The sequence below is a fragment of the Verrucosispora sioxanthis genome, from assembly GCF_010560025.1.
Lineage (GTDB): Bacteria > Actinomycetota > Actinomycetes > Mycobacteriales > Micromonosporaceae > Micromonospora > Micromonospora palythoicola.
The window spans coordinates 173,015-230,685 of record NZ_SAIY01000002.1; the positions used below are offsets into that span (position 1 = coordinate 173,015).

Annotated in this window: 44 protein-coding genes and 7 pseudogenes (2 of these 51 running past the window's edge); 22 read left to right on the forward strand and 29 right to left on the reverse strand. The window is 71.4% G+C overall.

Annotated features, from left to right (window positions below):
- Both ENC19_RS05925 and ENC19_RS05930 read right to left on the reverse strand, forming a co-directional pair.
- A pseudogene (locus tag ENC19_RS05925) lies at positions 1-334 on the reverse strand (hypothetical protein) (it extends 589 nt beyond the left edge of the window).
- A 4-nt stretch (positions 335-338) separates the two neighbouring features.
- The gene (locus ENC19_RS05930; protein ID WP_164446146.1) at positions 339-971 is read right to left on the reverse strand and encodes an MBL fold metallo-hydrolase; all 633 of its coding nucleotides are present in this window, start codon (positions 969-971) and stop codon (positions 339-341) included.
- A gap of 114 nt (positions 972-1,085) precedes the next feature.
- On the opposite strand from ENC19_RS05930, the gene ENC19_RS05935 reads away from it, so the two are divergent.
- A complete protein-coding gene (locus ENC19_RS05935; protein ID WP_164446147.1) occupies positions 1,086-2,054 on the forward strand; it encodes a DUF4349 domain-containing protein in 969 nt (322 codons plus the stop codon).
- On the opposite strand, the gene ENC19_RS05940 is transcribed toward ENC19_RS05935, so the two are convergent.
- The gene (locus tag ENC19_RS05940) at positions 2,011-3,270 is read right to left on the reverse strand and encodes an amidohydrolase (RefSeq protein WP_164446148.1); all 1,260 of its coding nucleotides are present in this window, start codon (positions 3,268-3,270) and stop codon (positions 2,011-2,013) included. The genes ENC19_RS05935 and ENC19_RS05940 overlap by 44 nt on opposite strands.
- A 467-nt stretch (positions 3,271-3,737) precedes the next feature.
- Positions 3,738-5,321, reverse strand: coding sequence for an acyl-CoA mutase large subunit family protein (locus tag ENC19_RS05945; RefSeq protein ID WP_164446149.1), 1,584 nt, complete (start codon positions 5,319-5,321; stop codon positions 3,738-3,740).
- Positions 5,322-5,529: 208 nt separating this feature from the next.
- On the opposite strand from ENC19_RS05945, the gene ENC19_RS05950 reads away from it, so the two are divergent.
- The gene (locus ENC19_RS05950) at positions 5,530-7,662 is read left to right on the forward strand and encodes a serine/threonine-protein kinase (protein WP_164446150.1); all 2,133 of its coding nucleotides are present in this window, start codon (positions 5,530-5,532) and stop codon (positions 7,660-7,662) included.
- Positions 7,663-7,710: 48 nt separating this feature from the next.
- Positions 7,711-9,392: pseudogene (locus tag ENC19_RS05955) on the forward strand (phospho-sugar mutase).
- Between the two features lie 51 nt (positions 9,393-9,443).
- On the opposite strand, the gene ENC19_RS05960 reads toward ENC19_RS05955, so the two are convergent.
- Together ENC19_RS05960 and upp are read right to left on the reverse strand one after the other, a co-directional pair.
- Positions 9,444-10,133, reverse strand: coding sequence for a GOLPH3/VPS74 family protein (locus ENC19_RS05960; RefSeq protein ID WP_164446151.1), 690 nt, complete (start codon positions 10,131-10,133; stop codon positions 9,444-9,446).
- Positions 10,134-10,186: 53 nt separating this feature from the next.
- Positions 10,187-10,819, reverse strand: coding sequence for a uracil phosphoribosyltransferase (gene upp / locus ENC19_RS05965; protein ID WP_164446152.1), 633 nt, complete (start codon positions 10,817-10,819; stop codon positions 10,187-10,189).
- Positions 10,820-10,953: 134 nt separating this feature from the next.
- On the opposite strand from upp, the gene deoC reads away from it, so the two are divergent.
- The 11 genes and pseudogenes from deoC to ENC19_RS06020 all read left to right on the forward strand — a co-directional run bounded on the left by deoC (position 10,954) and on the right by ENC19_RS06020 (position 22,741).
- The gene (deoC, locus tag ENC19_RS05970) at positions 10,954-11,943 is read left to right on the forward strand and encodes a deoxyribose-phosphate aldolase (protein WP_164446153.1); all 990 of its coding nucleotides are present in this window, start codon (positions 10,954-10,956) and stop codon (positions 11,941-11,943) included.
- Positions 11,944-11,948: 5 nt separating this feature from the next.
- On the forward strand, positions 11,949-13,379 hold the full coding sequence (locus ENC19_RS05975; RefSeq protein ID WP_164446154.1) for an aldehyde dehydrogenase family protein: 1,431 nt from the start codon (positions 11,949-11,951) through the stop codon (positions 13,377-13,379).
- Entirely contained in the window at positions 13,372-14,196 is an 825-nt protein-coding gene (locus ENC19_RS05980) for an aldehyde dehydrogenase family protein (RefSeq protein ID WP_164446155.1), read from the forward strand. The genes ENC19_RS05975 and ENC19_RS05980 overlap by 8 nt, the downstream gene beginning before the upstream one ends.
- A gap of 297 nt (positions 14,197-14,493) precedes the next feature.
- Positions 14,494-15,012, forward strand: coding sequence for a BlaI/MecI/CopY family transcriptional regulator (locus tag ENC19_RS05985; protein ID WP_164446156.1), 519 nt, complete (start codon positions 14,494-14,496; stop codon positions 15,010-15,012).
- Positions 15,013-15,022: 10 nt separating this feature from the next.
- Positions 15,023-15,928, forward strand: coding sequence for a M56 family metallopeptidase (locus ENC19_RS05990; RefSeq protein WP_164446157.1), 906 nt, complete (start codon positions 15,023-15,025; stop codon positions 15,926-15,928).
- Between the two features lie 113 nt (positions 15,929-16,041).
- Positions 16,042-17,295 carry a cytochrome ubiquinol oxidase subunit I gene (locus tag ENC19_RS05995; protein ID WP_164446158.1) on the forward strand — a complete coding sequence of 418 codons (1,254 nt, stop codon included), beginning with the start codon at positions 16,042-16,044 and terminating at the stop codon, positions 17,293-17,295.
- Between the two features lie 10 nt (positions 17,296-17,305).
- Positions 17,306-17,902, forward strand: a pseudogene (locus ENC19_RS06000) (cytochrome d ubiquinol oxidase subunit II); the annotation flags it as partial.
- 104 nt (positions 17,903-18,006) lie between these two features.
- Entirely contained in the window at positions 18,007-18,312 is a 306-nt protein-coding gene (locus ENC19_RS30860) for a cytochrome d ubiquinol oxidase subunit II (RefSeq protein ID WP_328824189.1), read from the forward strand.
- Positions 18,309-19,981: pseudogene (gene cydD / locus ENC19_RS06005) on the forward strand (thiol reductant ABC exporter subunit CydD). The gene ENC19_RS30860 and the pseudogene cydD overlap by 4 nt, the downstream one beginning before the upstream one ends.
- A 121-nt stretch (positions 19,982-20,102) precedes the next feature.
- Positions 20,103-22,003 (forward strand): annotated as a pseudogene (locus ENC19_RS31700) (amino acid ABC transporter ATP-binding/permease protein); the annotation flags it as partial.
- A 66-nt stretch (positions 22,004-22,069) separates the two neighbouring features.
- Positions 22,070-22,741: a permease prefix domain 1-containing protein gene (locus tag ENC19_RS06020; protein ID WP_164446159.1), complete on the forward strand. Its 672-nt coding sequence runs from the start codon at positions 22,070-22,072 to the stop codon at positions 22,739-22,741.
- A 2-nt stretch (positions 22,742-22,743) separates the two neighbouring features.
- Here the strand turns inward: ENC19_RS06020 and ENC19_RS06025 are convergent, their stop codons facing one another.
- Positions 22,744-23,085 (reverse strand): PadR family transcriptional regulator, encoded by a 342-nt coding sequence (locus tag ENC19_RS06025; protein ID WP_164446160.1) that lies wholly within the window; start codon positions 23,083-23,085, stop codon positions 22,744-22,746.
- Between the two features lie 79 nt (positions 23,086-23,164).
- Here ENC19_RS06025 and ENC19_RS06030 point away from each other — a divergent pair, with 79 nt between their 5' ends.
- From ENC19_RS06030 to ENC19_RS06040, 3 genes and pseudogenes are all read left to right on the forward strand, one after another.
- On the forward strand, positions 23,165-24,178 hold the full coding sequence (locus ENC19_RS06030) for a DNA primase (protein ID WP_164446161.1): 1,014 nt from the start codon (positions 23,165-23,167) through the stop codon (positions 24,176-24,178).
- A 64-nt stretch (positions 24,179-24,242) separates the two neighbouring features.
- Positions 24,243-26,562: pseudogene (locus ENC19_RS06035) on the forward strand (transposase).
- 149 nt (positions 26,563-26,711) lie between these two features.
- Positions 26,712-27,929, forward strand: a complete 1,218-nt coding sequence (locus ENC19_RS06040) for an ABC transporter substrate-binding protein (RefSeq protein WP_164446162.1) — start codon at positions 26,712-26,714, stop codon at positions 27,927-27,929.
- Positions 27,930-28,025: 96 nt separating this feature from the next.
- Here ENC19_RS06040 and ENC19_RS06045 read toward each other — a convergent pair whose 3' ends face one another.
- The 4 genes and pseudogenes from ENC19_RS06045 to ENC19_RS06060 all read right to left on the reverse strand — a co-directional run bounded on the left by ENC19_RS06045 (position 28,026) and on the right by ENC19_RS06060 (position 32,963).
- Positions 28,026-28,619 (reverse strand): GTP-binding protein, encoded by a 594-nt coding sequence (locus ENC19_RS06045; protein ID WP_155215169.1) that lies wholly within the window; start codon positions 28,617-28,619, stop codon positions 28,026-28,028.
- Between the two features lies 1 nt (position 28,620).
- Positions 28,621-28,998: a DUF742 domain-containing protein gene (locus tag ENC19_RS06050; protein WP_091634396.1), complete on the reverse strand. Its 378-nt coding sequence runs from the start codon at positions 28,996-28,998 to the stop codon at positions 28,621-28,623.
- Positions 28,999-29,098: 100 nt separating this feature from the next.
- Positions 29,099-29,503, reverse strand: a complete 405-nt coding sequence (locus ENC19_RS06055; protein WP_013731521.1) for a roadblock/LC7 domain-containing protein — start codon at positions 29,501-29,503, stop codon at positions 29,099-29,101.
- Positions 29,500-32,963: pseudogene (locus ENC19_RS06060) on the reverse strand (nitrate- and nitrite sensing domain-containing protein). Before ENC19_RS06060 ends, ENC19_RS06055 begins: the two are co-directional and overlap by 4 nt.
- Positions 32,964-33,503: 540 nt before the next feature.
- Between ENC19_RS06060 and ENC19_RS29880 the strand changes: the two are divergent.
- Positions 33,504-33,767 (forward strand): hypothetical protein, encoded by a 264-nt coding sequence (locus tag ENC19_RS29880; protein ID WP_235944508.1) that lies wholly within the window; start codon positions 33,504-33,506, stop codon positions 33,765-33,767.
- 18 nt (positions 33,768-33,785) lie between these two features.
- Here the strand turns inward: ENC19_RS29880 and ENC19_RS06070 are convergent, their stop codons facing one another.
- The gene (locus ENC19_RS06070) at positions 33,786-34,865 is read right to left on the reverse strand and encodes an adenosine deaminase (protein WP_164446163.1); all 1,080 of its coding nucleotides are present in this window, start codon (positions 34,863-34,865) and stop codon (positions 33,786-33,788) included.
- 144 nt (positions 34,866-35,009) lie between these two features.
- Between ENC19_RS06070 and ENC19_RS06075 the strand changes: the two genes are divergently transcribed.
- A complete protein-coding gene (locus ENC19_RS06075; RefSeq protein ID WP_164446164.1) occupies positions 35,010-35,879 on the forward strand; it encodes a putative RNA methyltransferase in 870 nt (289 codons plus the stop codon).
- On the opposite strand, the gene ENC19_RS06080 is transcribed toward ENC19_RS06075, so the two are convergent.
- The 10 genes from ENC19_RS06080 to ENC19_RS06125 form a co-directional block, all read right to left on the reverse strand.
- Positions 35,876-36,556: a DUF4272 domain-containing protein gene (locus ENC19_RS06080; protein WP_164446165.1), complete on the reverse strand. Its 681-nt coding sequence runs from the start codon at positions 36,554-36,556 to the stop codon at positions 35,876-35,878. The genes ENC19_RS06075 and ENC19_RS06080 overlap by 4 nt on opposite strands.
- Positions 36,557-36,662: 106 nt before the next feature.
- Positions 36,663-37,943, reverse strand: a complete 1,281-nt coding sequence (locus tag ENC19_RS06085; protein WP_164446166.1) for a thymidine phosphorylase — start codon at positions 37,941-37,943, stop codon at positions 36,663-36,665.
- 211 nt (positions 37,944-38,154) lie between these two features.
- Positions 38,155-38,859, reverse strand: coding sequence for a cytidine deaminase (locus ENC19_RS06090; protein WP_164446167.1), 705 nt, complete (start codon positions 38,857-38,859; stop codon positions 38,155-38,157).
- A gap of 87 nt (positions 38,860-38,946) precedes the next feature.
- Complete coding sequence (locus ENC19_RS06095) at positions 38,947-39,915, reverse strand: AfsR/SARP family transcriptional regulator (protein ID WP_216592684.1); 969 nt, start codon at positions 39,913-39,915, stop codon at positions 38,947-38,949.
- A gap of 418 nt (positions 39,916-40,333) precedes the next feature.
- Complete coding sequence (locus ENC19_RS06100) at positions 40,334-41,614, reverse strand: ABC transporter permease (RefSeq protein WP_164446169.1); 1,281 nt, start codon at positions 41,612-41,614, stop codon at positions 40,334-40,336.
- A gap of 3 nt (positions 41,615-41,617) precedes the next feature.
- Positions 41,618-42,946: an ABC transporter permease gene (locus tag ENC19_RS06105; RefSeq protein ID WP_164446170.1), complete on the reverse strand. Its 1,329-nt coding sequence runs from the start codon at positions 42,944-42,946 to the stop codon at positions 41,618-41,620.
- Positions 42,947-43,006: 60 nt separating this feature from the next.
- Positions 43,007-44,752: an ABC transporter ATP-binding protein gene (locus ENC19_RS06110; protein WP_164446744.1), complete on the reverse strand. Its 1,746-nt coding sequence runs from the start codon at positions 44,750-44,752 to the stop codon at positions 43,007-43,009.
- Positions 44,753-44,913: 161 nt separating this feature from the next.
- A complete protein-coding gene (locus ENC19_RS06115; protein WP_164446745.1) occupies positions 44,914-45,978 on the reverse strand; it encodes a BMP family lipoprotein in 1,065 nt (354 codons plus the stop codon).
- Positions 45,979-46,255: 277 nt separating this feature from the next.
- Positions 46,256-46,597: a hypothetical protein gene (locus tag ENC19_RS06120; protein WP_164446171.1), complete on the reverse strand. Its 342-nt coding sequence runs from the start codon at positions 46,595-46,597 to the stop codon at positions 46,256-46,258.
- Positions 46,598-46,615: 18 nt separating this feature from the next.
- Positions 46,616-47,587 carry an ABC transporter permease gene (locus tag ENC19_RS06125; RefSeq protein ID WP_164446172.1) on the reverse strand — a complete coding sequence of 324 codons (972 nt, stop codon included), beginning with the start codon at positions 47,585-47,587 and terminating at the stop codon, positions 46,616-46,618.
- A gap of 103 nt (positions 47,588-47,690) precedes the next feature.
- On the opposite strand from ENC19_RS06125, the gene ENC19_RS31280 reads away from it, so the two are divergent.
- Positions 47,691-48,287 (forward strand): TetR/AcrR family transcriptional regulator, encoded by a 597-nt coding sequence (locus ENC19_RS31280; protein WP_216592687.1) that lies wholly within the window; start codon positions 47,691-47,693, stop codon positions 48,285-48,287.
- A 73-nt stretch (positions 48,288-48,360) separates the two neighbouring features.
- Here the strand turns inward: ENC19_RS31280 and ENC19_RS06135 are convergent, their stop codons facing one another.
- The 3 genes from ENC19_RS06135 to ENC19_RS06145 form a co-directional block, all read right to left on the reverse strand.
- The gene (locus tag ENC19_RS06135; protein ID WP_164446173.1) at positions 48,361-49,215 is read right to left on the reverse strand and encodes a sugar ABC transporter permease; all 855 of its coding nucleotides are present in this window, start codon (positions 49,213-49,215) and stop codon (positions 48,361-48,363) included.
- Complete coding sequence (locus ENC19_RS06140) at positions 49,215-50,231, reverse strand: carbohydrate ABC transporter permease (protein WP_164446174.1); 1,017 nt, start codon at positions 50,229-50,231, stop codon at positions 49,215-49,217. Before ENC19_RS06140 ends, ENC19_RS06135 begins: the two co-directional genes overlap by 1 nt.
- A gap of 105 nt (positions 50,232-50,336) precedes the next feature.
- Complete coding sequence (locus tag ENC19_RS06145; RefSeq protein WP_164446175.1) at positions 50,337-51,641, reverse strand: extracellular solute-binding protein; 1,305 nt, start codon at positions 51,639-51,641, stop codon at positions 50,337-50,339.
- A gap of 330 nt (positions 51,642-51,971) precedes the next feature.
- On the opposite strand from ENC19_RS06145, the gene ENC19_RS06150 reads away from it, so the two are divergent.
- A complete protein-coding gene (locus ENC19_RS06150; protein ID WP_166458154.1) occupies positions 51,972-53,054 on the forward strand; it encodes a LacI family DNA-binding transcriptional regulator in 1,083 nt (360 codons plus the stop codon).
- A 168-nt stretch (positions 53,055-53,222) separates the two neighbouring features.
- Complete coding sequence (locus ENC19_RS06155; protein WP_164446177.1) at positions 53,223-54,863, forward strand: glycoside hydrolase family 13 protein; 1,641 nt, start codon at positions 53,223-53,225, stop codon at positions 54,861-54,863.
- 149 nt (positions 54,864-55,012) lie between these two features.
- Here the strand turns inward: ENC19_RS06155 and ENC19_RS06160 are convergent, their stop codons facing one another.
- The 4 genes from ENC19_RS06160 to trpS form a co-directional block, all read right to left on the reverse strand.
- Positions 55,013-55,450, reverse strand: coding sequence for a hypothetical protein (locus tag ENC19_RS06160; protein WP_164446178.1), 438 nt, complete (start codon positions 55,448-55,450; stop codon positions 55,013-55,015).
- Between the two features lie 73 nt (positions 55,451-55,523).
- Positions 55,524-56,447 carry a YihY/virulence factor BrkB family protein gene (locus ENC19_RS06165; protein WP_164446179.1) on the reverse strand — a complete coding sequence of 308 codons (924 nt, stop codon included), beginning with the start codon at positions 56,445-56,447 and terminating at the stop codon, positions 55,524-55,526.
- A 63-nt stretch (positions 56,448-56,510) separates the two neighbouring features.
- Positions 56,511-57,080: a 2'-5' RNA ligase family protein gene (locus ENC19_RS06170; RefSeq protein ID WP_164446180.1), complete on the reverse strand. Its 570-nt coding sequence runs from the start codon at positions 57,078-57,080 to the stop codon at positions 56,511-56,513.
- Between the two features lie 36 nt (positions 57,081-57,116).
- A protein-coding gene (gene trpS / locus ENC19_RS06175) for a tryptophan--tRNA ligase (RefSeq protein ID WP_164446181.1) crosses the window boundary here: on the reverse strand, positions 57,117-57,671 show its 3' portion. Its footprint extends 471 nt past the window's final position; only the last 555 of its 1,026 coding nucleotides appear in the window; its start codon lies off the right edge, out of view — the gene reads right to left on this strand; the stop codon is at positions 57,117-57,119.

Genomic DNA, 57,671 nt, shown 5'->3' on the forward strand with positions numbered 1-57,671 from the left:
GCGGCGAGCCGGCGTACCTCGGCGACCAGCGCGCCGACCACCGCCCGCCGCTGCGCGGCAGCTCCCGCAGCCGCGGGCCGCGCAGCTCACGCTGCGCCTCCCGCAACGCCTCGGCCAGCTGCGCCAGCTCGGACACCAGCTCCGGCCGCTCCAGCGCGAGCAGGTTGACCAGCCAGGCGGCCACGGTGGGTCGGCGCAGCCGGGCGATCTCCCGGGCGGTGCCCGGGTCACCGGCGCGGCGGGCCTGCGCCACGGCGTCGTCCCGGACGGCGACGAACCGGTCCGGCGGCGTGCGGTAGAGCTGCTCGACGAGGTCGGGGGGCGGGCCGGGCATCGGCTCAGCCGTCGATCCGGCTGCCCGGCTCCAGCCGCTGGTACTCGCTGCCGGACAGCGCCGTGTACTGCCGGTCGAGCACCGCGTAGCCGTTACCGTTGAGCAGGGCGTCGTGCAGCGCGAAGACCCGACGCGGCGCTACCGCCCGGATGAAGTCGACGACCTCGGAGAACTTCGACCAGGGGGCGTGGATCGGGGCGAAGAGGGTGTCGACCTGGACGTCGTCCGGGACGTACAGGGCGTCGCCCGGGTGGTAGACGACGTCGTTGAGCAGGTAGCCGAGGTTGTCGATCACGGGGATGTCGGGGTGGATCACCGCGTGCCGGCCGCCGTGGGCGCGTACCGGGATCCCGGCGGCGGTGAACGCCTCGCCGGGAGACACCGGGCGCAGCACGTCGGCCGCGTCGCCGAGCGCACCGGCCAGCGACGCCGGCCCGTGGATGACGAAGGGACGCCGCGCCAACTGCCGGTTCACCGCCTCGACGTCGAGGTGGTCCGGGTGCTCGTGGGTGATCAGTACGGCGTCGGCCCCGTCCAACGCCACCGCCGGCTCACTGAACATTCCCGGGTCGATGACCAGCACTCCCCCGTCGTGCTCGACCCGCAGGCACGAGTGGGCGTACTTGGTGAGCCGCATCGTGATGCCTCCCATATCGATTCGTGACGTCCTGAGCGCAGTCTGCCGGAACCCGCGCGGTGGTGTGTGGCGTCCGAGCCATTGCCCGCTCGGGCAGCAGAGAGGGGAACGGGGATGGAGATGCGAAGAGCCCGCCGGCACGGGACCACGGCGGTGGCGACTATGGCCGCGCTGCTGATGCTCGCCGGCTGCGGCAGCGGCAGCGACTCGGGGACCACCGACAGCGCCGCCGCGCCGGCACCGGCCCAGGAAGGCGGGGGTGCCCCGGCGGAGGCCGGCGGTGACGCGCAGGGCGGGGCCGGGGCGGCGGTGGACACCCGGGTGGACCAACGGTCCATCATCTACACCGGATCGATCCGGGTTCAGGTGGACGATGTGGACCTCGCCGCCCGGGACGCCGCCGCCGCGGCCACCCGGGCCGGCGGCTTCGTCGGCGGCGACCAACGCCGCAGTACCGACGCGGACGCGGTGGCCGACCTCGAACTACGGGTGCCGGCGGAGCGGTTCTACGCGGTCGTGGAGGAACTGGCGGGTCTCGGCACCCAGGAGCGCCGGGAGATCGGCACGCAGGACGTCACCGAGGAGACCATCGACCTCGACGTCCGGATCGCCAGCCAGCGGGCCCGGGTGGAGAGTGCGCGACGGCTGCTCGCCCAGGCCGACTCGATAAGCGATCTGGTGAGCATCGAGAACGAACTGGCCCGGCGGGAGGCCGACCTCGCGTCACTGGAGGCGAAGAAGCGGCGGCTGAGCGACCTCACCGCGCTGTCCACCATCACGGTCACCCTGGTGGGTCCGGGCGTCACCAGCGCCGATGAGGAGGACCAGATCGGCTTCCTGGTCGGGCTCAAGGGTGGTTGGCAGGTCTTCCTGTCCTCGATGACCATCCTGCTCACCGTGCTGGGGGCGATCCTGCCGTGGCTGCTCGCGTTCGGCGTACCGGCGGGGGCGCTGTGGTGGCTGGCCCGGCGTCGCCGCCGGAACCGGCCGGCGGTGCCGGCCCTGGTCGCACCGGTCGGCGCGCCACCACCGCCGGGTGTCAGCGCGCCGCCGCCAGTGCCTGGAGCGCGGTCAGCACCATGAGGCGTACGCCCACCGGGATGGCCCGTTCGTCCACGTCGAACGACGCCCGGTGCAGGTCGACGTTCGGCCCGGAGCGGCCGACCCCGAGGCGGGCCAGGGCGCCGGGGACGTACTCCAGATACCAGGAGAAGTCCTCGCCGCCCATGCTCTGCGGGGTCTCCGCGACGCCCTCCGGGCCGAGCGCGGCGGCGGTGGCCGCGTTGAGCACCCCGATGGCCCGCGCGTCGTTGCAGACCGGTGGGCGACCGCGTAGGTACTCCAAGTCGACGGTGGCCCCGGTGGGCGCGATGACGTCCCGGACCACCTGCGAAACGATCTTCGGGGCCAGTTCCCAGGTGTCGCGATCCATCACCCGCAGGGTGCCGGAGGCGGACGCCTCGGACGGGATGACGTTGTACCGGGTGCCCGCGGAGGCGTGTCCGAAGACCAGCAGCAGTCCACTGTTCGCCGGCACCCGACGGTTGACCAGGGCGGGCACCTCGGTGATCAGCCGGCCGAGCGCGTCGACCAGGTCCACGGTCAGGTGCGGGCGGGCGGTGTGACCGCCGGGGCCGGTGAGCCGGACGGTGACGTTGTCGGCGGCGGCGGTGATCGGGCCGACCCGCAGGCCCACCTGACCGACGGGCAGGCTGGGGTCGCAGTGCAGCGCGAAGATCTGCACCACGTCGTCGAGGCCGCCGGCCTCGATCACCTCAAGTGAGCCGCAGGGCAGGATCTCCTCGGCGGGCTGGAAGATCAGCCGGACCCGGCCCGGCAGCTCGCCCAGGTCGGCCAGCTGCGCGAGCAGCATGCCGACGCCCAACATGATCGTGGTGTGCACGTCGTGACCGCAGGCGTGGCAGACCCCGTCGACCGTGGAGCGGTACGGCACATCCTTGACGTCGGCCAGCGGCAGCGCGTCGATGTCGGCGCGCAGCGCGATCACCGGACCGTCCGGGCGGCCGTTGATGTCGCAGATCACCCCGTTGCCCTTGGGCAGCAGGCGCGGCTGCAACCCGGCCAGGGAGAGTTCCCGGGCGACCAGGGCCGCGGTCTCGAACTCCGCGCCGGACAGCTCCGGGTGGGAGTGGATGTGACGGCGCGTGGCGATCAGGCCCGGTACCCGGAGGGCGAGCAGGTGGTCCAACTCGAAGGGCAGGGGCTGGGAACCGGTCGGCCCATCCGGCCAGGACGGCGCCAGCTGGTGACCGGTCGGCATCGTCAACGCACTCGTCACGTCGAATTCTCTTCGATCACTAGAAATGGATGGATCATCGGGAACAGCAGACAGCGTAGACCCCCGACGGTAACTCTGCGCAACCTCGTTCCAGTGATGATCGGACCGCGCAGCGTCACGTATGCCCTGCTGAGAGCGTCCGTAGGTGGGCGGCGCAGCAGGTAGATCGCGGTCGTACGCCGTCATCCACCCCTCACCTCCTACAACGCGTAATCGTGCCGAGAGCGCCGAGAATCTTCTCGAAACCCTCGTCGCCGTTCCGAATTGTCGCATTAGTCGTGCCGATGAACTGACGGTACGACAATTTCCCGACCACTCACGGCAACGATCACCCGTGGACGTTCACACGCAGCGCGGCCCCACGACCGCACACCGTGTGCGTCTGGGTGATCACCGGCAGCGGAGTACCCGGGTACGGCCCGTTCGACACGCTCGGCGACGGACAGTGCTCGGCACGAAACCGTCGGTCAGAACCGATCGGTGGGCTGATAACGGCCCCAGACCTCGCGGAGCGCCCCGCACACCTCGCCGACGGTGGCGCGCTCGCGCAGCGCCGCCTTCATCGGGTGCAGCACGTTCGCGGTGCCGGAGGCGGCCTCCCGCAGCTCGACCAGGGCCCGCTGCACGGCTGCCGAGTCCCGCTGGGCCCGCAGCTTCGCCAGCCGCTCGGCCTGCGCCGCCTCGATCGCCGGATCGACCCGCAGCGGCTCGTACGGCTCCTCGGCGTCGATCGTGAACCGGTTGAGCCCGACCACCACCCGCTCACCCGAGTCGATCTCCTGCGCGATCCGGTACGCGGACTGCTCGATCTCCCGCTTCTGGAAGCCGACCTCGATCGCGTCCACGGCCGACCCGTGCTCGAAGACCCGGGCCATCAGTGCGTCCGCCGCCGTCTCGATCTCGGCGGTCATCGCCTCCACCACGTACGAGCCGGCGAACGGGTCGACCGTGGCGGTCAGATCGGTCTCGTACGCCAACACCTGCTGGGTACGCAGCGCCAGCCGGGCCGCCTTCTCGGTGGGCAGCGCGATCGCCTCGTCGAAGCTGTTGGTGTGCAACGACTGGGTGCCGCCGAGCACCGCGCCGAGCCCCTGCACCGCCACCCGGACCAGGTTCACCTCGGGCTGCTGGGCGGTCAACTGCACGCCCGCGGTCTGGGTGTGGAAGCGCAGCATCATCGACTTCGGGTTCTTCGCACCGAACTCGTCACGCATCACGCGGGCCCAGATCCGCCGGGCCGCCCGGAACTTCGCCACCTCCTCCAGCAGGGTGGTGCGGGCGACGAAGAAGAACGACAACCGAGGGGCGAAGTCGTCCACGGCCAGCCCGGCGGCGATCGCCGCCCGGATGTACTCCACGCCGTTGGCCAGCGTGAACGCGATCTCCTGCACGGGAGAGGCGCCGGCCTCGGCCATGTGGTAGCCGGAGATGGAGATGGTGTTCCACTTCGGCACCTCGCTGCGGCAGTAGCCGAAGGTGTCGGCGACCAGCCGCAGCGAGGGCTTCGGCGGGAAGATGTACGTCCCCCGGGCGATGTACTCCTTGAGGATGTCGTTCTGGATGGTGCCGTTGAGCGCCGAACCCGGTACCCCGTTCTCCTCGGCGACGAGTTGGTAGAGCAGCAGCAGCACTGAGCCGGGCGCGTTGATCGTCATCGAGGTGGAGACCTTGTCCAGCGGAATGCCGTCGAACAGCAGCCGCATGTCCTCGATGGAGTCGATGGCCACGCCGACCTTGCCCACCTCGCCGTGCGCGATCGGGTCGTCGGAGTCGTACCCCATCTGGGTGGGCAGGTCGAAGGCGACCGAGAGGCCCATGGTGCCGGCCCGCAACAACTGGTGGTAACGCGCGTTGGACTCGGTGGCGGTACCGAAGCCTGCGTACTGGCGCATCGTCCACGGACGGGAGGTGTACATGGTGGGGTAGACCCCACGGGTGTACGGGAACTCACCCGGTGCGCCGAGCCGGGAGTCCAGGTCACCGGGAAGATCGTCGGCCGTGTAGACGCCCTTGATCGGGAAACCGGACTCGCTTGACCGCGGTTCGCTCATCAACGGATGGTAGGACGCGCGGAGGGCCGCCGACGGGTTAGGGGTACCCCACAGTACGCCCGCGCTGCGGCGACAAGAGGTGAGTGGCCGCACACGTACCGTCGAGTAGTTGAAACGTCCGCCGCGCCGGCTTTCGCATCGGGCGCCTGAACCAGCAAGATAGGGGGGTTGTGTCCCAGCCCTCTCGACTTCCCCCGGTGGCTTTTCTGTGACTCAGATCCCGACGTGGAGCGGCGGACCAGTCAGCACTCCCACCAACAGACGCGCGACACCCGGCACCGTCATCGGCGACCGGTACTCGCTGCGCTCGGCGGTGGGCAACGGTGGTATGGGTACGGTCTGGCGGGCCACAGACACCCTGTTGCGCCGTGACGTGGCGGTCAAGGAGGTCGTCCTCCCACCCGGCCTGGCGCCGAGCGACCGCGACGCGATGTACGAACGCACCCTGCGCGAGGCCCGTGCCGCCGCCGCCATCGCCCACCCGGCGGTGGTCCAGGTGTACGACGTGGTCACCGAGGCCGGCCGGCCCTGGATCGTGATGGAGCTGCTGGACGCCCGCAGCCTCGCCGACATGGTGATCGAGGACGGTCCGATCGCCCAGCGGGTGGTTGCCAAGATCGGCATCGCGCTGCTCGGCGCGCTCGAGGTGGCGCACGCGATCGGCGTGCTGCACCGCGACGTCAAGCCCGCCAACGTGCTGATCTGCTCGGACGGCCGGTGCGTGCTCACCGACTTCGGCGTCGCCCGGATGCCCACCGACGTGCAGCTCACCACCCCGGGCATGGTGCTGGGCTCGCCGCACTTCATCTCTCCCGAACGGGCCATGGGGCAGGAGTTCGGCCCGCCCAGCGACCTGTTCTCCCTCGGCGTGACCCTCTACACCGCCGTGGAGGGCCGGCCGCCCTTCGACCGGGGCGATCCGATCGAGACCATGCACGCCGTGGTCGAGGATCCGCCCGCGCCGCCGCAGCGCAGCGGCCCGTTGACCCGGGTGCTGATGGGTCTGCTGGAGAAGGACCCGGCCCGCCGACTCGACGTGCACACCGCCCGCGCCATGTTGCGCGAGCTGCTGGCCGGTCCGCTGAGCAGCAGCGCCGCCGGGGTCAACTCGATGACCGACCAGTACTCCGTGATGCCGGTGCCGCAGCCCGCGCCGATCAGCGCGCCGGCCGCCCCGGCCAAGCCGGCCCCGTCCGGGCAGATCGGCGGCCGGGCGATGCTGGGGCCCGGCGAGTCGCTCACCGACCGGCTGGCCGCGCTGCGTCGGGGCGAGCGCCCCGGCCAGGCCGCCGCGGCCAGCGCCGCGGCGATGGAGGACACCAGCGCCGACGCCCTGGCCCGTCCCGGGCAGCGGGGTACGGCCATGTCCCCGCCCGCCGGACGCACCTACGGCGGTGCCGACGCGACCCAGCGGATCGGCTCGGACAGCACCCAACGGGTCGGGCCGGAGGTCTTCGGCTACGGCGGCCAGCCCGACGCGACGCAGCGGATCGGCGGCTACGGCGCCGGGCCCGACGCCACCCAGCAGCTCGGTGGCTACGGCGCGCAGCCCGAGGCGACCCAGCGGGTCGGCGGCTACGGCCCGCAGCCCGACGCGACGCAGCAGGTCGGCGCCTACGGTGCCGCGCAGTGGCCGGCCGCGCCCCACCAGCCGTACGGCGCGCCGGCCCCTGCCGCCGGCGGCGGCAGCAGCCCGGTCGACCGGGCGAAGGCCGCCGGCACCCGGGTGGTCGACACCGTGAAGGGCTGGCCCCGCAAGATGCAGCTGGCCGCGGCCGGTGGTCTCGCGGTACTGCTGCTGATCGGCATCGTGGCCTTCGCCAGCGGCGGCGACGAGACGCCCACCACGCCGGTCGCCGAGCCGTCCACCTCGGCGGACGAAGGCCCCGGCATCGAGATGCAGGAGCACTCGGCACGCGGGGTGCAGATGCTGGTGCCCAAGGGCTGGAAACGGGCCGCGCCCGCCGGTGGGGTCTACATCGACTACACCGACCCCGAGGACAGCGGCCGTCGGGTACGCATCCTCAACGAGAAGTGGAGCGGCACCTCGGTCCGCTGGGCGCAGGTCGCCGAGAACGGCCTGAAGACCCGGTCGGCCTCGTGCGCCAAGCCGTACACCCAGGTGGCCATGGCGGAGAAGGAACTGGCCGGCAAGCCCTCGGCCGAGTTCGAGTACACCTGCGGCGAGGGTGCCGAGATGCGGCACGGCATCTGGCACGGGGTGGCCCACGACGGCCGGCTCTACTCGTTCTACCTCACCTCGACCGACGCGCGCTTCGAGGAGAGCAAGCCGATCTACGCGGAGATGCTCAAGTCGTTCCAGCTCACGGCGGCCGGCTGAGTCAGGGCAGCCGCCCGGGGAGATCCGTCGCCGTGCTATCAAGAGGCCATGGCGGCGGAGAACACTGACCTCGACACGATCCGCGAGCGGGCCGAACGCTGGCTCGCCGACGACCCGGACCCGGCCGGCCGGGCGGAGCTGCGGGCGGTGCTCGACCAGCTGCCGGGCAGCGCTCCGGAGCTGGCCGACCGGTTCGCCGGGCCGCTGACGTTCGGCACGGCCGGGCTGCGCGGGCCGCTGCGCGCCGGCCCGAACGGGATGAATCTCGCGGTGGTCACCCAGGCCGCTGCCGGCCTGGTCGCCTGGCTCGCCGCCCAGGGCGGCACCGGCCCGCTGGTGATCGGGTACGACGCCCGGCGCGGCTCCCGCGAGTTCGCCGAGCGCACCGCCCAGGTGGCCACCGGAGCGGGCCGCCCGGCCCTGTTGCTGCCCCGCCCGCTGCCCACCCCGGTGCTCGCCTACGCGGTGCGGCACCTGTCGGCGGTGGCCGGGGTGATGGTGACCGCCAGCCACAACCCGCCGCAGGACAACGGCTACAAGGTGTACCTCGGTGCCGAGCTGGGCGGAAAGCAGGGTGCCGGTGCGCAGATCGTGCCGCCGGCCGACGCCGGCATCGAGGCCGCCATCCGCGCGGTCGGTCCGCTGGCGCAGGTGCCGCTCGGCCCCGCCGGTCAGGTGCTCGGTGACGATCTGGTCGCCGCGTACGTGGCGCGGGCGGTCGGTGTCGTCTCCCGGGCGGGCCCCGGGAGCTGACCGTGGCGTACACCCCGCTGCACGGTGTCGGTGCGGCGGTGCTCACCGCCGCGTTCGCCGCCGCCGGCTTTCCGACGCCCGGCGTGGTGCCCGACCAGGCCGAGCCGGACCCGGACTTCCCCACCGTCAGCTTTCCCAACCCGGAGGAGCCGGGCGCGGTGGACCGGCTGGTCGCGCTCGCCGAACGCACCGACGCCGACCTCGCCATCGCCAACGATCCCGACGCCGACCGCTGCGCCGTCGCCGTCCGGGAGCCGTCGGGCGGGCCCGGCTGGCGGATGCTGCGCGGGGACGAGGTGGGCGTGCTGCTCGCCGACCACCTGATGCGACGCGGGGTCACCGGCCTGTACGCCACCACGATCGTCTCGTCGTCACTGCTGCGGGCGATGTGCGCGGCGCGCGGGCTGCCGTACGGGGAGACGCTCACCGGGTTCAAATGGATCGTCCGGGCCGGCGACGGCAGCGAGCCACTTGTCTTCGGCTACGAGGAGGCGCTCGGCTACTGCGTCGCCCCGGACCACGTACGCGACAAGGACGGCATCACCGCCGCACTGACCGTGGCCGAACTGGCCGCCGGCCTCAAGGCGGAGGGCCGCACCCTCACCGACCGGCTCGACGAGTTGGCCGCCGAGTTCGGCGTGCACCAGACCGACCAGCTCTCGGTACGCGTCGACGACCTGCGCCTGATCGCCGACGCGATGGCCCGGATCCGCGCCGCCACCCCGACCACCCTGCTCGGCCAGCCGGTCACCGAAGCACAGGACCTGCTCCCCGACGCCGACGTGGTGATCCTGCGTACCGCGGCGGCCCGGGTGGTGATCCGCCCCTCCGGCACCGAACCGAAGCTGAAGGCGTACCTCGAAGTGGTGGAACCGCCCTCCGACGGCGACCTCACCGCGGCCCGCACCCGCGCGAGCGCCGCCGTCACCACCCTCCGCACCGAAATCGCCAACGCCCTAGCCGTCCCACCTGGTTGATCATGAGGTTAGCGGCGAAGTTGATCTCTGGGAATGCCGCTAACCTCATGATCAACGCGGTTCGGACGGGCGGCGGGGGCCGAGGGCGTGTTCGACGGCGCGGCCCAGGGCGGCCACCACCAGGGCTACCGAGGGGCGGATCACGGAGTCTTCCAGGTTGACCTCGCCGGAGAAGCCGGCGCCGCTGGCGATCTCCTCAAGCCGGCGGCGGGCGGCGTCGGCGTCCTCGCCGGTGACCCCGAGGGCGGACTCCATCCGCAGCACGGCGACCAGGGTCGCGAGTGCGGCGGTGCGCTCGTCCGGCGCGGCACCGGTGAGCACCACGGCAAGCCGCTGCCGGGTCTCCTCCTCCACCGTCGGGTCCACCACCGGGTAACGGTGCACGTGGATGAAGCCCAGCTCGGTCTCGTCGACGTCCCGAACGACGCCCTGCTCGCAGAGGTCGCCGAGGATCCGGTCGCGCAGGCCGTGCCGCAGCCGCTGCACCCAGGAGGAGGGGCTGTGCGGCGTGTCGGCCACGATCTTGGCCAGCACCGCGTCGGTGACCGGTTCGCCGGTCGGGGTCGGGTCCACCGCGGTCAGGGCCCCGTCGGTGTACGCGATCCGCCCCGCCAGAGCCAGCTCGATGAGGACGGCGGCGGCCATCCCCAGGTCGAGGCTGATCCGCGGCAGCGTCGCCTTACCCGTTTCGTCGTCGTACGCGAGCAGGAGCAGTTCCTCGGCGAGCGGAACACCAGTCATGGCCCGAGACGGTAGCCGGTGCCGGCACCACCCGCACCACAAACCGCCGGGCCTCAGAAGCGAGGCATGCCGCCGAACTGCCGGTCCCCGGCGTCGCCGAGGCCGGGCACGATGAACATGCTGTCGTTGAGGCCGTCGTCGATGGCGGCGGTGACCAGGCGCAGCGGCAGCCCGGAACGCTCCAACCGCTGGATGCCGGCCGGCGCGGCGAGCACACAGAGCACGGTGATGTCGGTGCAGCCCCGCTCGGCCAGCAGCCGGCAGCAGTGCTCCAGGGAACCACCGGTGGCCAGCATCGGGTCGAGGACCAGCACCGGCAGGCCGGCGAGGTCCCGGGGCAGGGACTCCATGTAGGCGCGCGGCTCGAAGGTCTCCTCGTCACGGGCCAGCCCGACGAAGCCCATCGAGGACTCGGGCAGCAGCCCCAGCGCGGCGTCGGCCATGCCGAGACCCGCTCGCAGCACCGGCACCAGCAGCGGCGGGTTGGCCAGCCGGGTGCCCTCGGTGGCGGTCACCGGCGTCTGCACCGGGTACGTCTCCACCGGGAAGGAACGCGCGGCCTCGTACACCAGCATGGTGGTGAGTTCGTGCAGCGCCGCCCGGAACGTAGAGGAATCGGTGCGCTCGTCCCGCATGGCGGTCAGCCGGGACTGGGCGAGCGGGTGGTCAATGACGAGTACGTCCACGATCGCTCAACCTACCCGCCCCGGATACCGACGCGCGGGCCCCGGCCGCGACCAGCGACCTCGCTCACCCGTGCGCGCTCCGGCGAACCCAGTGACCAAGATCACGCGGCGTCAGCCTGCGTAGACTTCGGGGCATGACGGCGACAGCGACGTCGGCCCGCTCGGACCTCTCCGAGCTGGGACGATCCGAGACCGCTCTGCGGACCTTCCTGCACGGCCTACCGGGCGTGGACCAGGTCGGCGCGGAGCAGCGGGCAGCCCAACTCGGCACCCGATCCATCAAGACCACCGCCAAGGCCGAGGCGATCGACCTCGCCATCCGGATGGTCGACCTGACCACGCTGGAGGGCGCGGACACCCCCGGCAAGGTACGGGCGCTCGCCGCGAAGGCGCTGCGGCCCGATCCGGCCGACCCGTCCTGCCCGCACGTCGGCGCGGTCTGCGTCTACCCCTCGATGGTCCCGTACGTGGCGGAGGTGCTGCGCGGCAGCGACGTGCATCTGGCCAGCGTGGCCACGTCCTTCCCGTCCGGTCAGGCGCCGCTGGAGATCAAGCTCGCCGACACCCGCGCCGCCGTCGAGGCGGGTGCCGACGAGATCGACATGGTGATCAACCGGGGCGCCTTCCTGGCCGGGCGCTACACCGAGGTGTACGACGAGATCGTCGCCACCAAGGAGGCCTGCGGCGGTGCTGATGCCGGTCGCCAGGGGCGACCGCGAGCCCACCTCAAGGTGATCCTGGAAACCGGCGAGTTGGCCACCTACGACAACGTGCGCCGCGCCTCCTGGCTGGCGATGCTCGCGGGCGCCGACTTCATCAAGACCTCCACCGGCAAGGTGCCGGTCGCCGCCACGCTGCCGGTGACCCTGGTGATGCTGGAGGCGGTCCGCGACTTCCGGGCCGCCACCGGGCGGCAGGTCGGCGTGAAGCCGGCCGGCGGCATCAAGACCACCAAGGACGCGATCAAGTACCTGGTCATGGTCAACGAGACCGTCGGCCCGGACTGGCTGCACCCCGACTGGTTCCGCTTCGGCGCCTCCAGCCTCCTCAACGACCTGCTGATGCAGCGCACCAAGCTGACGACCGGCGTCTACGCCGGCCCCGACTACTTCACTCTGGACTGACCGCGATGTTCGAATACGCACCCGCACCCGAGTCGCGCTCGGTGGTGGATATCAAAGCCTCCTCTGGGCTGTTCATCAACGGCGAGTTCGTCGACCCGGCCGACGGCGGCAGCTTCAAGTCGATCAACCCGGCCTCCGAGGAGGTGCTGGCCGAGGTCGCCGAGGGCGGCGCGCAGGACGTGGACCGCGCGGTCCGGGCGGCCCGCAAGGCGTACGAGAAGGTCTGGGGTCCGATGCCGGGCCGGGACCGGGCCAAGTACCTGTTCCGGATCGCCCGCATCATCCAGGAACGCTCGCGTGAGCTGGCTGTGCTGGAATCGCTCGACAACGGCAAGCCGATCAGGGAGTCCCGCGACGTCGACCTGCCGCTGGTCGCCGCGCACTTCTTCTACTACGCCGGCTGGGCCGACAAGCTGCCGTACGCCGGCTTCGGCGCGAACCCGCGGCCGCTCGGCGTGGCGGCGCAGGTCATCCCGTGGAACTTCCCGCTGCTGATGCTGGCCTGGAAGATCGCTCCGGCACTGGCCGCCGGCAACACGGTGGTGCTGAAGCCGGCCGAGACCACCCCGCTCACCGCGTCGCTGTTCGCCGAAATCTGCCAGCAGGCCGACCTGCCGGCCGGTGTGGTCAACATCGTCACCGGCGCCGGCGAGACCGGCCGGGCGCTTGTCGAGCACGCCGACGTGGACAAGGTCGCCTTCACCGGCTCCACCGACGTCGGCCGGGCCATCGCCCGCGCGGTCGCCGGCAGCCGCAAGAAGCTCACCCTGGAACTCGGCGGCAAGGCCGCCAACATCGTCTTCGACGACGCCCCGGTCGACCAGGCGGTCGAGGGCATCGTCAACGGGATCTTCTTCAACCAGGGGCACGTCTGCTGCGCCGGCTCCCGGCTGCTGATCCAGGAATCCGTCGCCGAGCAGGTGCTGGAGTCACTCAAGCGACGAATGGCCCAACTACGCCTCGGCGACCCGCTGGACAAGAACACCGACATCGGTGCCATCAACTCGGCCGCCCAGCTCTCCCGCATCCGCGAGCTGACGACGGCCGGTGCCGCCGAGGGCGCGCAGCAGTGGTCACCGCCGTGTGAGCTGCCCGAGCGGGGCTTCTGGTTCGCACCGACCATCTTCACCGGGGTCACCCAGGCACACCGGATCGCCCGGGAGGAGATCTTCGGCCCGGTGCTGTCCGTACTGACCTTCCGCACCCCGGCCGAGGCCGTGGAGAAGGCCAACAACACGCCGTACGGGCTGTCGGCGGGGATTTGGACCGAGAAGGGCTCCCGGATCCTGTGGATGGCCGACCGGCTGCGCGCCGGGGTGGTGTGGGCAAACACGTTCAACAAGTTCGACCCGACCTCGCCGTTCGGCGGCTACAAGGAGTCGGGCTACGGTCGCGAGGGCGGCCGGCACGGGCTGGAGGCGTACCTCAATGTCTGAGCGGGTCGCGGTACGCAAGACGTACAAGCTCTTCGTCGGCGGGAAGTTCCCGCGTAGCGAGTCGGGACGGTCGTATCTCGTGCAGGACTCCAACGTGTCGCTGGCCTCCCGCAAGGACGCGCGGGACGCCGTGGTGGCCGCCCGCGCGGCGGTGAAGGGCTGGGCCGGGGCGACCGCGTACAACCGGGGTCAGATCCTCTACCGAGTCGCCGAGATGCTGGAGGGCCGGCGCGAGCAGTTCGTCGCGCTCGGAGTGCCGGGCGACGAGGTGGACGCGGCGACCGACCGCTGGGTCTGGTACGCCGGCTGGTCGGACAAGCTCCCGCAGGTCTACGGGGGCGCGAACCCGGTCGCCGGGCCGTACTTCAACCTGTCGGCGCCCGAGCCGACGGGTGTGGTGGCGGTGGTCGCCCCCGAGGCACCGGCCCTGCTCGGGCTGGTCAGCGTGATCGCCCCGGCGATCGTCACCGGCAACACGGTGGTGGTGGCCGCCTCGCCGACGGCGCCGCTGGCCGCGGTGACCCTGGCCGAGGTGCTGGCCACCTCCGACCTGCCCGGCGGGGTGGTCAACATCCTCACCGGCCGGTTGTCGGAGACCGTGCCCACGCTGGCCGCGCACATGGACGTCAACGCCATCGACCTGACCGGCGTGACCGACGCGGAGCTGGCGGCCGACATGGAGGTCAAGGCGGCGGAGAACCTCAAGCGGGTACTCCGGCCCGTGTCGGCCGGTCACGACTGGTCGGCGGACCCCGGTCTCGGCCGGATGACAGCCCTGCTGGAGACGAAGACGGTCTGGCATCCCAAGGGGGTGTGAACTCTCCTCGCTCTGGGGGTTTCCGGGGAGCCCCACCCGCTCCGGGCGGTCAGGCTTGATCCCTGCGCGGGTGGGGCTCCCCGGAAACCCTGACGTGCGCATGGACCGTCTGTGGGTCACGGCTGGCGGGGCGCTGCCCAGCGTCGGGTCCCCGGTCCGGACAACTTCCCGGGAACTGCTGGGTCGAGTTGGTGACGAGGCAGCACTATCCCCGAAGTTGCTGCGGTGGGGCGGACGGGCGTGGGTGGGGGTGGGCGTGGGTGGGGGTGGGTCTACTACGGGGGGTAGGATTGGGGGGTGACTCGGCTGGGGGATCTTGAGCGTGCGGTGATGGACGTGCTTTGGGATGCGGTCCCCGGCACGTCGGATGGGGTCACCGTGCGTGAGGTGGCCGACGCGTTGGACGGACGCGAGTTGGCGTACACCACCGTGATGACCGTGCTGGACCGGCTGGCCGGCAAGGGCATGGTGCAGCGCGAGCGGGAGGGTCGGGCGTGGCGGTACCGCGCTGCGGCCAGCCGGGAGGCGTACATCGCCCAACTCATGCTCGACGCGCTCGACCTGGGCGGTAGCCGGGACGCGGCGCTGGTCCGGTTCGCCCGCTCGGTCACCGGCACCGAGGCGGACGTGCTGCGCGCCGCGCTCACCACGGAGGCCGGGCTGACGGTCGATCCGACCGGGCACGGCCGGACGGAAGGCGACGTGCGAGGCGATGCCGGGAACAACCCCGGTCGAGGGTTGACTGATCGGGTCGACTCGCCACCGGCCGACGGAGCGTCCCGCCCCGACCTGGCCGACAAGGCCGTCGAGCGGTAGGGGCGACGCCGTGGCGCACACCCTGCACTTCGCCGCCTCGATGGTGGCCTGCTGGCTGATCGCCCAGGTGCTGGCCCGCTCCACCTGGACGTGGCGCAGCCCCCGGGTGGCGATCCTGTGCTGGCAGGCGATCGGCCTGGGGGTCGGTCTCTCCGCGATGGGTCTGCCGATCGCGTCAGGTCTCGCCCCGTACCAGCGGGGCACCGGCAGCGCCCTGCTGGCGCTGGTCGGCGATCTTCGGCACGGCACCCTGCCGCCCGGCCTCGGTGCCGTGCACCTGGGTCTGGTCGGCGTCGGTCTCGGCATCGGGGCGGTGCTGCTGACCACGACGGTACGCAGCATCCACGGCGCGGTACGCGCCCAACGCCGGCACCGGGACCTGCTCACCCTGGTCGCCCGACGGGATCCGACCGTGCCCGGCGCGCTGGTGCTCGACCACCCGGGTGCGGCGGCGTACTGCCTTCCGGGAGTGAAGCCACGGGTGGTGGTGAGTGCCGGCACGCTCAGCCTGCTCGACCGGGCCGAGTTGGCGGCGGTGCTGACCCACGAACGGGCGCACGCGCAGGAGCGGCACGACCTCGTGCTGCTGCCGTTCACCGCACTCTGCCGCGCGTTGCCCTGGTTCCGCTGGGTCCGCGAGGCGCACGAGCGGGTTTCCCTGCTGGTCGAGATGCGCGCCGACGACAAGGCCCGCGAGTTGCACGCCGAGGCCCCGCTGGCCGGTGCGCTGCGCCGGTTCGCCGCCGCCGGGAACCGGATCACGCCGGCCGGCGCGCTCGGTATGGGCGACCGGGATCTGGACGTACGGGTGCAGCGGTTGCTGGTCACCGGCCGCCCACCCCGACTGCTCGGCGCCACCGCGCTGGCCGTGACGGCGACCGTGGCCGCCCTGCCGATCTCACTCTTCCTCAGCTGACGGACCCTGAACTAACCCTGATCATGCCGGTCCGGCGCGCAGCACACCCCTATATGTAGGAGAACTACAGGTAGGCTCCCTATCTGCATCGACCCCGTCCCGGGAGAGCCGACATGGACACCCTGCTCCTCGCTCGCCTCCAGTTCGCCATGACCGCCTCGGTCCACTTCCTCTTCGTGGCCGTCACACTCGGCCTGGTCACCCTGCTCGTCGGGATGCAGACCACCTGGGTGCTGACCGGTAACCCCAGGTGGGAGCGGCTGACCCGATTCTGGGGCCAGCTCTACGTGATCAACTATGTGCTCGGCATCGCCACCGGCATCGTGATGGAGTTCCAGTTCGGGTTGAACTGGAGCGGGCTGTCCCGCTACGTCGGCAACGTCTTCGGCGCCCCGCTGGCCATCGAGACCATGGCCGCCTTCTTCCTGGAGTCGACCTTCCTCGGCATGTGGATCTTCGGCTGGCACCGGCTACGCCGTGGCGCGCACCTCGCCCTGCTCTACGGCGTCGCGATCACCGCGTACGTCTCGGCTTTCTGGATCATGGTGGCCAACTCCTGGTTGCAGAACCCGGTCGGTTACGAGGTACGCGACGGCGTCGCCCAGCTGACCGACTTCCCGGCCCTGCTGACCAACCCGGCCCTGTGGATGGCGCTCGGGCACGTGGTGTCGGCGGCCCTGCTGACCGGCGGGCTGCTGATGGCGGCGGTCAGCGCGTGGCACCTCGCCCGACGTACCACCGACCACGCGCTGTTCCGCACCTCGCTGCGGATCGGGCTGGTCACCGCCGCGCTGTCGATCACTCTCGTGCAGGGGTTCGGCTTCGCCCAGTTCGGGCCGGTGGGCGGGATACAGCCCACCAAGTTCGGGGGTAACCCCGAAGCCGACGCGCTGATAGCCGACTGGACCGCCAGGTTCGGCCCGGGCGACTACCTGCCACCGGCGCTGTCCAACGTCGGGCTCGGCTTCATGATCCTCATCGGTTTCGCCCTCGGCCTGCTCTGGCTGCTCGTCCCACTGCTCTGGCGGGACTGGATCATTCGCCTCCGGTTCCCGCTCTGGCTGCTGATGCTCGCCCTGCCCCTGCCGTTCATCGCACTGATCCTCGGCTGGATCGCCCGCGAGGTCGGCCGCCATCCCTGGGTGGCGTACGGGCTGCTACCGGTGGACCATGCGGTCTCGCCGGTCAGCCCCTGGTTGATGGCGACCTCGCTGGTCGGCTTCACCCTGCTGCTCGGCACCCTCGCCGTCACCAACTGGGTGCTGCTCGCCCGGCACGCCGCCCGAGGTGCCGCCGATCCCGCGCTCGGCCGCCCGCCGGCCCAACCGCCCGCCGACGATTCCCGTCCCGAACCCGCGTTCGCCTGAGGAGCCGGAGATGGAACTCGCCTGGTACGCCCTGCTCGGCCTCTTCTTCGCCGGCTACCTGGTGCTCGCCGGCTACGACTACGGCGTCGGCCTGCTGATCGCCGGTGGCGCCGACGCGTCCCGCCGCCGCGCCGCGCTCAACGCGGTCGGGCCCTTCTTCCTCGGTAACGAGGTGTGGCTGGTGGCCGCCGCCGGCGTCCTGTTCGGCGCGTTTCCGCTACTGGAGGGGGAACTGCTCGCCGGCAGCTATCCGGCGGTGGCCGCCGCGCTCGTCGGGGTGATCCTGGTGACCGCCGGGGTGCAACTACGCAGCCGTCCAGGCAGCGGAGGGGCCCGCACCGCGTGGGATCGAGTGATCGTGGTCGGTAGCCTGCTCGCGGCGCTCGGCTGGGGCGTGGTGCTCGCCGGACTGCTCCAGGGCGTGCCGCTGCGGCCCGACGGACACGTGGCCGGGGTGACACACCTGTTCACCCCGTTCGCCGCCGCCACCGGGTTGGCCCTGGTGGCGCTGGTGGTGGCACACGGGGCGACTTTCCTCGCGCTCCGGTTACCCGCCGTCGAGGGCGACCGGCTCCGGCCGTTGGCCCGCCGCCTGCTCCTCACCGCGATCGTCGCGGTCGGCGCGGCCGCCGTCGTCGGTGCGTTCTCCGAGCGGTACGCGCCGCCGCGCAGCGTCCCGCGGTCGGCGTACTGCTGGTGGTGTTGCTGGTGGTGGCCCTGCTCGCGGCGCGGGCGGCGCTCCGACGGCAACGGCCCGGCGTGGCCTTCGCGGCCACCGCGACGGCGCTGGCACTGCCGGTGCTGCTGGTCGGGGCGGCCCTCTGGCCGTACGTGCTGGTGTCGACCGTCGAACCGAGCGCCTCACTGACGGTTACCGACGCGGCCGCCAGCGGGCCGACCCTGCGGCTGCTGGGCTGGCTGACGGTACCGCTGCTGCCGGCCCTACTAGGCTTCCAGGCGATGTGCGTGTGGATTTTCCGAGGACGAACCGACGGTAGGGCACCGGTGTACTGGTGAACCGTCGCCCCTTCGACCCGCGGCTGCTGCGCCGGGTTCCTGCGGCCCGACGCGACCTCGCCCTGCTCACGCTGCTCGGCGTGCTCGCCGCCGGGCTCGTCGTGGCGCAGGCCACCGCCCTGGCCGTGCTACTGGCCGATGCCTTCACCGGGCGCCTGGACCGGGCCGCGCTCGGCGGTTTCGTGGCCGCCGTCGCGGCCCGCTCGCTCGTGGTCTGGGCGCAGGGCGCGGTGTCCGCACGGGTGGCCGCCACGGTCAAGGCGGCGCTGCGGGCCGACCTGTTGGGCGCGGTCGCCCGGCACGGACCCGGTTGGGTCGCCGGCCAGCGGGCCGGACAACTGGCCACTCTCGCCGGTCGGGGTCTGGACGCGCTCGACGCCTACTTCACCGGGTATCTGCCGCAGCTCGTGCTGAGCGTCACCGTGCCGGTCGCGGTGCTGGGTCGGGTGTTCCTCGCCGACTGGAGCTCGGCAGTGATCATCGCGCTGACGCTGCCGCTCATCCCGATCTTCGGAGCGCTGCTCGGGTGGCAGGCGCAGGCCGCCACCGAGCGGCAGTGGCGACGGCTGTCGCTGCTCGGCGGGCACTTCCTGGACATGGTGGCCGGGCTGCCCACGCTGCGTGCGTTCGGCCGGGCCCGGGCGCAGACCGACGCGGTACGGCGGATGGCCGACGGTCACCGGATCGCCACCATGAAGACGCTGCGGATCGCCTTCCTCTCCGCGCTGGTGCTCGAACTCGTGGCCACCCTGTCGGTGGCGCTGGTCGCCGTCCCGGTCGGCATCCGGCTGCTCGGCGGTGGTCTGGCGCTGCAGACCGCGCTGCTGGTGCTGCTGCTGACCCCGGAGGCGTACCTGCCGCTGCGGGCGGCCGGCAGCCGGTTCCACGCCAGCATGGAAGGGCTCACCGCACTGGACGAGGCGCTCACCCTCTCCGACTCGGCACCCCGAGCGTCCATGGGTCAGGTGGGCACCCGACCGGACGGGCGCGCCGAGATCCGCTTCGAATCGGTGACCGTGGCGTACGGACGCACCACGGCGCTGCGGGACGTGACGCTGACCATCCGGCCCGGCGAGCGCATCGCGATCATCGGACCGAGCGGCGCCGGCAAGAGCACCCTGCTCAACCTGCTGCTCGGCTTCGTCCGTCCGACCGGCGGTCGGGTCACCGTAGGCGGGGTCGACCTGACCGACGCCGACCTCGACGACTGGCGGCGACAGGTGGCGTGGGTGCCGCAGCGGGCCCACCTGTTCGCGGCGTCGCTGGCCGACAACATCCGGCTCGGCACCCCCGACGCCGCACCTGCCGCCATCGCCACCGCGGTCCACGTCGCCGCACTGGACGAGGTGGTCGCCGCCCTGCCCGACGGACTGGACACCCCGCTCGGTGAGCGGGGGCACGGCCTGTCCAGCGGGCAGCGGCAACAGGTGGCGCTGGCCCGGGCGTTCCTGCGGGACGCCCCGGTGGTGCTGCTCGACGAGCCGACCGCACGCCTCGACGCCGCCGCGAGGCGGTGGTGCTATCGGCCACCCGCGAACTGGTCGCCGGCCGCACCGCGCTCCTGGTGGCCCACCGGCCGGCACTGCTCACCGACGTCGACCGCATCCTGCGGGTCGAGGACGGGCGGGTCACCGAGCTGACCCCGATACCGGCCGGTGAGCGTCCATGAGCGAGCGCAGCGAGCGAATCATCAGGTTCGGTGCGGTGGCGCCTCATCGTGACGCCGAGCGAAGCGAGGTGGCGCGATGAGCGAGCGCAGCGAGCGAATCATCGGGTTCGGTGGGCCCCTGCCCGAACTGATCGTGCTGCGGCTGGCCCGGCCGTACCTGAAGCGCCTGGTCGGTGCCGGGCTGCTCGCCGCGGCGACCGAGTTCGCCGGGCTGGCCCTGATGGCGACCGCCACCTGGCTGCTGATGACCGCCGCCGGTCAACCCCCGCTGGACCGGCTCACCGTAGCGATCGTGGCGGTACGGGCGCTGGCGGTCAGCCGTGGGGTGCTGCGTTACACCGAACGCCTGGCCGGGCACGACGCGGTGCTACGACTGGTCACCGATGTCCGGGCCGGGGTCTTCGACACCCTGGCGAGCCGGCGCGGCAACCCACCCCGCAGTGGGGACGCGCTGAGCCGGCTGGTCTCCGACGTGGAGGCGGTACAGGACCTGCTGCTGCGGGTGGTCGTGCCAGCCGCCGCGGCCGGGCTGGTGAGCGTACTGGCCGTCGGGCTGGCCGCGCTGGTCTCGCCGCCGGCCGCGCTCGCGCTCGCCGCCGGGCTGCTGGTGGCCGCCGTCGTCCTGCCTGCGCTGGCGACCGTGCTGACCCGACGGGCCGCCGCGGAGGTGGCCCCACTGCGCGGAGCGCTCGCCACCGACGCGATCGACCTCACCCACGGCGCCGCCGACCTGGCCGCCTTCGGCGCGACCTCGGACGCACTGGCGGCTGCCGGGCGACGGGCCCGCCGACTGGCGCGGCTGGAGCGGCGGCTCGCCGCGCTCGGCTTCGCCGTCGACGCGGCCGGTGTACTGGTGGCCGGCCTCACCGCCGGTGCGGTGGTGTACGTGGCCCTCGGCGCCGGCGTGGACGGAGTGCTGGTCGGTGTTCTGGCCGTCGGCACACTGGCCGCCGTGGAGATCGCCCTCGCGCTGGTCGGCGCGGCCCGTCAGTGGACCGGGTTGCGGTCCGGACTGGCTCGGGTCGCCCACCTCCTGGCACCCGACGACGCGGGCTTAGGGACCGCCCGGACCTCCGTCGACCAGCGGGCGGCCGACACCGCGAGCCCGCGCCACGCCGGCACCGCCGGCCGGAGCATCGACGGGCTGGCCGAGCGGGCCCTGAGACGGCCGGCCCGAGCCCGGCCGGCCCTACCGAGACCGCCGAGACCGCCGAGACCGGACCGTCCGGCACGCCGGCCGGTGGGTACGCGGTGCACACGGCACCGTCGGTCCGGTTCGACGGGGTGACGGTTCGCTACCGGATCGGCGCTGCCGCCGCGCTCGACGGCTTCGACCTGGAGCTGCCACCCGGCCGCCGGGTCGCGGTCGTCGGTCCGAGTGGGGCGGGCAAGAGCACCCTGGCCGCCGTCCTGACCGGCGCGGTGTCCCCCACCGCCGGCCGGGTCACCCTGGACGGGCGGGACGTGTCGGCTCACCCGTCCCAGGAACTACCTCGCCTGGTCGGCGGGCTGCTCGCCGAGGCGTACGTCTTCCACGCCACCGTGCGGGACAACATGCTGCTCGGTCGACCGGGCGCGGACGAGGACGCGCTGCTCACCGCCGCCACCGCCGCCGGGCTGTCGGACTGGGTCCGGGCCCAGCCGGACGGCTGGGACACCGTGGTCGGCGAGGAGGGCGGACAGCTCTCCGGTGGTCAACGTCAGCGGCTCGCGCTGGCTCGCGCCCTGCTGGCCGCGCCCGGCGTACTGGTGCTCGACGAACCCACGGAGGGCCTCGACCCGGTCGCCGCCGACCAGGTGCTGGCCAGCACGTTGGCCGCGACTCCCACCGGGCACTCGGTACTGCTGATCACCCACCGGCTCAGCGGTCTCGCCGAACTCGACGAGATCGTGGTGCTGGACGCCGGCCGGGTCGTGCAGCGGGGCCGGCACGCGGCGCTCGTGGCGACCCCCGGGTGGTACCGGGACCAGTGGGTGTTGCAGCAGGCCGCCGAGCACGGATACCTCGCTCTGTCGGGTTGATCCGTCAAGCCGCCTCCGGGATGTCCCGGAGGCCGGAACACGAGCCGGCATGGCAGGGTTGGGGCCATGCCGGTCAGGGACGACATGTTGGTCGAGGAGCACCTGCGGCAGCTCGCCGGTCGGCTCCGTGGGCCACGCCGGCTGCGGGCCGACCTGATGACCGAGGCCCGGCACGGGCTGCTCGACGCCGTCGAGGCGTACCGGGACAGTGGCCTGCCGGCGGGTGAGGCGTCGCGACAGGCGGTCGCCGACTTCGGTACGCCGGATCAGCTGGCCCCGGCTTACCAGGCCGAACTCGCGGTGGCCGCGCTGCGCGGGCTGTCGCTGCGAGTGGTCGCCTTCGCCGCGACCGGCTCGATCGCCGGTGACCTGACCTGGCACGGATCGAGTTGGAGCACCGGCCCCCCACCGCCCTCGGGTTACCTGCTGTTGTCACAGTCGGTGGAGTGGATCTGGGCAGGGGCGTTCCTGTTCGGTCTGGCCGGGCTGGCGCTGGTCGCGGCCACCGCCCGTTCGGCGCGTCCGGCACTGACCGCGCTGGCGCGCGGCGCCGGTGTCGCGCTGACCGGCGCCGCCCTGCTGGGCGCGGTGGCCGGGGCCGGGCTGTTCTCCTGGTCGATCCTGCTGTGGGACGCGGCCCTGAGCTGGCCACCGATGATCATCGGAATGGTCGTCGGCGCCGCCGCCCATGTGTGGCTGGGCAGCGCCGCCCGCACCTGGCTGCTGGCCACCCGCTGACGTCAGCCCGCCGTGGTGGGGGTGGTGCCCGGGTCCAGGAATCGGCCGACGGTGGCACTGAACTCACGCCAGCCGGAACGCTGGTCGGTCAGCGCCCGCCGGCCGGTGTCGGTCAGCTCGTAGGTACGCCGTTCCCGCCCGTTCACGGTGTTCCACGCGCTGACCACGTGGCCGGCCCGCTCCAGCCGTCGCAGCGCCGGATAGACGGTGCCGGTGGGCAGGTCGAGGCGACCGTCGCTGCGCGCCCGCAGTGCCTCGATGATGGCGTAACCGTGCAGGGCCCCCCGTTCCAGCACGGCCAGCAGCAAGGCGTCGAGGTGTCCGTGCAGCGCCTGGGCGTTCATGCGTAGACACGCTACTTGTTATCCGAGTGGCGAGCCACCGGGGTGCGGCCAGCGGTTACCGAGCGCAGCCAACTAGGGTATGTGCCCAGAGTCACTCACCGGCATCAGCGCCGGGGGTGGTAGCCCGACGCACACGGAGGTCACCGTGGCACGCCAGTCGCCCCAACGGCCGGACGCCGACGAGCCCGAGCTCGATGACACGACCGGCACCAGCGAGCCGGACGTCGCCGAGCCGGCCGACGCCGCGCCCGACGTCGCCGCGGCGGAGACCGCGAACCGCGCACTCTGGGACGAGCTGCGGATCGATCCGGTGGAGATCGCCCTGCCGGCCGGTACCGGCTTCACCCTGCGCGCGTACCGGTCGGCCCGTGAGCTGACCCCGACCGACGTGGCGGAGCGGGACGCCGACGACCCCTTCCTTGCCCGTCGGCAGGTCGGCCCGGCAGAGGACGACGCCGATGAGGGTGACGTCGTCATCCTCGACGAGGACGTCGCCCGGGAGTTCGCCGAGAGCGAGGACGAGGAGCAGCGGGCACAGCGCGACGACGACACCACCGAGGACGGCAAGGACGACGCCGACGAGGTCACCGCCGACGAGGCCGGCGACGAGGAGGTGCCGATCTTCCTGACCCACAAGGGCCGGCTGTTGCTGTTCAAGACGCCCGAGTCGCTTGTCAGCTTCGTTCGGTCCGGCGCCCCCAATGACCTGTCTCAGCTGGACAGTTGGGATGAACTGTCCGAACGGGTGGAACCGGCCGACATCGCGCCGCTGGACGATGACGTCTACGAACTCGACCTCGTCGTGGAGAACCTCCGCGGCGGGCACGACACCTGGGATCCGACGCTGCTCATCGAGGCCGGCGAGGTCGCCCGCGACCTGGCGTACGCCCTGCGGCTGCCCGCGGTGCTGGACATGCTCGCCACCGGCTCCAGTCTCGACGACCTGGACGAGGCGCTCCGGGCATCGGTCGGCGGCGGCATCGGCGGCTTCATGGGACGGCGTAGGCTGAAGAAGATCGGGGCACAAACCGCAAGCCTGGGTTGGCGGACCATTGTCGGGAAGATCTCTGCGGTCGTGGACTGGCGCGACTGACCCGCACCAGGGACCATCAGTCTTTGGCAGAGAAAGCCCTGAGTCCCGGGAGGAGGACGACGCCGTGGCGCTCGTGCGCGTGTACTGCGGTCTGACCTCGGCGGACCCGGCCGACCGACCGGTCTCGACCGGATCGGCGCTGACGTCCGCTGTGGTCGACGACGCAGGCCGTCTGCTGCATGTCTGCGAGATCGGCGACGACCCGACGGGCTACGCCCGGCTGGTCACGCTACTCGTGGAACGCTCCGGCGGGCCGAGCGGTGCGGCGATAGCCGCCGACAGCGACGACCACACCATCACCTCCCTGCTCAGCGCCGCCGGTCGCCCGCTGGCGATCGCCGACGACGACTCGGTCGACGACTTCGCCGAACGGTTCGCCGACGACGACTCCCTGGAGGAGATGCAGTCACCGCCGGCCGTTCGGCGCGCCGTCGGTCTCGCCCGGTCGCTGCAGGCCGGCGCACTGTCGGCGGTGACCCTGCCGGCGCCTCGTGACCTCGCCGGGTACAAGCAGATCCTCGCCGCACACGCCGCGCTGGCCAGCGGTCGGCACTCCGCCGCGGTCGCCCTGCGCGAGGTGCTCCGCGAGCTGTACCCGGCCGCGTTGCGCGCCTACCCCGACCCTGCCGAGCCGATCCCGCTGGCCGTGCTGGACGCACTTCCCGAGCCAAGCATGCTCACCGACGCCGCCGGCCGTGGCCGCGACGCCGCGGTCACCGCGGACGCCGTCACCGCCCAGCTCGCCGCCGAAGGAGCCGGTGACGCGGAGGCGATCGACGAAGCGGTCACCGCACTCCGGGTCGCCATCTCCGAGACTCCGCGGCGGGCCACCGTCAACCGGGCCCTGACGTCGGCCGCCGCGGAGACCATCAGGCAGGCGGTCGCCTCGGTGCGGGCCTGCGACGCCGGCTGCGATGCGCTCGTCGGTGCCCTGCGTGCCCGCACCGCCGGGCCGGCGCCGGCGTCCGGCCGGCGAGCCGCCGCACGACGCGGCGAACAGGTCGGTGAGTTGTCGGCGAGCGTGCCCGGCACCCAGACCGGCCTGCGGTCGGTGCGCCCCGGCGGCCCTGAGCCGGCCGGGGGCCGTCGCAGTCGACCGGAGCCGGTGCCGGGCAACGCCCCGCCGGCCTCCCGAGCCCCTCGGCCCCCGCCGGTGGCACCCGCGCCGGTGACTCCCCACCGGTCGCGCCCGCGCCCGTGACGCCGGCCGCCATGGCCGGTCCGCCCGCCGCGCCGTCACGGGCGGAGTCGCACCGTCCCGGGTGGACGCTCCGACCAACCGGCCGATCTCCGCGCCACCCCCGCCGCCGCCCGGGATCACGCCGATCGCGCCGACGCAGCGCGGCGCGATCCCGCCCGCCGAAGCGGGCGAGCCGTTCCGGCCGACCCTCACCACCGCGGCGATCAACAACGCCCGGGCCGAGCGCCAGCGGACCGTCATCCCGCCCCGGCCGAAGACGAACGGCGAACCACCGGCACCGACCGGCGGCTTCAGCGCCACCGACCTCAGCGTCCCGGTGCCGGCGGCCCGTCCGGATCAGGAGAAGACCGCTCCGCCGGGATCCCGCTCGAACTGGCCGCTGGTCAACAACCCGGACAACCCGGCCGACACCACGCCCCGCAACCCGGTCGTCGGCTCCTATGAGGACCGGGGTCGGCGCAGCGCCCCGGAAACCCCCACCGACCACGGCGCCGACCGTCGGGTCACCCCGCCCTGGCTCGCCGACGACCTACCGCCGGAACCGCCGGTGTTGCGGCTCGTCGAGCCGCCGCCGCTGGCCGACCGGGCGTTGCGCAATGGAGCCCAGCCGTCACCGGAGACGCCGCCGCTACGGCTCGTCGACCGGGGCGGCGCCGAACGCGGCAACCGGGGAGCCGAGCGACTGGACCTCCCACCGGCCCGCCGTCCGGCGGAACCGCCGATCGAGCACCGGCCGCCACCGGTCTCCGACGAGGGCGACGGCGATCTACTGATCTTCGCGCAGGCCCGCTCCGCGTGGTTCGTGGGCCACGGCGAGGAAGCCGACCTGGACTGGTCGACGATGGCCGACACCGGTTGGCAGGCCGCCGAGCAGGCCGCCCGCCCCGCGGTGGGTGCCGAGACGAACGCCGGGCTACCCAAGCGGGTGCCACAGGCCAACCTGGTGCCCGGCTCGCCGTTGCGGGAGGAGCGTCCGCTGCGGATAGTGCGCGACGCGGCCAGCCTTGCTGAGAACACGACCGGTTACTTCCGGGGCTGGCGCCGCGGGCAGGAGATCGGTGGGTTCGCGGTCGGCGGGCGCCCCGGGCGGGAGTCCGCAGGCGGCTGGGATTTCAGCCGCGACACCGGGGACCGCGACGACGATCGGGAGTACGAGTACCGCTCCGCCGGATACCGCTCCTGACCGCCGCACTGGGGCGCCAGCGGTGCAGGCTCATGGCCGTTCACCTGCGTGTTTCTGCCCACAGCCGGATAATTTGACGCCGGGTCCTCGGGGCCGGAACCATACCCGCGGAACAGCCGGCGGCAGGTCGCCGGGCGGGAAGGCGACTCATGGCGACACCGGCAACCGGCCCCAGCGTGGTCACTCGACGGGGCGTACTGGCCGCGGCGGCGGGCACGCTGCTGCTGGGGGCCTGCGGGCGGGACGGCGGGCGAGAGAACGCCGTCACCCGGCCCACTCCCGGTCACGAGTTGGTCGTCGGTGCCACGCTTGAGCTGAGCGGTCCAGGTGCCGCGCTGGGGGTGCTCCAGCAACGCGCGCTGGCCATCAGCGCGGCGGCCCTCAACGAGAAGGGTGTGGCGGTCGGCAACCTCCGCCGGACGGTCCGCGTCGAGGTGCTGGACAATCGCAGCAACCCCCGGCTGGCCGCCCAGCAGGCGACCGAGCTGGGTCGCCGGGACGACGTGCACGCCCTGCTCGGAGCCACCTTGGCGGAAACCTCGATGTCGGTCATCGGGGTGGCGCAGAAGCTCCGGCTGCCGTTCGTGTCGTTGGCGTTCGGTGACTCCATCGCGGTGCCGCTGGCCCAGCGGACCTACGTCTACAAGGTCACCCCGGACGCCGGAGACGTGGCACGGCGGCTCGCCCAGCTGGTCAGCGCCGAAGGGCTACGCCAGGTGGTGCTGCTGGCCGAGGACGGGCTGCACGGCGACTCGGGTGTCCGGGCCATGCGGGGCGCGCTGCGGACCGCGGAGGTGGGTCTGGCCCGCACCGTACGGCTGCCGACCGGCAAGGCTGGCCTGGCCCGCGCCGCAGAACAGGCCGTCGCGGCCCGCGCCGACGGCGTGGTGGTGTGGGCCACCGCGCCCACGTCCGGTGCCGCCGCGCGGGCGCTACGCGCCGCCGGACACGACGGTGAGGTGTTCTTCGACGCCGGGGCGGTGGCCGAGGAGACCCTGGAGGCTGCCAATCTGCCCGCCGTCGAGGGCGCCTACGCGGTCCACCCGTCCTCGCTGGGTGGCTCCACCATCGCCAACAGCAGCGCCACCGGGCGCGCCTACCGCGACCTCGTCTCGACGTACATCCGCGCGCACGGCAGCTACCGTGGCTTCGCCCCGTACGCCTCGGACGCGCTGCTGCTGATCAGTACGGCGGCCCGGTTGGCCGACAGTGTGGACCGTGGTCGGCTGCGGGCCTACCTGCAGAACCAGGTCACCGATGGGCTGGCCGGCATGTACTCGTTCACGCCCATCCGGCACAGCGGCATGGACCGGCACTCGCTGGGGGTGTACCGCGTCGACGGCGGGGCCTGGAACCGGCTCAGCTGACGACGGTGGGCGCTCAGGGACGTCCACCGTCGTCATCCGGTCACGAACCAGCGCCCGGTGTCGGCGGTAGCCGTCACCGGGCGCTGGGGCCGATCATCAGGCGGGCGCGACGGCCCGGGAGCGACGCATCGTGAGCACGTACTCGACAAGCGAGATCAGCACGTGCTTGGTCGACTCCCGGTTCCGGGCGTCGCAGGCCACCACCGGCACGTCGCTGGAGATGGCGAGCGCCTCCCGGACGTCCTGCGGATCGTGGTACTGCATCCCGTCGAAGCAGTTGATGGCCACCAGGTACGGCAGCCGCCGGTGCTCGAAGAAATCGATCGCCGCGAAGCAGTCGGCCAGCCGGCGGGTGTCCACCAGCACGACCGCGCCGATCGCACCCCGTACCAGCTCATCCCACATGAACCAGAAGCGGGTCTGACCCGGCGTACCGAACAGGTACAGGATCAGGTCGCGATCGATCGAGATGCGGCCGAAGTCCATGGCCACCGTGGTCGTCGTCTTGCCCGGCACCTGCCGGGTGTCGTCGACGCCGACTCCGGCGGAGGTCATGATGGCCTCGGTGGTCAGCGGCGTGATCTCCGAGACCGAGCCGACCAGCGTCGTCTTGCCGACGCCGAATCCACCGGCGATAACGATCTTCGCCGACGTCACGCGCCCGCTCGGGGCCGGCGGCCGGTGCGACATGTCAGAGCCTGCGAAGTCCACTCAGCACCCTCTCCAGCAATTCAGTGCCCACCGCGTCGTCCGAGTCGTCCAGGATGGTCGGCTCGTGGACCGCGACCAGGCCGTCCGTCGCCATGTCGGCGATGAGCACCCGGGCCACGCCGAGCGGAAGCTGCATGCGCGCCGCGATCTCCGCGAGCGACTGCACGCGTCCGTCACACAGCGCGGCGATGTACTGGTGCTCACGGCCTTGGCCACCATTGCCAGTGGCAGCGGCCCGACCGCGCACCGTCGTCTCGACCAACGCCTCCAGGGCGATGTCGAGGCGGGGACGGGTACGACCGCGGGTCACGGCGTATGGACGGACCAGCGCGCCGGTCGGCTCGTCACGATCAGCCATGTTGCCGTTCACCTCCTTCGTACCCGGCACCGGTTGGACCGGTGCTACCCGTCGTATGCAATGTTCTCGCCCCGCCTGCCCCCACCGGCCGGCGCGACGATCAGCCCATCATCCCCACAGCCGTACGCGGCTGTGGGGTCAGGGCGTCGCCCACCCGGTCGACGAGCAGGGCCATCTCGTAACCAACCTGTCCCACGTCGCAACTACGCGCGGCGAGTACCGCGAACGACGAGCCGTCGGAAATCGACATCAGGAACAGGAAGCCATTGTCCATCTCGACCACGGTCTGCAGCACGGCGCCTCCCTCGAAGCAACGGGCCGCGCCCTGGGTCAGGCTGACCAGGCCGGAGGCGATCGCCGCCAGCTGGTCCGCCCGGTCCCGCGGAAGGTCTCGGGACGACGCCAGGAGCAGGCCGTCCGCAGAGACGGCGACCGCATGCGCGACACCGGGCACCCGATCGGCGAAGTTGGCCAGCAGCCAACCGAGATCCTGCGTACTAGTCATCCTTCTTGCTCCTTCTGCCCGCTCCCGGCCACCGGGCCAGAGCCAGACTGCGAGGATTGCTGCCCGCCCGGAGTTCCCTCCGGGCCGGTCGGGTTGCTGTCCGAGGGGTGACTACGTCCCCGTTGGACACCCCGGTGGTAGGCGGAGAGCAGACCGCGTACCGATTCCGGGTTACGGCGCTGCACCGAGGTGGTGGGCTTCTCCACCGCCCCCGGTACGAGCTGTGCCATCGGCGTGCGCTTCGGCAGCCCGGTCTCGGTGGTGCCAGCCGGTGGCGCCTGGCTGGCGGCGGTGGCCGCCCGCCAGCCGTCGTCGGCCGCGGTCCGCCAGATGTTCTCCTGTGGTGTCGGGCGGTGCCCGGGCGCGCTGTCGGCAGCGCCGGGCCGAGGCCCGCCACCCGCTGCCGCGCCGTTCCCGCCGGACGCGCCCGCCCCCGTCGGAGTCTGTGCCATCGGTGCGTTACCTGTCGTCCCGGTCTGGGTCTGCTGGGCCGGCCGATTGACGACGTCGACCGTGGAGAGCTGCTGGGTCGTCGCGCCGGCCGTGGCCGACTGACGCGCGCCCGCCGACTCCTCCGGGCCCGGCCGGCGGGTACGGAACCACGCCGACTCCAGCTCCCGGAAGATCGGCAGTTCCATCGTCTCGTCGGCGTACCGCTGTCGGTTCTGGGCCTGCGGCGGCGTCGGCGTGCTCGGCTGGTGCTGCGCCGGGGCGGGACGCGCGGCCGGCGTCTGACGTTGCACCCGAGGCAGTTCGGTGGTCATGTCCAGGGCGGCGGCCAGCCGCTCGGGCACGGGCGGGGCGGCCGGCTCCCCGGCCACCGGCGGCCATGCCGGAGGAGCCGAGGACGTACCGGCGCCGGGTGCCGCCGAGACCGGCCGCTGCGGCAGCGGGTTGCCGGGCGGAGTCGAGACGGGTGAGCCGGAGACCGGGGGCGCCGAGACCGGCGGGGCCGAGTACGGCGTACCGGAGACCGGGGGCGACGACACCGGTGGCACCGGCGGAGCGGACACCGCCGGCGGGCGTACGGCCCGGCCTCCGGGCTGCTCGGCAGCTGACGCGGGATGGACGGCGGCTGACCACCCGGCTCGTCGGTGGACCGGCGCTGCGGCAGCGGGTCGATCGGGTGACCGTTCGAGGTGAGCGGGGCGAAGCCGTTGCCGTTGCCGTTGCCGTTGCCGTTGCCGCCGGTGCCGCTGGCACCGGTCAGGTCCGACCAGGCGGGCAGGTTGCCGCCGCCCACGGTGGTGGGCGTTCCGGAGCCGTTGCGGCTGGCCGGATCGAAGGGGCGACCGCCGAGGGTCACCTGGTTACCCGAGCTGCCGGGAGTACGCGCGGCGGGCGGGACCGGCGGGTGTGCGCCGTTGCCGAGCGCCGCCAGCGCACCGAACGCCGGGGTCGGTCCGGACGAGGGGCCGGCAGCGGCCGGCAGCGCGGCGGGCTGCTGCTGCCCGCGGCCGGACAGTGCCCGGGGCACCAGGACGGTCGGCGGCAGCGTGACCTCGGCGACGGTGCCCCGGTCGCTGCCTGGGCGCAGCTCGACCTTGACGCCGTGCCGGGAGGCCAGGCGGGCGACCACGACCAGACCCATCATCCGGGAGACGGCGACGTCCACCTGCGGTGGCGTGGCCAGCCGTTCGTTCAGTTCGGCCAACTGCTCGCCGCTGATGCCGATGCCTCGGTCCTCGACGTAGAGCGAGGCACGGTCGCCGACCCGGCGAGCTTCCACCAGCACCTGGGAGTCCGGCGGGGAGAAGGCGGTCGCGTTGTCGAACAGCTCGGCGACGAGGTGGACGAGATCGTTCACCGCGTGCGCGGCGACCTCGATGTCCCGGTCGATCACCCCGAACTCGATCCGGGTGTAGTGCTCGACCTCGGACTGGGCGGCCCGCAGCACGTCGATCAGGGCGGCCGGCTCGCGCTGCACGCGGGTCGAGTCGGCGCCGGCGAGGACCAGCAGGTTCTCGTCGTTGCGGCGCATCCGGGTGGCGAGGTGGTCCAGCTGGAACAGCTCCGCCAGCCGGTCCGGGTCCTCCTCGCCACGCTCCAGGCGGTCGAGGTGGCCGATCAGTCGGTCGACCAGGATCTGCGACCGACGAGCCAGGTTGACGAACATCGTCGCGACCGACGAGCGCAGCGCGGCCTGCTCGGCAGCGGTCCGGACCGCCTCCAGGTGGACCGCGTTGAACGCCTCGGTCACCTGGCCGAACTCGTCCTTGCTGCGCACCGGCAGCGGTTCGGCGATCTGGTTGGCCAGTTGGACCGGCGAGAGCTGCCCGGTGACCTGCGGGTCACGCAACCGGGCCACGGCCTGGGGCAGCCCGTACTGGGCGATGGAGAGCGCACCCTGACGCAGCTCACGCAGCGAGCGGGCCATCGACCGCGCCACCAGGAAGGCCAGGAAGATGGCCAGCAGCAGCATCGTGAGCAGCAGGCCGGTCTCCAGGAAGACGGTGCGCTGCACCTCGGAACGCAGTTCGCCGGCCTGCTCAACCACGTCGGAGTCGAACTTCGACTCGACCGAGCGGATCAGCTTGCCGTTGGCGACCAGCGCCTCGTCCCACTGCTGGGGGGTGAACGAGATGCCGGCGAGGTTCTGCGAGTTGTCGGCGTTGACCTGGCTGATGTAGATCGTGGCCTGCCGGCGGTCGCCACCGCCGATGGTCTGGGCGTGGAACTCGGCCTCCGCCTCGGTGGCCACCGCGTCGAAGCTCTGCTGCGCCTGCTGCTGGCCGGTCTCGCTGGAGATGTAGTCGGTGCGCAGGGTCGAGCTCATGCCGCCCGAGATCAGCGCGCGGTGCACGACCACCCGGCGAACGGAGAGCCACTCCTTCTCCCGCGCGACCGCGGCGGCGGCCCGCATCCGGTCGCTCAGGTCGTTGTCACCGGCCAGCTGGCTGGCGGAGTCCCTGATGGTGAGCAGCTGGTTGATCAGCTCGTCGTAGGACTGGAGCGCGTCGGTGATCCGGAACTTGCCGTTCAGCACCTGGCTGCGGGCACCCGGCAGGTCACCGAGCCCGTCGTCGATCTGCCCGAGCAGCGCGTTCAGGCTGACCGGCAGGTCGGTGAGGTCGGACCGCTGCCGCAAGTAGGGCGCCTTGTCCTGGTCGACCCGCGCCGCCACCTCGTTGTAACGGGTGGCCGCCGCCTCCTTCTGCGCCGCGGTGCTGCGCTGCGGATCCAGACCCAGCAGCAGTACGGCCGCTGTCCGCTCGTCCTGCAGGCCGTCCACCAGCTCACCGGAGTGGCTGATGAGTTCGGCCAGGTCGCCGGCGCGGTTCGCGTCGTTGAGCGCATCCAGGTGGTCGACCAGACCGCTGGTACCCACGACGACCGTGGCGATGGTCGGCACGATCATGATGAGACCGAGCTTGGACCAGATCGGCATGTCGCGGAGCCGACCTGCCGGCCGGCGTAGACGCGACAGGAGAGAACCTGCCGTCTTCGGCCGTTTGCTCACGTCACCGCCCTCGTGATTGCAGCGTCCGCGTTGCCCCCGGACAACGCCCAGCAGCCGACCCGGCGGGTCGGACCATCCGAGATTCCATCACGCCGCCACGGAAAGAGAAAGCCCAGGTTGGCCCCAGCCGGAGGTGTGATGAGATGTTGATGCAATTTGATCGCGTTCCGTCTGTTCGGAGTTACTAGTAGTAATGAGCAGCCCGCACCGAGTCGTCCTCCTGGCCGGCCCTTCCGGCTCCGGAAAGTCGTATATAGCGCAACAAACCGGGCTGCCAGTGCTCTGTTTGGACGATTTCTACAAGGACGGCGATGACCCAACGTTACCGAGACGGAACGGTCAGATCGATTGGGAGTCGCCCGATTCGTGGGACGCCGAGGCAGCGGTGGAAGTTATTGACCAATTGGTCCGGCACGGCCGGGCAGACGTGCCGGTGTACGCCATCAATGAGGATCGACGGGTGGCCACTCGGCGCTTCGAGCTGACCAGTTCGCCACTTTTCGTGGCCGAAGGGATCTTCGCCGCCGAGATCGTCGGAGAGTGCCGGCGACGCGGGCTGCTCGCCGGGGCGTACGCCCTGCGCCGGCCGCGCAGCGCGACCTTCCTCCGTCGGCTGGCCCGCGATCTCGCCGAGCAGCGCAAGGGCCCCGGGTCCTGCTGCTGCGCGGCCTGGCGCTGCTGCGCGCCGAGCCGGCGGTGCTGCGTCGGCAGACCGGGCTCGGCGCGGAGGCCGCCCGCGGACGGGACGTGCTGCGCCGGGTGGCGGGCCTGCTCGCCGCCGGTCATCCACCGCAGACCGGCTGACCCGGCCCGGACGTCCGCTCAGCCCAGCAACTTCGCGTACGCCGGCTTGATCACCTCGTCGATGATCCGTAGCCGCTCGTCGAAGGGGATGAAGGCCGACTTCATCGCGTTGATCGTGAACCACTGGAGCTCGCGCCAGCCGTAGCCGAACGCGTCCACGAGCAGCGCCATCTCCCGGGACATCGAGGTGCCGCTCATCAACCGGTTGTCGGTGTTCACGGTCACCCGGAAACGCAGATCCCGCAGCAGCCCGATCGGATGCTCCGCGATGGACGCGGCGGCGCCGGTCTGCACGTTCGACGACGGGCACAGCTCCAGCGGGATCCGCTTGTCCCGCACGTACGCGGCCAGCCGGCCGAGCTGGGGCTGCGGGCCGGGGACGATGTCGTCGACGATGCGGACCCCGTGGCCGAGGCGGTCGGCGCCACACCATTGGATCGCCTGCCAGATGGAGGGCAGCCCGAACGCCTCACCGGCGTGGATGGTGAAGTGGAAGTTCTCCCGCTGGAGGTACTCGAAGGCGTCCAGGTGACGGGTGGGCGGGAAGCCCGCCTCCGCACCGGCGATGTCGAAGCCCACCACACCGTGGTCGCGGTGCCGTACGGCCAGCTCGGCGATCTCCTGCGAACGGGCCGCGTGGCGCATCGCGGTGAGCAGCGTGCCCACCCGGATCGGCGTACCGGCCTCGGCGGCGAGCGTGCTGCCCTCCACGAAGCCGGCCAGCACCGCCTCGACCACCTCGTCGAGGGTCAGGTTCTGCTCCAGGTGCTGCTCCGGAGCGAACCGCACCTCGGCGTAGACCACCCCGTCGGCGGCCAGGTCGAGGGCGCACTCCCGAGCCACCCGGCGCAGTGCGGCACCGGTCTGCATCACGGCGACGGTGTGCGCGAAGGTTTCCAGGTAGCGCTCCAGGGAGCCCGAGTCGGCCGCCGCGACGAACCAGCGCCCCAACTCCGCCGGATCGTTGGTGGGCAGAACGTGACCGATCTCCTCGGCCAGGTCGACGATCGTGGCCGGGCGCAGGCCGCCGTCCAGATGATCGTGCAACAACGCCTTCGGCGCCCGGACGATGTCCTCGTATCCGACTACCGTGCTCATCGCCGCTCGTCCCGCTCACAACCCATGCTCCCGACCCTAGTCGCCTCGTCCGGTCGGCGACCCGCGCAGGGCGTGTGTCGCCGGCTCTCGACCACCGGGACGGCACAACCTACGCCCTAGACTCGGGCGCGTGAGACAGCCGTGATGGATTCCCGCGTCGTGGCCCGGCTGCGCTGTCCCGTCTGCCACGACCCGCTCGCCGAGGTCGTGGCCGGCGGATCCCGGTCGTTGCGTTGCCCGCGCCGGCACAGCTTCGACATCGCCCGGCAGGGCTACGTCAATCTGCTCACCGGCCGGGCACCAAACAGCGGCGACACCGCCGAGATGGTCGCCGCTCGGGCGGAATTCCTGTCCGCCGGCCACTACGACGTCATCTCCGCCGCCCTCGCCACCGCCGCCGACGCTGGCCTCGCCGACGCCGCACCCGACCCGGTCGCCGGCGCGTACCCGCTGGTGGTGGACGCGGGCGCGGGCACCGGCCGGCACCTGGCGGCGGTGCTGGCTGCCGTGCCGGAGACCGTCGGTCTCGCGCTGGACATCGCCAAACCGGCGCTACGCCGGGCCGCCCGCGCCCACCAGAGGATCACCGCCGCGCTGGCCGACACCTGGCAGCGACTCCCGCTGGCGGACGCCTCGACGGCGCTGCTGCTGAACGTCTTCGCACCCCGCAACGGCGCCGAGTTCCGTCGGGTTCTCGCCCCCGGCGGACGGCTGCTGGTGGTGACCCCGGCCGACGACCATCTCACCGAACTGGTCGCCGCGCTCGGCCTGCTCCGGGTCGACCCGGCCAAGGCGGACCGGGTGTCGGCGAGCCTGGCCGGGCACTTCACCGAGGAGTCGACGACCGTGCACCGGCAGGAGCTGACGCTGTCCCGCGCGGAGGTGGCCACCCTGGTCGGCATGGGTCCGAGCGCCTGGCACACCGACCCTGCGGAGCTGGCCGCCCGGATCGACACCCTCGGCGAGCCGGTCCGGGTGACCGTCGCGGTGCGGCTGGGGACGTACCGGCCCTAGGTGGAGAGGTCGACCTCTTCCCAGCCGGGGGGCTCGTCGTGGTACGGCCCGCGCAGGATCACCGCCCACTCCAGCGCCCACCGACGTTGACCGATCGCGTTGGCGTCCACCAACCCCGGCAGGCTCCGGTTGGCGCGGCTCACCTCCAGGTACGACCAGTCCAGGCAGTAGTGCAGGTCGAGCAGGGCCGCCGCGTCCGCCGGATGTTGCGGCGCGGCGAGGATCCGGGACCGCCACTGCCGGAAGGTCTCCCCCTCGGCGATGTGCGGCAGCCGCTCCACCAACCGGTCGTCGGCCGGCATGGTGGGATCCAGCTGCTTGGTCAGGCCGAGCACCCAGGCCAGCGAGAACAGGGCGTCGTGATGCAGCACGAAGGAGCGGTGGTCGCCCTTGGCGCCGGTGACGAATTGGAACTCCGGCGGGGTGACCATCTCCATCAGATGCGAGGCGAGCAGCCAGCTCATCGCGGCCTGGGGCGGCATGCCGAAGCACCGGGCCAGGATCAGGTGCAGCACCGCGATCCGCGCCTCGATCTCCGCCGTCGGCCGCAGCTCGATGTCATCGCCCGGTTCCCAGACCAGCGGGAACTGCGGCGGCGGCAACGGCAGCCGCAACCGGGCCAGCTCCTCCAGGCTCGCCTCACGCACCTCGCGGGGGTCGGGGGCAGGCACGATCACGGCAACATCCCTGTCTGATAACGACGTCTCGGCGCCGACGGTCCCCCCTGGCCTGCGACAATAGCGGTCCTCACGCTCCGACACCATGGCCGGGGCCCGGGTTTCGTCACTCGACGCGTTCGATCACCAACGGCGCCGCGGCCGGTGGTCGAGCGGCGACGGTCACCGCCCGCGCGGCCTCCGCCAGCGCCGCCGGAATCAGCTCCGACCGCTCGGCCCGCAGCTCGTAGAGGGGGTCACCGGCTCGCACCGGGTCGCCGGGGCGCTTGTGCAGCAGCACCCCGGCCGGCACGCTCACCGGGTCCTCCTTGCGCGCCCGACCCGCGCCCAGCCGCCAGGCGGCCACCCCCATGGCGTACGCGTCGACCGCCGCGACGTGACCGTCCGTGTCGGCGCGGACCACCTCGACCTCGGTCGCCTCGGGCATCGGGGCGTCCGGGTCCCCGCCCTGCGCCCGGATCATCGACCGCCAGACGTCCATCGCCCGCCCGTCTGCAAGGGCGGCGGCAGGGTCGACGTCCGGCAGTCCGGCCGCGTCGAGCATCTCCCGGGCCAGCGCCAGGGTCAGTTCCACCACGTCGGCAGGCCCGCCACCGGCGAGCACCTCCACCGACTCGGTCACCTCGATGCCGTTGCCGATCGCCCGGCCGAGCGGGGTGGACATGTCGGTGAGCAGGGCGACGGTCTTCACCCCGTGCGCGCCACCCAGCTCCACCATGGTCCGGGCCAACTCCCGGGCGTCGTCGACCGACTTCATGAACGCGCCGGAGCCCACCTTGACGTCGAGCACCAACGCCCCGGTTCCCTCGGCGATCTTCTTGCTCATGATCGAGCTGGCGATCAGCGGGATGGCCTCGACGGTGCCGGTCACGTCACGCAACGCGTACAGCTTGCGGTCGGCCGGAGCGAGCCCGGAGCCGGCCGCGCAGATCACCGCGCCGATGTCCCGCAGTTGGGCGGTGAACTCCTCGTTGCTCAGCGCCGCACGCCAGCCCGGGATCGACTCCAGCTTGTCCAGCGTGCCGCCGGTGTGTCCGAGACCGCGCCCGGACAGCTGGGGAACCGCGGCTCCGCAGGCGGCCACCAGCGGGGTTAGCGGCAGAGTGATCTTGTCGCCGACCCCGCCAGTCGAGTGCTTGTCGACGGTCGGTCGCGCCACCGAGGAGAGGTCGAGCCGCTCGCCACTGGCGATCATCGCGGCCGTCCAACGGGCGATCTCCGGGCCGGTCATCCCGTTCAGCAGAATCGCCATGGCCAGCGCGGACATCTGCTCGTCGGCCACCACCCCCCGGGTGTACGCGTCCACCACCCAGTCGATCTGCCCGTCCGACAACACCCCCCCGTCCCGCTTGACCCGAATAACGTCAACAGCCGCAAACCCACTCATCAGACAATCTTTCCTAGTCGTCCAGCGATACAGACTCACGCACCGCGCCCCACCGGGAGACGAAGCATGCCGTCACCGTCGCGCGTCCGGCGACCACGACGGGCCGGGGCCGACCGTGCCCGGCGGAGGGATCAAGCCTGACCGCCCGGAGCCGGGCACGGTCGGCCCCGGCCCCAAGCGCAACCGAGTCCAACCGCAACCGACCACAAGATCAACCCCAGCGAACCGGAATCTCCGTAGGCGGCTCACCCTCACCGGCCCAGAAGATCGTGCCGGACGCGTCGACCACCACCACCCGGGGCGTACGCGCCAGCCCCCAACCGATCGCCTCCGCCGGGTCGTCCCAGCTCGGGCCCTCCTCCAGCACCCCGGTCTCGGCGCCCGCGTCGTCTCCGGCCGAGCGTTCCCAGTAGGCCGTCCAGACCTGCTGACCGGCGGAGAGGTCCGGGTGCACGAAGACGGTGCCCCGTCCGCGCCAGGCAGCCAGCCGGTCGGGTACCACCGGCACCGGCCGCTCCCCGGTGACCGCCTCGATGTCGGCCACGTCGAAGGCGTGCGGCAGCAGTTCGGCCATCCGCAGCGGCCCGCCCCTGGCCTCGACGAGACATTCCGGCCCGCCCTGTTCCCACAACAACTGCCGGCAGCGCCCGCAGGGCATCAGCGGCTCGCCGGTCGCATCGACGCAGGACAGCGCGACGATCCGGCCGCCGCCCGTCGCGTGCAGCGAGGAGACCACTCCGCACTCGGCGCAGAGCACCACGCCGTACGCGGCGTTCTCGACGTTGCAGCCGACCACGACCCGGCCGTCGTCGACGAGCGCCGCGGCACCGACAGGAAACTTCGAGTACGGCACGTACGCGTGCCGCATCACCTCGGTCGCGGCGGCCCGCAGCCGCTCCCAGTCGATCTCACTCATCCCGACATTCTGCCGTAGCCTGCTGACCAGCACAGACGCGGCACCACCAACGACGGCCGGATCCTCGACACAGCGTCAGGCCGGGCGTCACGACGCCCGTTCAGCAGTGCCGCGCCCGCCACCCGCGCGGCGTGGCCCGTCATGGTCGAGCGTGTCGGCAACCATCGGTCGAGGCGCGACGATCGCGCCGACGGGTGGATGCGGGCTCCTCGAACCGGTGAGCAACTCGGCGACGACCTTCAGTTGGTCAAGCGCGGAACGCAGGAGGTGCAGCGCCTCGGCGGTCACGGTCAGGTCACCGGAACGCGAGTCGGCACCCTCGTGGGAGGCGAGCAGTCCACGGTGCACCCGCTCCACGAATGCCCCCGTCTCGATGCCCAGCTCCGCCCGCAGCCGTGACTGCAGGCTCTGCAGAACATGTAGCGCCTCTGCGGTACGACCCATGTGGTGCATCGCGAGGGCGAGCTGGCCGTGCAGATTCTCGTGGTACGGATATCGGGTGACCCATCCGGAAAACTCCACCACGACGCCGGCGTTGTTGCCACGGGCGAGCTCGACCTGGCCGTATTTCTCGACCAACCCCATCCGCAGTTCCTCAAGGCGTGTCGCCGCAGGCGCGAGGGCGTCCGAGCCCACGTCCTCCAGGGCTTCCCCAGACCACAGATCAAGCGCTCTCCGCGCGGTATGCGATGCCTCTTTCAGGTCCCCTCGTCGGGCACGCACCTGGACGTCCGTACACAGCCGCCGGAAACGCACCGCGTCGATCTGCTCGACCGGCAGCTCCAGAAAATAGCTGGAGGACATCCGGGTCAGCTCCGCCTCGACCGCCATTTCCGACAGACATCTTCGGAGTGCCCCTACGCAGTTCTGTACCTGTTGGACAGCAGTTGTTGGCGGATCTTCACCCCAGATCACTTCCACGAGTTGCGAGGTGGAAACAGGACGGTTGGGATCGACCAACATGGCCGCCAGTATTTTTCGCTGGCGATGCGCGGAAATCGAACGGAATCTGCCGTTCGAACGCACAGACACTGGTCCCAAGATTTTGAAATCCATACACTCCCCCGTGAGCCAGACCTCGCCCCCATCCTGCGCGTACGCTGATGGCGCGTCAAGACCGCAGTCCGCGCTGACAGGCACCCCGGCGGCCGCCCGTCACAACCGGTAACCGGAAAGGCAATCACCGAGAGCCATTCGTGGCCGCAAATGCAGCCGGGGAACCTCGCGGCACGGCGTTGCGCCGCAGTCCGACGGCCTGAAGACCCCGACGGCAGCTACGGACCGCTGAGTTCGGCGAGGCGACACGGAGTCACGGCGGCGAGTGTCGTCGCTGCCAGTTGCCCCCGGGCCACCCGGCATGATGTCGCTCACGACTGCCCCAGCCGGACGGATCCCGGGCCGGACGAGTTGCCAGGGCCGGCGGCGACCCGGGATCCGTGACAGGCGTCGCGAAGGAGGCTGACCCGAGCCCCGGTCAGCCCTTGATGTACGGCTTGCCGTCGGCGGCCGGTGCCCGAACCCGGCCGACCAGCCCGGCCACGGCCAGAATCGTCGCCAGGTAGGGCAGCATGGCCAGGAACTGGCCAGGAATCACACTGTTGATCGCGCCGAGGTAGGTGGCCAACTGGTCGGCGAAGCCGAAGAAGAGCGCGGCGAGCAGCGCACCGGTCGGGCTCCACCGGCCGAAGATCAGTGCCGCCAGGGCGATGAAGCCCTTGCCACCGATCATGTTCTTGGTGAACGAGAAGAGCGCCAGCGTGTAGGAGGCGCCACCGATGCCGGCGACGGCACCGGCCATGATCACGTTGCGGTAGCGCAGGCCCAGCACCCGCACCCCCAGGGTGTCGGCCGCCGTCGGGTGCTCACCGACCGAGCGGGTCCGCAGGCCCCACCGGGTACGGAACAGCGCGATGTGGATCACGAGCACCAGGAGCAGGGCCAGGTAGAGGAAGATGTTGCCTCGGAACAGCGCCGGCCCGAGCAGCGGGATGTCCGACAGCAGCGGGATCTCCCAGTTGCTGAAGCGCGGTGCGCTGTTGTAGCGGGCAGCGTCGGTCTGCATCAGCCGCTCGTAGAGGAAGCCGGTGATGCCGACCGCCAGCAGGTTCAGCACGATGCCCATGACCACCTGGTCGACCAGGTAGCGGATGCTGAACACGGCGAGCAGCAGCGAGATGAGTGAGCCACCGATGGCGGCGGCGAGCAGACCCACCCAGACGTTGCCGGAGATGCTGCCGAAGAGCGCGCCGCTGAAGGCGCCCATCAGCAGTTGCCCCTCGATGGCGACGTTCACCACGCCGGAGCGCTCGCACAACACACCGGCCAGCGAGCCGAAGATCAGCGGCAGGGCGAGCAGGAAGGTACCCCGCACGATGTTGACCAGCGGCATGAAGTTCTGCCCGGTCGGCGCGGCGGAGACCTGCCAGCACAGGAACGACAGCACGAACGCGACCAGGCCGACGGCGAGCACCGGCACGAACCAGCGTTTCGGCAGGCCGGCGAGCATCGAGCCGCCGGCGGCGAGCGCGATCAGGCCGAAGACGATCGCACCGACGGTGCCCTTGACCTCCAGCGCGGCGCCCGCGGCGTCCTCGCTGAGCGTGAAGCGGGCCTGCTCGCCGGTGGCGAGCGCACCGAACAAGACGGCGGCCAGCAGGCCGAGGGCCAGCAGCACCAGCCCGACCTTGCGGTTACGGGTCCAGAAGCCCTCGTCGACCGCCGCGACCGCGACGTCGGGAACAGCCGTGGTGGACATGCCTCACCAGCCCTTCGCGAGGCTCGTCTGCAACCGGGCGGTGCGCGCGGCCCGGAGCTGGAAGATCGCCTTTACCAGTGCCGGCGCGGCGATGAAGATGACGATCAGGGCCTGGAGGACGGTGACCAACTCCAGTGAGATCCCCGAGTACGACTGCATCCGGTTGCCGCCGGCCTGCAACGCACCGAACAGCAGCGCGGCCAGCGCCACCCCCCACGGTTTCACCCGGCCGAGCAGGGCGACCAGGATGCCGTCGAAGCCGATCTGGGCCACCACCAGCGGGGTCAGGGCCGCGGCGGTGGTGCCGAGCACCATCTGCGAGCCGCCGAGACCGGCCAGCGCCCCGGCGAAGACCATGACCAGGACGTACGTCCGGGTGACGCTGATACCGGCGGTGCGGGCGGCGTCCGGGTTGGCGCCCACCGCCCGCAGCTCGAAGCCGAGCGTGGAGCGGTTGAGCAGCCAGGCGACGGCCCAGGTGGCCAGCACGGCCAGGATGATGCCGGCGTGGGCGCGTAGTCCGTCGCCGAAGAGTCGAGGCAGTTGGGCGGAGGCGTCCACCGGCCGGCTGATCGCGTCGGTGCGGCTCGGGTCCTGCACCCCGTTCTGCACGATCAGCCAGGTGAGGAAGTAGACCGCGATGTAGTTGAGCATGATCGTGTTGATCACCTCGTGGGCGCCGGTCCGCGCCTTCAGGATGCCCGGGATGAAACCCCAGATCGCCCCGCCGAGCGCACCGGCCAGGACGGCGACCAGCAGGTGCAGGCCGGGCGGCAGCGGCAGCAGGAAGCCGGCCAGCGCGGCCAGGATGATACCCATCGTCGCCTGACCCTGCGCACCGATGTTGAACAGGCCGCCACGGAAGGCCAGCGCCACCGACAGACCGGTGAAGACCAGCGGTGCCGTGTAGGTGAGCGTCTCCGAGATCGGGCTCAACGCCGCGTTGACGGTGGTCGCGGCCGGATCGAAGACCGACCCCTTGAACAGGTTCGCGTACGCCTCACTGACCAGCGTCCAACTGGCGTTTATCGCGTCCGACGGGCGGGCGGTGATGTAGCCGTAGGTGGCCAGCACCTCCGGATCGGAGATGATCATCAGGACGGCGCCCACGACCATCGCCAGGACCAGCGAGAGCAGGGTCACGGTGAAGGTGTTGGCGGCCCAGAGATTCTCCAGGAAGAGCCGCCCCAGCGTGGGGCGCGGCCCGGGCCCGCCGGGGGTGGTGGCCGCCTCGGCGCGTTCGGTGTTGCCGAGCGCGGTCCGGCCGGCCTGCTCCTCACTCGCCGGTTCCTTGTCCGGGGATCCCGGCTGCGCCGAGTTCGGGTCACTCATGGCGGGACTCCGCTTCGCTCCGTGCCGCCACGAGGCCGCCGTGCCTGGTGTTTCGCTCGCTCATCGGTTCTTCTCGTCCTCGCTGCCGGGGCCCTCGGCGGCCGGCGCCACGCCGTCGGTGGTGGCCGCGACGTCGCGATCGGTGGTCGCCGGAGTGCCCGTACCGGAAACCGCGTCCGCATCGGTGGTGGCGGCCGGGTCCGAGTCGACGGTCGCCGTCGGTCCGGCCTCGGCGGCGGACCCGACGTCGGGGGAGCCACCCTGCTGGTCCGGGGTGATGCCGGCCATCAGCAGGCCGATCTCCTCGCGGGGAGTGTCCGGGCCGACCACGCCGATGATCCGTCCGCGGTACATCACCGCGATCCGGTCGGCCAGCCCGATCACCTCGTCGAGTTCGCTGGAGACCACCAGCACGGCGGTGCCGGCGTCGCGTTCGTGGACGACCCGGCTGTGGATGAACTCGATCGAGCCGACGTCCACCCCCCGGGTGGGCTGGGCGGCGATGAACAGCTTCAGCGGCCGGGACAGCTCCCGAGCCACGATCACTTTCTGCTGGTTACCGCCGGAAAGGGTGCCGACCGGCGCCTCTGCCGACGAGGTGCGTACGTCGAACTGCTCGATCCGTTCCCGCGCGGCCCTGCCGATCTCGTCCGGCCGCAGCGACAGCCCCCGGCCGAAGGGTGGCCGGTCGTACACGTCCAGCACCAGGTTCTCCGCGACGGTGAACTCCTTGACCAGACCGTCGACGCTGCGGTCCTCCGGCACGTAGCCGACGCCCGCCCGGAGCACCTTCTTGGTCGACCAGCCGTCGATCCGCTGCCCGTCGAGGGTGATCGTGCCGGCGAGCACCGGGCGCAGGCCCATGATCGCCTCGATCAGTTCGGTCTGTCCGTTGCCCTGCACACCCGCGACGCCGAGCACCTCGCCCGCGCGTACGGTCAGGTCGACGCCGTCCACCGCCCGCACCTGACGGTCGTCGTCGACGACCAGGTTGGCGAGTTCCAGGACCGGCTCGCCCGGGGTGGCCGGAGCCTTGTCCACGGTGAGCCGGACGGTACGGCCGACCATCAGCGCGGCCAGCTCGTCCCGGCTGGCCTCGGGCGAGGCGGTGCCCACGGTCTTGCCGCGCCGGATCACCGTGATCCGGTCGGCGATCGCCTTGACCTCGCCGAGCTTGTGGGTGATGAAGACGATCGACTTGCCGGCGGCCTTGAGCGACCGCATCACCGTCAGCAGTTCCTCGGTCTCCTGTGGGGTGAGCACGGCGGTGGGCTCGTCCAGGATGAGCAGGTCGACGTCCCGGGTGAGCGCCTTGACGATCTCCACCCGCTGCTGGATGCCGACCGGCAGATCCTCGATCACCGCGTCCGGGTCGACCCGCAGGTTGTACCGCTCGGAGACCTCGGCGACCTCGCGCCGGGCACGGCGCCGGTCCAGGAACCCGGCGATCCCGCCACGCACCTGCTCGGCGCCGAGCATGATGTTCTCGGTGACGGTGAAGACGGGCACCAGCATGAAGTGCTGGTGCACCATGCCGATGCCGGCCGCGATGGCGTCGGAGGGGCCGCGCAGCTTCAGTGGCTTGCCGTCGACCAGGATCTCACCCTCGTCGGGCTGGTAGAGCCCGTACAGCACGTTCATCAGGGTCGACTTGCCCGCGCCGTTCTCGCCGAGCAGGGCGTGGATCTCTCCAGGCTCCACCGTCAGGTCGATGTGGTCGTTGGCGACCAGATCACCGAACCGCTTGGTGATGCCGCGCAGTTCGAGTCTCAGCGCAACCTCCTGGAGTGCGAAGCGATGGTGCAGCGTAGCTGCTGGCGAGCGGGCGCGGCGTCGGCCGGACCGGTGGCGCGGACCGGCCGCTGCGGCACGACGGGTTTCCCCCGCGCCGCAGCGGCCGGATCAGGTGTGCTCTGCTCCGCCGGCCGCCCCTGGTGATCGTCTCACCGGGGGCGGCCGGCGACGGGTCACTTCGGCTGCGCGGCCGACTCGACCTTGACGGTGCCGGCGGCGATGTCCGCCTTCAACTTGTCGACCTCGGCCTTCAGCTCGGCCGGGACCTTGTCGTCGAACTCGTGGTACGGGGCCAGCGAGACGCCGTCGTTGGCCAGGGTGCCGATGAAGCCCGGGTCCGCCTGGAGCTGCTCGCCACCGGCGGCCTTGAGCACGGCCTCCTTGACCGCGCCCGGGATGTTCTTCACCACGGTGGTGATGATCGCCGGGCAGTTCGGGGTGCTCTCGCAGCCGTCGACGTCCACCCAGATGGTGTTGTACTTCCCGCCGGAGGCCTGGGCCGCGCCGGTGGTGCCGAGGCCGGCGCCGCCGGCCACCGGCATGATGATGTCCGCGCCCTGGGCGACCAGCGCGTCGCTGACCTTCTTGCCCTCGTCCTGCTTGACGAAGTCGTTGGTGAAGGAGCCGTTCTGGGTCTCCTTGTTCCACCCGAGGACCTGGACGTTCTTGCCCTTGGCCTCGTTGTAGTAGGCGACCCCGTCGGCGTAGCCGTCCATGAAGATGGTCACCGGCGGAATCTTCAGGCCGCCGTAGGTGCCCACCTTGCCGCTCTCGCTCATGCCGGCGGCGACGTAGCCGGCGAGGAAGGCGGCCTGGGCGGTGTCGAACTGCATCGGGTAGACGTTGGCGACCGCCGGGTCGGCGTCGACGATGCCGAACTGCTGGTCCGGGTTCGCCTCGGCGATCTTCTTGGTCGCGTCGCCCATCAGGCCACCGACGGCCAGGATGAAGTCGCAGTCCTGGTTGACGTACTGGGTGAGGTTCGGCTCGTAGTCCGCCTCGGCCTTGGACGCGACGTACTTGATCTCGATGTTGTCGTTCTCCGCCTTGGCGTCCTCCAGGCCCTGCCAGGCCGAGGCGTTGAACGACTTGTCGTCGATGCCGCCGACGTCGGTGACCATACAGGCGCTGTACGCCTCGCCGCCGGAGCCGGCGTTGTTGTCCTCATCCGGAGCCTCGCCACAGGCGGCGGCGCTCAGTACGAGCCCACCCGCCGCGATGATCGAGGCGATCCGCATCCCACGCACCGAGCGCAAGACGTCTCCTTCCCATTGCACACCGCGTGGTACGCGGTGGCAGCCCTTGAGCCGGCCTGCGCCTTGCCGCCGGCGTCCCACGTTACGGGAGCAGAGCGTACGCCCGCGCCCACCTGCCGACCGCCAATCGTGCAGGACTGTTGGAGCCCTGTTACCCCTACGTAATGCTCGGGTGGGGCACATCACTCACCAGTGCCGGCAGGCGGGCCCGCACCTGCCGGAAAAGTCCCATTTTGCTGGCGCCGCCCCGTCGCCGCGACTATCGCCAGAAGACCGCCACAGCGGCGTTGACCAGGGTCAATCCCACGATGGCGAGAAAGTGCCCCCGGTTGACCACGTCCCGCTTACGGGAGAAGAAGACCATGACGAAGATCAGCAGAGCGAGCACCAGCTTCGTCACAAGCTTCGCGGGGGCCGGCTCGTCGCCGTCGCGCAGCGGGGCACTCAGGCCGATGCCGGTCAGCAGGCCGATCACCGACCCCCACAGCATGGCCGCGTTGATCCGGATATTGCCGCTGAGGTACTGGGTCAGCGCGCCACCGAGCAGCAACGCGAACCCGATCAGGTGGACGTAGAGGAGGATGAGTCGAAGTGCTTCCACCCGACCCATCCTGCCCTATCAACGACCGTTTGTAGTAGAGGCATCCCGGTGCATCCGTGAGGCCACCAGCACCAGCGCCAGCCCGACCACCGCGTAGCCGGCCAGCACGGCGATCGGGCGACCGGCGCCGGCGCCGTCGAAGAACGCCACCGAGCGCAGCAGGGTGCCACCGGCACCCACCGGCAGCCACTGGCCGAGCGCGCCCCACGGCTGCGGCAACAGTTCCGGCGCGGCGCCGACCGCGGAGAGCGGATTGCCGAGCAGGAAGACCAGCAGCGCACCCAGCCCGATGCCGGGTCGCCCGAGGAGGGCACCGAGTCCGGCCACGATGGCCGACGCGGCCAGGGCGAACAAGCCGATGGCGGCACCCTCGGCGAGCCAGTCCCCGGCGATGACGCCCAGCCAGCCGTGCAGGACGGTCACGCCGACCAGGCCCGCCAGCAGGCCGGTCGCCACCAGCCCGACCAGGCGCGCCAGGCCGCCGGCGACCAGCAGGACCAGCAACGCACCGGCGAGCAGGCTCGTCATCGCCAGCGGCAGGAAGCCGGCGGCGAACCCGGCACCCCGCGGATCGTCGGTGGTGGTCGGCACCACCTCGACCACGGTGACCGGATGCCCTTCGCCCAACTGGCCGACCGCCTCGGCGAGCAGGGCGGCAACCGTGGGACTGGCGGCCGAGGCGGTGTGCAGGGCGAGGCCGTCGGTTCCGATCACGAACGCGCCGTAGATCTCCCGATCCCGTAGCGTCCGGTCGGCCGCCTCCGCGTCAGGCAACGTGGTCACCGAGAAGGCACCGGGCCGCGCGGCAGCCAGCCGCCCGGTCAGCTCCGCCACGGCCGGCGCCGGGCCGGCGACGGCGACCGGCAGGTCGCGCGGAGCCAGGTTCGCCGCCGGAGCCGCGAACAGGGGTACGAGCAGCGCCTGCCCGATGACCGCGAGTGCGGCGACAAGGACGGCGAGCAGCAGGGGTGACCGGTTCCGGGTCGGCATGACTGCACTCTCCTAAAAACGAACACTCGTTCTTTTATGACGTCAGCCTCCGCCCGCCGCTCGATTCCTGTCAAGAACGAACGCTCGTTCTACGATGTAGCCCGTGCCACGTGTCTCGGAGGAACACCTCGCCGCCCGCCGCCGCCAGATCGTCGACGCGGCTCGCCGTTGCTTCCTGCGGGAGGGTTTCCACCGCACGACGATGCAGGACGTGATCGCCGAGGCAGGACTCTCGGTCGGCGCGGTCTACCGCTACTTCCCGAGCAAGGCGTCCCTGATCAGCGCCATCGCCGAGGAGACGATCGGCGGTGCCGAGCAGGTCCTCGACGAGTTGGCCCGGCAGGATCCGCCGCTACCCCTGGACAAGGCGCTGGAGTACGCGCTGGCGTACATGGCGGAGCAGGCCGGCGACGAGGGGGTGCTGCGGATCGCGATCCAGGTGTGGGGAGAGGCGCAACGGGACCCGGCACTTGGCGAGTTCGCGGCGAGCAGGTACACCAAACTTCGCGGGTACTTCGAGGTGCTGGCCAGAAGGGCCCAGGAAGCCGGCGAACTGCCCGCCGACGCCGACCCGGCGGCCGTGGCCGCGGCCCTGTTCGGCCTCTTGCCGGGCTGGTTCCTGCAACGCATCATCACCGGCGGCCCGGACGTGGCGACCTATCTCTGCGGCGTCCGCGTCCTGTTCGGCCGGCAGCGCTGACCACCACCGTCGGGGCGGGCGGGCGTGGTTGACACGCCCGCCCGCTGACAGCGCCCACCCGCGCCCCGCCCGGTCAGCCCTTCGTGCCGCCGGCGGTCAGGCCGGAGACCAGATGCTTCTGGGCGAAGAAGAAGACCAGCCCGGCCGGCACGGTGACCAGCACGGCAGCGGCGGTCAGATACTCCCACTGCGGATTGAACTGCGGCACGAACTGCTGGAGCCCGTACGCGAGGGTGAACTTGTCGTCGGTCTGGATGAAGGCCGACGCGTACGCGACCTCGCCCCACGCGGTGAGGAAGGTGTAGAAGGCGGTGACCGCCACGGCCGGGCGGGCCAGCGGCAGCACCACCCGCCAGAAGGTGGCGAAGGGGCCGCACCCGTCCAGCGCCGCCGCCTCGTCCAGCGAGGTCGGGATGGAGTCGAAGTAACCCTTCAACATCCAGGCGCAGAACGGCACCGCGATGGTCAGGTACGCGATGATCAGCGCGGGCATCGTGTTGATCAACCCCAGGCGGGCCATGATCGTGTAGATCGGCACGATCAGGATGGCCACCGGGAACATCTGGGTGACCAGGAAGACCATCATCAGCGGCCGGCGGCCCGGGAAGTTGAACCGGGACACCGCGTACCCGGTGGTGGCCGACAGGAAGATGCCGATACCCATGGTGAAGGCCGCGACGATCACCGAGTTCAGGAACCACCTGGGGAAGTTCGTCTCGGTCAACACGTAGGCGTAGTTGGCGAGCGTGGTGTCCCGGAACAGGGTCAGCTCGCTGCTCTGGATCGCGTACCCGGGCTTCAGCGAGGAGAGCAGCACCCAGACGATCGGGCCGATCGCGATCACCGAGGCCACCAGCAGCGTGCCGTGCAGCAGGACGGACCGCGCCGGGCTGCGCCGGCTCCGCGCGGGCCGCTTAACCCGACTCATCACCACACCTCGCCTTGCTTGCGTAGCGCTCGGCGGTAGAACACCGAGAACACCAGCAGGATGGACAGGATCAGTACGCCGTAGGTCGAGGCCAGCGAATAGTTGCGGATGCCCTCGAAGGCGGCCCGGTAGGCACCGGTCACCAGGATCTCGCTCTGCCCGGCCGGCTGCCCCTCGGTCACCAGGAAGATGATCGGGAACATGTTGAACGTCCAGATGGTGCCGAGCAGGATCACCGTCATGCTGACCGGCCGCAGGCCGGGCAGGGTGATGTTCTTGAACCGCTGCCAGGCGGAGGCGCCGTCGATCTCGGCCGCCTCGTACAGCTCCGACGGAATGGTCTGCATGCCACCGAGCAGCGCCACCATCATGAACGGCACACCGAGCCAGATGTTGGTGACGATGGCGGTAAGCAGCGCCGTCCACCGGTCGGCGAACCACGAGACCGGGTCGATGCCGACCGCGGAGAGCAGCGCGTTGGCCAGGCCGAAGCGCTCGTTGAAGATGAACTTCCAGGCGAACGCGCTGACGAAGGCGGGCACCGCCCAGGGCAGTACGAGCAGCACCCGGTAGAGGCTCCGGAACCGCATCGGGCGGTTGAGCATGGTGGCCAGGCCGAGGCCGAGGCCGAAGTGAAAGGCCACGCAGACGAAGGTCCAGATCAGCGTGGTGCCGGTCCACTGCCAGAACTCTCCGACCTCACCGGTGAGCACCCGGACGTAGTTGTCGAGGCCGACGAACTCCCACCTGTTGGGGTTCTCGGCACAGACCTCACTGCCGGTGATCGACTTGGTGCAGATCTCGGCGACCTGGTTCGCTTCGTTCAGGTTGGTGAAGGACAGCCAGATCCCGCGGAACAGCGGGTAGAAGATCAGAACTGCCAGGACGATGACGACGGGCAGCACCATCGCCCAGGCGTACCAGTGCTTGTCCCAGCTGCGGCGCAGCCGGGACGGACGAGCGGATCGGCCGGACGGCGTCGAAGGCGGCGCCGGTTCGGCTGTCACGGTGGTCATCAGCTGCGCTCCATGATGGGAGGCCCGGCAGGGCCCCGTGACCGGGGACGGTCACGCGACCCTGCCGGGTGCCGAGAGGTCACCGGCTCAGAGCCGGCGGTGAGGTCAGTTCTCGTAGGAGGGGACGACCTCGGCCTTGTACTTCTTGGCGACGGTGTCCAGCGCGGCCTTCGGGTCCTTGTTCTGGATCAGAACCTCGGTGGCCATCTGGTCGAGCGGGCCGAAGAACTGACCGGCCTCGGGGATCCACGGGCGACCCACACCGGCCTCCACGACCGGCTGGAACGCGGCGACGACGGGGTTGTTCTTGACCGCGTCGAGCTCGTACGCCGAGGTGCGGGTCGGCAGCAGGCCCAGCTTCTCCGACAGGAAGGCCTGCGACTCGGCGGAGCTCATGAACTTGACGAACGCGACGGCGGCGTCGACCTTCTCCTGCGGCATGCCGGACCAGATCACGTAGTTGTGGCCGCCGACCGGGCCACCGGCCTTGGCCGAGCCACCCGGCACCGGTGCGATGCCCAGGTTCTCCAGGCCGCCGAAGTCCGGGGCCTGCTGGACGTTGTTGACCTCCCACGGGCCGTTGATGATCATGGCGACCTTCTTCTCCTTGAAGAGGGTCATCATGGTGCCGTAGGCGTCGTTGGCGGACGGCTTGACCGCCGCGCCGCTGTCGATCAGGTCCTTGGCGATCGCCAGTCCGGCCGCGTTCTGCTCCGAGTCGATGACGATCTTCTTGCTCGCGGTGTCGACCAGATCGCCGCCCTCGCCGTACATGAAGGGCAGCAGGAAGTAGCCGGCCGGGTTGATGTAGACGCCCTCGGCGTCGGTCTTCTCCTGGACGGTCTGCGCCGCGGTCTTCAGCTCGGCCCAGGTCTTCGGGGGCGCGCTGATGCCGGCCTCGCTCAGCAGCTCCTTGTTGTACATCAGCGCGAGGCTGTCGGTGACCTGGGGAACGCCGTAGGTCTTGCCGTCGAACTTGTTGGAGGCGAGCGGGGTCTCCAGGAAGTCCGACTCGTCGGCGAGCAGCTCGGAGCCGTCCAGCGCGTAGAGGTAGCCCAGCGAGGCGAATTCGGGCACCCAGGCGACCTCGGCCCGCAGGATGTCCGGTGCACCGGAATTCGCCTGTGCGGCGGTCTTGAACTTGTTCTGCGCCTCGCCGAACGGGACCGACTGGTAGTTGATCTTCACGTTCGGGTAGGTCTGGTTGAACTTGGCGATCAGTTCCTGGAACGCCGGACCCTCGTTCTTCGGATCCGACGTGTCCCACCAGGTCAGTTCTGCGGTGAGGGAAGCGGGGTCGACCGCCGGCTGCTCCTCGGCCGCCTGGTCGTCCTCCCCGCCGCACGCGGCGACGGAGAGGGCGAGAGTGGCGGTGGCGAGTACGGCGATCCCCCTGGCTGTGCGGCGCATGTTCGCTCCTAAATTGCCTGCCGGGTAACGGCGGGGACAGTAGCAAGAACTTTCGAAATTAGAAACCCCTTGCGAACGCCCCGGCAACAACCGTGCTCCATCCGCAATGTCGACCGTTGCCAAGTGTTGCCATCTGGGCATTTTGCCCCCGAGTGGGGTGACCGAACTCCCTTTCAGCGTCACCGTAAGCACATCCCGGGCGCACTCAACGTTCCGACAAGAGTCCGCCCCGGGCAGGTGTCGTGGGAACGCTCCCGATGACTGCTGCTCGATTCTGCAAGTTCTTGCCGACGAATGCGCAAGAACTTGGCGGTGAGCTACAGTGCCGCCATGCGCGCTCGCCTGTCCGACATCGCCCAGCAGGCCGACGTCAGCGAGGCCACGGTGTCGCGGGTGCTCAACGACCGCCCCGGCGTGGCACCCGAGACTCGGCAGGCTGTCCTGACCGCCCTCGACGTGCTCGGGTACGAGCGTCCCGCGCGGCTGCGCAAGCGCAGCGCCGGACTGGTCGGCCTGGTGGTCCCGGAGCTGGACAATCCGATCTTCCCGGCGTTCGCCCAGATCATCGAGTCGGCCCTGGCTCCCACCGGCTACACCCCGGTGCTGTGCACCCAGACCCCCGGCGGCGTACGCGAGGACGAGTACGTCGAGATGCTGCTGGACCGGCAGGTCTCCGGGATCGTGTTCGTCTCCGGTCTGCACGCCGACACCGCCGCCGACCACGACCGGTACCGCACCCTGCTCGCCCGCCCGCTGCCGATCGTGATGATCAACGGGTACGCGCCGGGCATCCCGGCACCCTTCGTCTCCTGTGACGACCGGGAGGCCGCCGAGCTGGCCGTGGCCCACCTGATGGCCCTGGGCCACCGGCGGATCGGCCTGATCACCGGCCCGGACCGCTTCGTGCCGGTGCAGCGCAAGGTCAGCGGCTACAAGGCGGCGATGGAGCGCCTCGCCGGCGTCGACGCCGGCGAGCTGGCCGAGCTGACCGAGCTGTCGCTGTTCGGCGTCGAGGGCGGCGAGGCGGCGGCCGGTCGGCTGATCGAGCGCGGCGCCACCGGGATCGTCTGCGGTTCGGACCTGATGGCGCTCGGCGCCATCCGGGCCGCCCGGCAGCGGGGCATGTCCGTACCGGGGGACCTCTCGGTGGTCGGCTACGACGACTCGCCGCTGATGGCCTTCACCGATCCGCCGCTCACCACCATGCGCCAACCGGTGGCCGCGATGGCGGTCGCGGCGGTACGGGCACTGGTCGACGAGATCAACGGACACGGCGCCCCGCATTCGGAGTACCTGTTCCGGCCGGAGCTGGTGGTGCGCGGGTCGACCGCCGTGGCGCAGCAGGACGACACGTCCGCAGCGGGCGGCCCGCGGCAGCGACCGGCATCGTCCGCGCTGGCAGTTCCGGCGTGAGTGGCCCGGCGTGACGTAGCTCGCGCTGGAGCTGCTGCCAGGCCTTCTTGCGCAAGAAATGCTTGACTCTTGCAGAGTCGGCGCGGCATTCTGCTCAGACACCCGTGCGTCCCCACCTCGCCAACGCCGGGTAGCCGCCGTACCGCGCCACAGAACGGGGAACACCCGATGACCGTCAGCATCCCCTCGCCGCTGACCGCCGACGCCGACTGGTGGCGATCCGCCGTCGTCTACCAGGTCTACGTCCGCAGCTTCGCCGACTCCGACGGCGACGGCATCGGAGACCTCCAGGGCATCCGGGCACGCCTGCCCTACCTGCGCGAGCTGGGCGTCGACGCGCTCTGGCTGACCCCGTTCTACACCTCGCCCATGGTCGACGGCGGCTACGACGTCGCCGACTACCGCGACGTCGACCCGATGTTCGGCAACCTCGCCGACTTCGAGGCGATGATCACCGACGCCCACGCGCTCGGCCTGCGGATCATCGTCGACATCGTGCCGAACCACACCTCCGACAAGCACCCCTGGTTCACCGCGGCGCTGGCCGCCGCCCCCGGCTCACCCGAACGGGCGCGCTACCTCTTCGCCGACGGCAAGGGCGACGACGGCGCGCAGCCGCCGAACGACTGGGAGAGCATCTTCGGCGGCCCGGCCTGGACCCGGGTTCCCGACGGCCAGTGGTACCTGCACCTGTTCGACCCCGCCCAACCCGACCTGAACTGGCGGCACCCCGAGGTACGCAGCGAGTTCGAGGACATCCTCCGCTTCTGGCTGGACCGCGGCGTCGACGGCTTCCGGATCGACGTGGCCCACGGCATGATCAAGGCCGCCGGGCTGCCGGACGTCGGTTTCAACTCGATGACCACCGGCCGGCGCCAGTCCGAGCTGCTCGGCAAGGGCCGGCTGCCCTACTTCGACCAGGACGAGGTGCACGACATCTACCGCGCCTGGCGACCCATCCTGGACAGCTACCCGGGTGGTCGGATGGCCGTCGCCGAAGCGTGGGCCGAGACACCGCAGCGACTGGCCCGCTACATCGGCCCGGACGAACTGCACCAGGCGTTCAGCTTCGACTTCCTCGACGCCACCTGGTCGGCCGACTCGTTCCGCAAGGTGATCGACACCGCGCTGGCCGAGTCCACGATCGTCGGCGCACCGACCACCTGGGTGCTGTCCAACCACGACCGGCAGCGGCACGTCACCCGCTACGGCGACGGCGAGGTGGGGCTGCGTCGGGCCCGGGCCGCCGCGCTGCTGATGCTCGCCCTGCCCGGCTGCGCCTACCTGTACCAGGGTGAGGAACTGGGCCTGCCCGAGGTGCTCGACCTGCCCGACGAGCTGCGTCAGGATCCGGCCTTCCTGCGCACCGGCGAGAGCCGGGACGGCTGCCGGGTGCCGATCCCGTGGAGCGGCGAGCTGGCACCGTACGGCTTCGGGCCGGCCGGCAGCGACCTGAGCTGGTTGCCGGCCCCGACGACCTGGCGGGCCCTCTCGGTGGCCGCACAGACCGGCACCCCCGGCTCCACCCTGGAGCTGTACCGGGCGGCGCTGCGGATCCGCCACACCCATCCGGCGCTGGCCGGCCTCGGCGGCATCACCTGGCTGGAGACCGGCCCGGGAGTGCTCGCCTTCCAGCGCGAGGCCGGTGACACCGTGCTGACCTGCGTGGTGAACATCAGCGACGCACCGGTGGTGATCGACGGGTACGGCACGCCGCTGGTCGCCAGCAGCACCCTCACCGAACGCGACGGCGGCCACCTGCTGCCGGTCGACGCGGCGGTCTGGTTCGAGCGGCGCCTGAACGGGTAGCCCGCCATCGACTCGGCCGTCCGGCGTGCGACGCGCCGCCGGGCGGCTGGGGCACGACCCCTTGTGGTGGGGGGTGCGACGGTGCCGGCGCAGCCGGGGTGATCCCCGGGGCGCCGGCACCCGGTCCTTTCGACCGTCGTCGGGCCGGGTCAACCGCCGGTGAGCTGGGCGGCGATCCGGGCGAACCCGGCACGCAGCTCGGCCACGTCCGGCGCCGGCAGCGGGCCCGCCGCCCGGTCGTGCTCGGCCGCCTCCAGTTCCTCCTCGTCGATGGTGTCCTCGTAGTCGCCGTAGAGGTCGGCCTGGTCCACCCGGGCCACCTCGTCCTGCGCGGCGAGCTGCGCGGCGGCGATCTCGCCCCGGATCTGCTCCACCGACACCGCTGGCACCAGCGGTTCCACCACCGCCATCAGCTGTTCCTCGGCGACCACCGCCTCGGCCAACGCCAACGCGTGCGGTCGCTCGTACGGGCCGCACACCACCGGCTCCCACTCGTCGGCGTCACCGAGGGGAGCGAACGTGATGATCCACGGCAGCTCCAGCATCGGCGAATCGGCCGGCAGGTCCAACGTCACGAGTGCCCCCACGCGCCCATCATCGTCGGTGTTCCGGCAGGTGGGGGTGAGTTCGGCGGAAGGTACGACCGCCGGGAGCAGCGACTCAACCCGCCCCGCCCGGTGTACCGGGATCGGAGTCCACGTCCAGGTCGACAGGTGGGCGCCGGCCGGCCAGGTCGACCGTCCGTCCGCGCCGGCTCGTCGCCGCCAGCGCCGCGCCGAAGAGCACCAGTTGGTTGAGCAGGTAGAGGTAGACCAGCAGCCCGACGGCGGTGGCGACCACCGTGTACGCCGGATTGTGTTCGACCCGCCCCACCCAGAACCGGCCGACGGTGTTGAGCAGGGTGATGCCGACCGCGACGATCAGCACCACCGGCCGCAGCCGGGACCGGCTCATCCGCACCCGAGGGACCGCGACCAGCAGCAGCGTGGCCAGTACCGCGTTGACGAGCACGCTGAGCAGCGCACTGACCGTGGTGAGCGCGAACGAGCCGGTGCTGCGCAGCAGGAACCGCAGCAGCGTCTCCAGCGCGTCCACGGCCGCCACCGAGAGGCCGAGCAGCACGAAGACGACCACCAGCACACCCAGGTCGACCAGGCGGCGCACGACCAGGTTGCCCGGATGCTGGTTGAGGCCGTGGATCAGCCGCTGCGAGGAACGGATCGCCTCCACCCACCCGATGCCGGTCAACACCAGGATCAGCAGACCGACCACCCCGGCGGTGCCGCTGCTGTCAGCCACCTGGGCCGGATCGAGAAACGGCAGGTTCTCGCCGAGGAACTCCTCCGCTGCCGCGCTCACCTCGTCGTTGTCCTCCAGGATCGCGCCGAAGATCGCGTACGCGACCAGGGCCAGCGCGAAGACCGCGAAGAAGCCGTAGTAGGCGATGGCGGCGGCCAGCCGGCCGCCCTGAAGATCGGTGTAGAGCACCCCGGCACGCCACAGGTGACCGAAGGCCGGGGAACGGCGGCGCGCGGCGGTCAGCCGGCGGTCGACGGCCGCCTCGACCCGACCCAGAACGTTCACGTCGTCATCCTCACCGATCCGTCGTCGCCGTGTCAGAGGTACCCGACGTGCCGGCCGGGGCGGTCAGCCACCCAGTCGGAAGTCCCGGCGTGGCTGCCACCGCGCCTGCCCGCTGTGCGAGAAGAGCGTGAAGTGGTCCACCTCGAACATCGCGGAGAAGTCCGCCAGGTCCTCGTACGCCTTGTCCAGCGCCTCCGGCGCGACGTCCTGGGCGACCGTCACGTGCGGATGGTAGGGAAAACGAAGCTCCCGGCGTAGCTGCGGGGCGGAATTGATCGCGGCGGCGAGCAGTTCGCATTCGCTGATGCCGGCGGCGACCGCGACGAAGACCACCTGGGTCACCGGCCGGAAGGTGCCCGTACCGCGCAGGTGCAGGCTGAACGGCAGATGGGCGGCGGCGACCCGGGCCAGGTGCCGCTCCACCGCCGGCAACGCGGTCACCGGAATCTCCGTCGGCCCGAGCAGGGTGACGTGAGCCGGCACCGCGTTCGGGTCACCGGCCTCCAGCCGACGTCTTGTCAGCAGGCCGCCCCACGGCTCCGGAATGTCGACCGCGATGCCGATCTGGACACTGTCGCCGACCGCCGGCGCTCCGGTCCCCTGATCCACGCTGCACGCCACCCCTCCGGCCACCGGCCCCTGCCCGCACCACCACCCTCGCTCGGGCGGTCACTCACCGCGCACCGGGGGGAAGAAACCCACCCGCTCGTAGGCGGTACGCAACGTCGGCGCCGCCACCGCACGGGCCTTCTCCGCGCCAGCGGCGAGGAGCTTGTCCAACTGGGCGGGATCGTCGAGATACGAACGGGTGCGCTCCTGGATGGGGCTGACGAACTCCCGGACCACCTCGGCGAGATCCTTCTTCAGGTCCCCGTAGCCCTTACCGTCGTAGGCCGCGACCAGGTCGTCGATGCTCCGACCGCTCAACGCCGAGAAGATGGTGAGCAGGTTGGAGATCCCCGGTTTGGTCGTCTCGTCGAAGACGATCTCCCGGCCGGTGTCGGTCACCGCCGACCGGATCTTCTTCGCCGAACGCGCCGGGTCCTCGAGCAGGTCGACGATGCCACCCGGCGACGAGGACGACTTCGACATCTTCGCGGTCGGATCCTGCAGATCGGTGATCTTCGCGGTGGCCTTGACGATGTGCGGCGCCGGGACCGTGAAGGTCCGGCCGAACAGCGAATTGAACCGCTGCGCCAGGTCCCGGGAGAGCTCCAGGTGCTG

Excerpts from the sequence above, each read along its gene's own strand:
- ENC19_RS05995 (WP_164446158.1), top strand. The coding sequence starts at position 16,042 with ATGGACACCCTGCTCCTCGCTCGCCTCCAGTTCGCCATGACCGCCTCG.
- ENC19_RS06025 (WP_164446160.1), bottom strand. The coding sequence starts at position 23,085 with ATGAACGCCCAGGCGCTGCACGGACACCTCGACGCCTTGCTGCTGGCC.
- ENC19_RS06055 (WP_013731521.1), bottom strand. The coding sequence starts at position 29,503 with ATGACTAGTACGCAGGATCTCGGTTGGCTGCTGGCCAACTTCGCCGAT.
- ENC19_RS05975 (WP_164446154.1), top strand. The coding sequence starts at position 11,949 with ATGTTCGAATACGCACCCGCACCCGAGTCGCGCTCGGTGGTGGATATC.
- deoC (WP_164446153.1), top strand. The coding sequence starts at position 10,954 with ATGACGGCGACAGCGACGTCGGCCCGCTCGGACCTCTCCGAGCTGGGA.
- ENC19_RS06075 (WP_164446164.1), top strand. The coding sequence starts at position 35,010 with ATGGATTCCCGCGTCGTGGCCCGGCTGCGCTGTCCCGTCTGCCACGAC.
- ENC19_RS06095 (WP_216592684.1), bottom strand. The coding sequence starts at position 39,915 with ATGGATTTCAAAATCTTGGGACCAGTGTCTGTGCGTTCGAACGGCAGA.
- ENC19_RS06155 (WP_164446177.1), top strand. The coding sequence starts at position 53,223 with ATGACCGTCAGCATCCCCTCGCCGCTGACCGCCGACGCCGACTGGTGG.
- ENC19_RS06115 (WP_164446745.1), bottom strand. The coding sequence starts at position 45,978 with ATGCGGATCGCCTCGATCATCGCGGCGGGTGGGCTCGTACTGAGCGCC.
- ENC19_RS06040 (WP_164446162.1), top strand. The coding sequence starts at position 26,712 with ATGGCGACACCGGCAACCGGCCCCAGCGTGGTCACTCGACGGGGCGTA.
- ENC19_RS06135 (WP_164446173.1), bottom strand. The coding sequence starts at position 49,215 with ATGAGTCGGGTTAAGCGGCCCGCGCGGAGCCGGCGCAGCCCGGCGCGG.
- ENC19_RS06150 (WP_166458154.1), top strand. The coding sequence starts at position 51,972 with ATGCGCGCTCGCCTGTCCGACATCGCCCAGCAGGCCGACGTCAGCGAG.
- ENC19_RS05980 (WP_164446155.1), top strand. The coding sequence starts at position 13,372 with ATGTCTGAGCGGGTCGCGGTACGCAAGACGTACAAGCTCTTCGTCGGC.
- ENC19_RS06045 (WP_155215169.1), bottom strand. The coding sequence starts at position 28,619 with ATGTCGCACCGGCCGCCGGCCCCGAGCGGGCGCGTGACGTCGGCGAAG.
- ENC19_RS06125 (WP_164446172.1), bottom strand. The coding sequence starts at position 47,587 with ATGCCGACCCGGAACCGGTCACCCCTGCTGCTCGCCGTCCTTGTCGCC.
- ENC19_RS05960 (WP_164446151.1), bottom strand. The coding sequence starts at position 10,133 with ATGACTGGTGTTCCGCTCGCCGAGGAACTGCTCCTGCTCGCGTACGAC.
- ENC19_RS06105 (WP_164446170.1), bottom strand. The coding sequence starts at position 42,946 with ATGAGTGACCCGAACTCGGCGCAGCCGGGATCCCCGGACAAGGAACCG.
- ENC19_RS06030 (WP_164446161.1), top strand. The coding sequence starts at position 23,165 with ATGTGCCCAGAGTCACTCACCGGCATCAGCGCCGGGGGTGGTAGCCCG.
- ENC19_RS06090 (WP_164446167.1), bottom strand. The coding sequence starts at position 38,859 with ATGAGTGAGATCGACTGGGAGCGGCTGCGGGCCGCCGCGACCGAGGTG.
- ENC19_RS06020 (WP_164446159.1), top strand. The coding sequence starts at position 22,070 with ATGCCGGTCAGGGACGACATGTTGGTCGAGGAGCACCTGCGGCAGCTC.
- ENC19_RS06140 (WP_164446174.1), bottom strand. The coding sequence starts at position 50,231 with ATGACCACCGTGACAGCCGAACCGGCGCCGCCTTCGACGCCGTCCGGC.
- ENC19_RS06100 (WP_164446169.1), bottom strand. The coding sequence starts at position 41,614 with ATGTCCACCACGGCTGTTCCCGACGTCGCGGTCGCGGCGGTCGACGAG.
- ENC19_RS05930 (WP_164446146.1), bottom strand. The coding sequence starts at position 971 with ATGCGGCTCACCAAGTACGCCCACTCGTGCCTGCGGGTCGAGCACGAC.
- ENC19_RS06085 (WP_164446166.1), bottom strand. The coding sequence starts at position 37,943 with ATGAGTGGGTTTGCGGCTGTTGACGTTATTCGGGTCAAGCGGGACGGG.
- ENC19_RS05935 (WP_164446147.1), top strand. The coding sequence starts at position 1,086 with ATGGAGATGCGAAGAGCCCGCCGGCACGGGACCACGGCGGTGGCGACT.
- ENC19_RS05945 (WP_164446149.1), bottom strand. The coding sequence starts at position 5,321 with ATGAGCGAACCGCGGTCAAGCGAGTCCGGTTTCCCGATCAAGGGCGTC.
- ENC19_RS06050 (WP_091634396.1), bottom strand. The coding sequence starts at position 28,998 with ATGGCTGATCGTGACGAGCCGACCGGCGCGCTGGTCCGTCCATACGCC.
- ENC19_RS06145 (WP_164446175.1), bottom strand. The coding sequence starts at position 51,641 with ATGCGCCGCACAGCCAGGGGGATCGCCGTACTCGCCACCGCCACTCTC.
- ENC19_RS06070 (WP_164446163.1), bottom strand. The coding sequence starts at position 34,865 with ATGAGCACGGTAGTCGGATACGAGGACATCGTCCGGGCGCCGAAGGCG.